The sequence below is a fragment of the Lysinibacillus sp. G1-3 genome (assembly GCF_056322905.1).
Genome location: NZ_JBWHYQ010000015.1, coordinates 1 through 57,671, shown reverse-complemented (window position 1 = coordinate 57,671; position 57,671 = coordinate 1). Strand labels below are relative to the sequence as shown.

Here is a 57,671-nt window from a genome sequence, read left to right as displayed (position 1 = left end):
AAAATGCACAAGATCGTATTACAAAATTAAAACCGTTATACCAAAAAGATCTAGGAGCAACTCAAGAAGAAGTAGATGCTGCTTATGCACGCTTATCATTTAAAAGTGATTTATCGGAAGCCGTTGCAAATGCTGATCTTGTCATTGAGGCGATCCCAGAAGTTGTTAAAATTAAAACAGAATTTTACACAAATCTTGGTAAAGTTGCCCCTGCTAAAACAATTTTCGCAACAAACTCTTCAACTTTATTGCCAAGCCAATTTGCAGAAGCAACCGGTCGCCCAGAGAAATTTTTAGCGCTTCACTTTGCAAATACAATTTGGAAAAACAACACAGCCGAAATTATGAAACACCCTGGCACTGATATGAACGTATTCGATGAAGTCGTAAAATTTGCGCTTGCAATCGGCATGGTTCCACTACCGTTATATAAAGAACAACCAGGCTATATTTTAAATTCATTACTAGTTCCCTTTTTAGATGCTGCTGAATCATTATTAGTAAAAGAAATAGCCGACCCTGAAACAATCGACAAAACATGGATGATTGCAACAGGAGCACCACTAGGTCCATTCGCGATCCTTGACATTATCGGTATTAATACTTCCCTCAACATTGTAGAAGCGAAAGCCGCTGCTACTAATGATGAAAGCTTGAATAAATTAGCCAACCTTTTAAAAACAAAGTATATCGAAAAAGGAAAACTAGGCCGGGCATCAGGCGAAGGCTTCTATAAATATCCAAACCCAAGCTTCGAAAAGCCTGATTTCCTAAAAGGCTAATCCATTAATAAAACGATGTACATAGTATCTTTGCTATGTGCATCGTTTTATATTCTTTCAAAGTATCAACATTAGGTTACAATACGAACTGATTAGGTTGACTGGGGAAGTGATTTGGTGCCTTCCTAATCTGATCCAGTTGGCCAAATAAGCGATCCACTATCAGCTAAAATACTCCGGTCTACCAAGAATATGATCAGATTGCCATGAAACGTTTGGATTACCGAGAAGTTAATCAGATTTCCTACTTGAGCCACCCGACGCTTAGTAGGTTCACGAGAAAAAATCCCAAAACCTAGGTGCATCCTGAAACTTAACTGTTGCAAGCTTTTCTATAATTTTCAATTTAATTTCTTGTTCCAAGTCTTCCCTTTCCTGATAGTCTGTATTGTGTAAACATTGCTTAATTTTAGGTGTGAAATTCTCTATAACTGTTAGAGCCTCTTCGTTATGTTGGTTTTCTAAATTCGTCATAAATTATTCCCCCCCTTTACTGAGTGTATTATTGAGTTTATTTAAAGCCTTCCTGTGAAGGTTTGATACATTCTGCGGGGAAGTTTGTAATGTTTGAGCGATTTCTTTAATAGAAAGATCTTTTTCATAAATCATCTCTAAAATTTGAAGCTGTTTAACCGTTAGTTTTTGTAAAGACTTTAAAAGCTTTTCATCCTCAATTTTGTCTAATAGCCCTTTCCCAACAATATTATCAAAGTCTTTTTCGTTGCTTGCATTTTCTATTAGCTCTTTTACAGTCGTGCCACCATCTTTTGATAAATCCTTATCTAATATTAATAAAGAACGTTTTTGTAGCTTTCTCCTTTTTTTATCAAAATCTAAGCTATAGAAATAAATTAAATTACTGACGTATTTGGTCTTTCTTACATTTATATAGTGAGATTGAAAAGATTCATCAACGAGTTGCTTATTAATATTAGTTGGGTATAAAATTGCTTTTTGTACCAAATAAAGATTTTTAGAATCCGACAAAAAGCTTTTTATAATTGGATTGTTAGCCTGCTTATTATTTCTATAGAAGAATTCCTCTATTTTTTGAATATCTTTCTCCATTTAATTATCCCTCCTAAATATCCGCCCTCCTTCTAGTGAATGCAAGTATCTATATTATAAACCACAACGAGAGTGAACGTTCTCAAAAAGAGAATCGGGTAGTTGGGGTGACTAACCCCGCCCCCTCTCACTACCATACGACCTTGCCTTATACGGAGGTTCAACAATTAACGCGTTTCGACTCCTCCGTGAATAGCCAATCTTCTTATAACAAATACTACTATCCTCTCGATATTTTTCATGAGATTCACCACTAACTTTATCGAGTAGATCCATCTAGGGCTATTCTCTCCGAATTTTTCTGTCCTTCCCTTCATTCTAAAAGTAAACGGTACTATAACCTCTGGGACTTCTATTGGTTCACCCAAGTTTTTCAAATATCTAACATAGCTATTATTTTTTGCTGATAACCAATAATTTCTTCTTTATGATTAGTGAACTAATTAAGTAATGGTATAGCTCTGATTCCAAATTGCTTAAATTCCTTCAATACACGCTCGTCATTAATATCCATATTGATATAAGTTATATTATTTTCTCTAAACCATTCCTTTAACCTAACACAATATTGACATCCATCACTTGAATATACTGTTATAGTACTTCATCTTAAAACCCCCTTTTTCTATAAAGAGGACCAACACAATAGAAATGAAACCTCACAAAATTATATTTTTTAACTGTAAGGTTGTTTTTCTTGAGGAAGGATTCTCTTTACATATTACAGTTTAAATTTTGGTGATATAACCTAATGGTAAGGCGAAAACCTGTAACACCTTCCTCGGATCGAATCCGAATATCACCTACTAATTTGGAGTAAGAAAGAGGGTGATTAACTTATGACATCGGAAAATATTCCAATGTGGATAAGCTTAATAGGAAATTTTGGGTTTCCCATTGCCATAACAGTCTATCTGTTCATTCGATTCGAAAGGAAATTAGATAAATTAGAAGCCGTCATCATGGAGTTATCTGAAGTTATAAAATCTTTTAATTACAAAAAAGGAGGATGATCAATATGGAAATTGAAAAACTAATGGCTTGTTACTGTAAAGCGAGAGAAATTCAATCATTTTATACAAATTGTTTAACAAATGACAGTCTGTCTCCAAAAGAACGCGACTTACTAATAAATCTTATACAAAATGCCAGTATTTCTACTAATTTATTGAGGGAATATTGTCAGATTCATGCTAATGAAATATGATCAATTAACAAAATAAACCCACCAAATAAATTAGGTTTAGAACTACCTAAATTTTAATGGAATCAACAGTATGTGCGTAGCCTTTATAGAAGGTAGCTTTTTGTTAAAAATTTACAAAATAATCCAAATTGTTGCTACTATAAGAGATGTCCTGCCGAGTTTAGCTACTATAGTAAAAAATAGGTAAAGAATAATTTATTCTATGCGACAAAAAATGTAAATAAATAACATTTGTGGTATAGTTGTAATAGAGTCAAACCTTAACATTAATTATGTTAAGATTTGATTTTGTACAAGCTAAATTCATGTAAATGTGTATTCAACTTTTATATTCTTTACATACAGGGGGCGGTGCTATTTGCAAAGAAAAAATTTTACGTATTTATCAATAACTTTCTTGTTTTTAACATTTCTTATTGGATTAGCTCCACAATACATTCTGGAAATTAGCTTAACAATTCCATTTATTTCAGTAATTTTAGGATTACTATTTGCTTTTTTAGGAATAAAAGGACCCACTCGTATGATTTTAGTTGTCCTAAATTCGTTTATATTAGTAGTGTTTATCTGGATTTATCTAATGGCTTTTTATGGATTTAATGAACCTTAAAAGAATCAAAATTTATTTTTAGAAATCACAACTATTAATATTAGTGGGGGAATTTTATGATAGCCTACAAAAGAATAGCTATACTATATTTTCTTATTATGTTCCTTAGCATTTTTATTGCTACCCAGATGAACAGTATATTAACTGGTGTGTTAATTCTTGCTTTTTTGTATTGGTTTTTTATTGGCTTTCCATATTTATTACAAGAAAAAGTGAAGTTTTTCGAAATATGTTGGAGTTGGTTAACAAGAGGTGAAAGAATTGGCCCTAAAAATTAAAGAGAATTACCCATAAAGTTCACTGAACATTCTTACAACATACGCGCTGTTCTGCCCCGAAAATATTCGGGGTATTTTTTCTTTAAAACGAGCGGATTTCACTTTTTTATTTATTATCATCGTCCTTTCATCACTTTATTATGTAAAAGGAGATGAGAATAATGAATAGCGAAATCATTTTAAGACCAGTGAAAATTGTTAAGTTGTTTAAAGTTCTAAATGCAGTTCCTGATAACTTAGATAAGATTCGAGCAAGGGAATTGTGGGAAGAAACAGATCAAGGTTCAGGATCTGTTGTTGCTGTATTAGATAGCGGCGTTCAGGTTGACCACCCGAGTTTAAAGGACAATATAATTGATGGCTATAATTTCACAGATGATGATGAAGGTAATCCTATCATTTATCAAGACTATCTCGGGCATGGTACACATGTATCTGGCATTATTGCAGCCGTTGATAACGGTAGAGGAATCACAGGTGTAGCACCCAAAAGTAAACTTCTTATATTAAAAGTCATTAATCATAAAGGACGGGGTAGCTTTGAGAACTTGATTAAGGCAATTATGTATGCCGTTGATTGGACTGGACCAAATGGGGAAAAAGTAAACATCATGAATATGTCGTTAGGTAGCCCTGAACCAAATGAAGAATTGTATAAAGCCATAAAATATGCCCGTTCGAAAGGTATCCTATTAGTAGCCGCTGCCGGTAATGAAGGCGATGGAGAAAGCGATACTATCGAAATATCATACCCTGGATTTTATAAAGAAGTCATACAAGTCGGCTCCATATCTGAAACAGAAACACCCTCAAAATTTTCTAATACGAATGTAAACTTAGATTTTGTTGGGCCTGGTGAAAATATATTATCTACACATTTGAACAGTGATTATGTAGAGTTGACTGGAACGTCTATGGCATCGCCTTTTGTTGCTGGTGCCGCTGCCCTTATTATAAAGATGATAAATCGTTCTGAACCACATTTGATTCCTATGTATGTGTATGATTACTTATTGTCGCATGCTCTTCCATTGGATAACTTCTCAATCAATCAGGTTGGAAATGGTTTTATTCAATTGAAATTAACCATACCAGTAGTCACAAATTCTTGCTTTCAAAAAGTAAATATTAGTGCATTCTAATCTATAATACTTAGGTATTAATCTGACATAGTATTTTAACTTTATTCCCCAAAGGAGGTGTATACCTCCTTTTCTTCATGTCTCCTCATCGAGTAGGCAACCACCCTTGCTAATGGATAAACACTTCTTCTGTCTTCTAGAGTTAGAGGTTTGTCACCCAATAGTTCATACGCATGCAGGACGCAATATAAAAAAACACCTCTAATTTTTATCAAAATCAGAGGTGCTTATCATATGACTTGTTGTGCTGATATTACTCTAAGAAATCAAAGAATCATTGCAGCAAAGTCCTGTGTAAACAATTTTGCCGTTTAAATAGATCGATTCTTTATAGCAATGGGCACTTTTACTACAGCATAAACGGTCTTTTTCAGGACCACACCCTGGAACATATTCCATTTTAATATTTTTTTCTTTAGACATGCCTTCTCCCCCTTTCTATTTTAAAATTTATCAATGCACGTCAAAATTTTTACTAACTCTAATTTATTCCAGTGATAATTTTTTCTAGAATATTTAATTAGTATAAAAACAAATTATTTTCGTGCACATAAAAGAAGAAATTTCAATAATATTAAATGATTATCGTTTCTTCTATATATTAAAGTGATTAAAGTTAAAATAAATAAACTACTTTTCTATTTTAGCTTTTCATTGATTACGCATTTTTGAATCTAGTCAAATTTCGGGACAAAAAAGAGTTAATTTCTAAGTATTGACTCTCACAGATTGATTTTACCGGTCACGATCAGACTTGACAAATTGTAATGTTTCGTAGAAGTACTTCAGGGATATCTAATACTTCACAAAGTGTTTGAATAGATAATACTGGATTATTACTTTTTTATTTTCTGTATAATAATTAATTCAAATAAAATTCTTTATTAAGTTTACTTTTCCGTTATCCAATCCTCTTTATTAATTGAACGTGATAATAATCGTGTTCAATTAAAATTTTTTAGAGGGGGTAAAATTATGTTTATTTCATTGTCTAACAAAAAAGACATTCAGGGAAAGGAGCTAGAGAATAAATTAAATTTACTATTTAAAGAGGAAAAATTTAATACTCTTTTTTACACAATGCAAAAATTCGGTAATTTTAAACTGAAGGATTTAATCACTTATAAGTCATATAGCTTTGAAGCAACTGTTGTGAAGGAAGATGAAAAAGTAGAAACCGTTCAAGGGACTGTAATTTTACTTACAAATGCAGAACAAAATATTCGTATTCTGTATAATGAAATTCCAAGCGCAGAAGATCATTACTTTGGAAACGTACTTGAAAAAGACGGTAAAAATATTCTTTATAATATTAGATTTGATAATAATGAAATAAATGTTTCACAAGCATCTACCGAACTCATCAATTTAACATACGAAGTTGATGCTGATTTAACTGATATTAATGCTAAAGATTTACCATTTTGTATACCTGGATACCAACACTGTGGACCTGGTTGTGGCTACGGAAAAACCTTTGGTGGCGGTCCTCCAATAAATGAAACTGATTCTTGTTGTGTTTCACATGATAGATGTTGGGATAATTTCGGTTCTTGGGATCCTTGCTGTGATAAAGCCCTACTGGATTGTATTCAAGGCCATGGAACGAATGCAGCAGCTTTAATCCGTGCAACATTCTATGCCAACTCAAAAAAATGTAAATAGTTGTTATATTTGAGTGAACATTATAACCTCTAGGTAACTTCCTATATCGGAAGTTACCTTTTTTGCAACCTTTATTATGCCAATAAGTTAATTACCCATAGAGACAACCCTATCAACAGTTATATAATTCACATTATTCTGAAATAAAAGTAAATCATCTTGACTTAATTATGTACCTCGTTATATTATGTACTTAACTAAGGATAACTGGAGTAGTGAATAAAAATGGATAAAGAGCAGTTAAGAGGCAGCTTAGAATTAATAATTCTTTCTAGAATTATTACCGAAGATAACTACGGTGGAGGAATTATAAAAGAAGTATACGAAGCAAGTGGTAAACACTTTAAAATTAGCGAGGGTACGCTTTACTCACTGTTAAAACGCTTAGAAAAAAATAAATACATCGAATCTTATTGGGGGGAGGAACATTTTGGAGGTAGAAGGAAATATTATAAAGTAACTGATACAGGTCGGAAAGTCTTTTATGAAAAATTAGAAGGTTGGAGAAGAATTAATCATTTAATCGAATCGGCTCTGGAGGAAAAATAATATGCCTAGTATTGAAAAATACATTGATTTAATATTACAGCATGTGGAAGTAAAAAAAATTGAATACAATGGTTTAAAATCGGAGTTAACTTCGTATCTAAATGAAAAAAAGCAAAGCTATATTAAAGAGGGTTACACTACTGCAGAAGCCATAGAAATGACCATGAACGATTTTGGAAACGTTGACGAAGTAGGTAAATCATTAGCAAAGTCACTTTTTCCACAAAGAACCGCTGTAATGTATGGGTTAGTGGGCATATCCTGTTTCTTTGCTATACTAACCACTATAATGGTAATTTCAATGAACATAAATATACCTTATCTTTGGTTAAGTACTTTAGGAATCATGTCACTCATAACGATCACTTTAACAAAGAGGCAACTTTTAATCGCTAGGTATAGATTGTTATTTATTTGTTTCTGTTTCGTATATATTCTTACTTGGATTTACGGATTATTATTAATGGATGTTGTTGAAGGACCAATAATGTTATGGGTTTTACGCATTTTAGCCATTTTATTCATATTAGCTGTTATTTTAAACATTGTTATAGGTGCTATTTATCAACCTATAAAAAAGCATTTTAATACATTCAAAATGAAAGAAAGGGTATTAATAGTTTTTTGCAATACACTTAGCGGAATATTTGTATTAGGGTATACTCTTTTGACTCTTGTTGGTTTAATAATTTTTGGGGCAACTGATCCCCTTATAGTATTGTCCCCCGCCCTTACTGCTTCTTTTCTTTGGGTTTGTAGTCTGCTAATAAGTAGCTACCGTTCCTCTTTTACAATTATTGGTGTTGGCATTCAATTCAGTGTTTGTATGTTCATCTATTTATATATGTTTGGATACATTGACATATAATATGGCAGACAATTTTTTTATAATTGGAGGAGATTATGATTAGCAGCAAAAAAATCGTCACGACTAATATTGTGCTGTCAATTTTACTTGTTCTTGGTATTACCTATAATTATTTTTACAATCGATCACCCATTCAAATTGAACGTTTAGGCAATTTAGGTTTTTGGTTAGTATTTCCATTATCAATCATTAATATAGTATTAAGTTTGAGGCTGCTTAAAAATAAAACGGGCGGTGCTAGTAGTTACGTCACTTTTTTGATTGCTGTGATTATTTTAATTATTGCCTTGTTTTCACTATTTCATTGGGGCACATCGTAAAGAATATAAAACTCCTAATAGCTTGATATCAAAGCTATTGGAGTTTTTTCATTAAAGAAACAAAACCATATAATCCTCATCAAAATATTGCTGATCTATTTTTAATGCCTTCTTCTCCGTTCCAAAAACCTCAAACCCTAAAGAGGAATACAGTCTTTTTGCCGATGCATTCGTTGACACAACCGTTAGATTAAGCTGCTCAACTTCCTCTAACTCTTTTGCCTTGCCAATTACTTCAAGCATTAATTGCTTGCCAATGCCAAGTCCACGCTTTTCGGGAGAAACATAAACGGCATAGATACCTGCTTTATGCTTTAGCTTAAGCATACTTTCCTGAACTAACGTCGCTACGCCCACTAATTCTTCTTGATCAAATACCCCTATCGTATAAGAACTCTGTGATTTTAATCTGCTGGCAATCAGCTCGATTGGAGAATCCTTTTCCTCCTCAAAGCTAGAACCAAATGCCTCTGGATTATGTTGTAATCCCTCTAATCGTAATTTCAGATAGTCCTTAGCATCTGTAGCTGTTAAACGTCTACTATTCATCCATTCCCCTCCTCCAATATTTCTTATTTTTATGACAATTATAAATAATGTTTCATGTACTTTCATTATAAAGTTTCCTAAAATAGGAATAACAGCATAAAGGAGATTCCAAATATGAAATCGAACAATATGGCGCATCATTTTCAAACATTACAAGAGCAGCGAACTTACTACCTACCTTGTATTCAGTCACTCTCGCAGGAGCAACTATGGCATCGTGAGAAAGAAGATAAATGGTCGATTGGCGAACATTTCTATCACCTTTACCTCATCCTAAAAATGTTGAAAACAGCAACAAAATTTTCACTACTACTTACCCCTTTCGCGAAAATGCGAAGAAACAAGCCATTCGCCACTGAAATACATGATATTTACGACGAATTTAAAAACAAAAAAGGACGAGGCATGAGAGCTCCGGGAATATTAGTGCCTCCCTCTAAAATACGTTTTACGCTGAGCAGTGATGAGATAGAACAATTACTAGTAAACGAAACGAGTGCAATGCAAAAATTAGTAAAAAATATGGAGGAGGATATTGCTGGGCATATTGTCTTTCCTGATCCCATTGCCCACTACCCTAATCTTATTCAATCGATCCAGCTACTTGCTATCCACGAAAAGCATCATTTTAGAATGATGGCGGAGCAATATAATAGGTTAATTACGTCTGGTGAAGTTTTAAGGTTTTGAAATAAAAAAACTATTAATATAGTCTTAGTCTCTTACTTTTTATTGTCGCTTGTTCAAAAGAAGAAACTACTAATATTTTATGGGATTACTTTTTTTGATAGATATTTGGAGTGGAATAGGTTTATTTGTCATAGCTTTAGGAATGTTAATAGTTATTATATGTTTGTATTTAAATATTTACATTGAACGTTTAATAAAAAAAAGAGTTTAGAAAAGCCTTTGAGGGTTAATTCCTTCAAAGGCTTCTTATTACTTGTAATCCGAAGTATACGTGAATTCCTGCCGCTGTAGTATCAGTATCCCTCCATATTATAATCATTCTTCAATTTACAAGGATATTTCCAACACATTGAGCGGTCTCCTTATTTTTAACAATATTATCTCTAAAGGTAATGAACTTTTCCAGTTGGAATTCTTCCCTATTTTATACCGGACACTCATTTGGCCTTGCAGAATTCGAGACACACATTCGGCATTTCCACAAGCACGAAGTACTAGCTATCGCACAGCCAAGACACCAAACACAAGATAGCGGGTTATTGCAGCTCCCACAAGCACTTAAGCACGAAAAACCACCAATACATGACTCCCAACCACCACAACCAATACAATCGGCCATGCATCGCTTCCACTTACCCCCAGCACCCAATGGAACAATGACAGGTGTGCCTTCATTAAAAATAACTGTACCTTCATCGCCATTAAACCTAATAAGAGCATTTTCGCCAAACACCAGTACTCCAGCAATTTCATCTTTTTCTGTAATTTCTAAAGATAAAGCTTGAATAAAATTATTTGTAGATTTTTTTGATTCCTCATCATATGAGTACTGTTCTATTTTCAACACTTTCTGAGTACCTGATGCTAGTTCATATCCTCCCTCTTTAAGGAAGTCTAATATAATATGATAATCCTTAGAGTTCTTGAACCTTTTGAACTCCTGCTCAACAACTTCCTTCTTTTTTTCAATTTTATTAAGCTGATACAACCAAACACCATTCACTTCTGTATATTGTAGCTCAATCAATTCACCGTTCTGTAAAACAGCTTGATTGTATTGAATCCCTAATAATCCATTATCGGACTCATTAAATGATAAGTCTACTTCAACAGCATTAAGGTCATTTGAAAAGCTTTTAAGCTCGTCAGGTAACTTCAAGTTTAGACCGAGTTTTCCGTTTAAACGTTCATCGATCCGTTTTATAACTTCAAACTTTTGAGAAATAGATAATTTAACAATGTTCCCCATAAAAAAACCACCTTATTATTTATTAAAGTTTTTTCAACTCATATAATAAAGTGGAGTAAAACAAATTTTAGTAAACCTATTCTTTACTATTATAAAAAAATGCTTGAAAAATTTGAGCAATCATAAATATATTAAAGCTCACAAATAATGCAAAGATTACAGAATCTTCAAATGCACCGAGATCATTATTCGCAAAAATAGCGATACTTAAATGAATAATTAAGTAAAGATAAGATAAGCTTAATGATGTTTTTAATCTTTCGATAATAAAACTATCTAATAGTACTTCTTTTTTTAAAAAACTTTTCTTTTTAGTAGTAGTTAAAGTTTCTTTTATTAAAAAAGAGAAAGCAACTAGAACCGCTATTGAAAAGATTACCCCATTAAAAGTTTCTCCACTGGTAACATTATTATAGGCTACAAAAGTAAAAACTAATACAAGCAATAAGCTAAACAAAAGTTTCAAGAATTTCGGAACCCTTACTAATCCCACTAAGAAACACCCCCTTCATCAATGTAAAAAACTTCTTTTATATCTTTTTCAAGTGCAATACTAATTGCATAGGCAACAACAATTGAAGGTGCATAGCTTTTGTTTTCTATTGAAACTATAGTTTGGCGATGGACAAATGCTTTGTCTGCTAATTCTTGTTGTGTCATATCCACTAATAATCTAAATTTTTTAACATTATTATAAACAATTGGTTTTTTCAATTTAATCACCTCATAAAATGTATATGATAATATACATACCGTAAATGTATATTATCATATACAAGATGTCCAGTAAATCACAAAGGTAAATATCAAAAAATGAAAATAACAATTGAATTTTTAAGCATTCTTTATGTTAATGCACCTAAAAGTCAAAAGCAGCCTGAGCCACTTCCTTATGCTGCTGAAAAAATTAAGAGTATAATCCAAGCATAGAAGTTGTAGCTTTCAATAAAATTAAGAGTGGCAATCTTGATTATCAGCTATACATAAACTTTTATTGAGAAAAAAGTCTTTATGTATTCCTATTTTTACAAAGGTGATGACGGTAAAGTGTGGCAATATGCTGTAACTCCTGATGCTGACCAATTAAGTGGACCTGTGAGTGGCTGATTTACGTGAAAGAACTTTTGGTATTTGGACCATTATGAAAAGAGGTTAGAAATATGATTATTCTAGGAAATGTTATTGATGATCAAGGAAGATGTACACACTATTCTAATAAGCATGATACTATTTCGATTAAATTCAAATGTTGTGGCGAATATTATCCTTGCTATAAATGCCATGAGGAACATTCAAATCATACAATCCAGCCATGGGATAAAGAGGATTTTGATGAAAAGGCAATATTTTGTGGTGTCTGCAAAAAGGAATTAACGATTCATGACTATATGAATAGCACAAACTGTAAACATTGTCATACTCTTTTTAATCCAAATTGCAGTAAGCATTTTCATATATACTTTGGGACGGATCATAATTCTACATGTAGTTTTTAAATATATGTGTATTCAACATGTCTAAATAAAGCGTTTAGCAAAGCCTTTTGAAGAGTTAGTTTTTTCAAGGCTTTTTCTTTTATCTTTGAGGAAGAATACCCGTAACCATCAATCGTAAGCTACGGGCTGTTTACTATTTTCTGGATTTAGAGAGATAGTATGCTGAAGTTCATTCGAAAACTGCATAAAAAAAGAACCGAAAAGATTCGATTCGACTTTTATTCAAACATTCCTAAACTGAGCTCCCTACAAAAAGATTCTATAGTGTCACGCTCTTCTTTTGGCAATGCTTCGTACTCAATCAGATATTGTGCTGAAAGATCTTCTAGCTCCTTATAACTGACGTCTCTTGTCAGGACGATTCCATTAATCTCATGAGCCAATTCGTTTGCTGCCACAATATCCGTAAACGCAAAGGCCTGTTCTTCATCATCTGTGAATGATTGAAGGTCTATTTCGCCCTGGTAATAGAGATCATTTACTTGCACTACGTAATATCTAATTGAATTCATTATACACCTCCCCAATTCATGATGTTCATTATTTCCTATTTACAAAAAATCCATCCCCTGTTAAGTAGAAGACGTAAAGTATAGCCCGTACTACCAATTAACGTATTAAAAAGATATCTAAAGGAGCATTCGTAAAAATTTTTCAAAATTCACGCCTGCTTCGCGCGGAATTTGCTCTTTTGACGTCGCTTCAATGGAAGCGGCTAAAAATGTCTCAGCAAGCTTCATCGATTCAACTAAATCCTGCCCGCGCATCATACCACCCATAATGACGGATGCAAACAAATCACCTGTGCCTGAATAGCTCTCGCCGTTATATTCTCGGATGCTAGAAAATGAACGTTCTGCATCGACATACATATTGCCTACATAGCGCTTGTTCGCATCTGCTGGCGGCGGATTCAAACCGGTAATAATAACGTTTGCCCCTGTTGTCTGCTGTAGCTGCTGGCCCGATTCCTCTAACACCTGAAGATAATCCGAATCAGCTTGATAACTTTGTAACTTCTCGTATGACAATCCCGTAAGCAAGCAACATTCTGTAACATTTGGCGTAATAATGTCTGCACACTTCGCTAGCGCTTTCATACGATCAAGCAACTCGCCTGTATACATTTTATACACCTCGCCCAAATCGCCCATGACCGGATCGACAAGTAGCTTCGTTTCACTTGAGTGGAACACATTTAAAAATCGAAAAATGTTATCGATTTGCTCCTTCCCTGTCACAAAGCCTGTGTGTATGCCATCAAAGGTCGCGCCAAGCTTGCTCCACTCATCCACAAAGTAATCCATCTTTGACGTTAAATCCTCGCAATAAAAACTCGGATACCCTGTTTGCGCCGTTAAAATCGCAGTTGGTAGTGGCACCGCCTGAACACCCATCACTGACAGCACAGGAATCGCGGCCGTTAACGAGCACTTCCCAAAGGATGACATATCTTGAATTACAGCAACTTTTTTCATCATACTCCCCACCTAACTAATCCTGCTTGTACTCTCTTCATCGTATCACAATTAGAAAGATGCGAAAATGTGCATATTTATAAAAAATCAAACTGACCTTTAATATTTTTATCAAATTGGCACTTTTACGATAGTCAGCCCTTTGCTAAATTAAAATTATCAAAAAATTCATCATAGTGAGGACATGCAAATGCAAACAATACAAAGTCGATCCTATACAAAACCACGCACGAAAACATTTGATTTGGTGATTACGTCCATTTTAGCAGCACTTGTTTTCGTCGCCACAATGTTTATTAATATTAAGTTACCATTTGGGCAAGGTGGCCTTATTCACTTAGGGACATCCATGCTGTTAATCACGTCGATTTTATTCGGTCCTAAAAAAGGAGCACTTGCCGGAGCAATCGGAATGGGCTTATTCGATATCGTAGGTGGTTGGTTAATTTGGGCACCAACTACAATTATCTCCCGCGCATTACAAGGCGCCATCGTTGGGAAAATCGCTTGGTCTAAAGGACATAGAGGCGACGATATCCGACTAAACATTTTAGCAGCAGTTGTTGCTATGCCCGTCATGATTGGGGTTTACTATATCGGGCAAGCGATTATGTTCAAAAGCTGGGTAGCCCCGATGGCATCCATTCCAGGAGACATCATCCAAAACGTTGTCGGGTTAATCATTGCAATTCCAGTATGTATCGTGATGAAAAAAACACCGTACTTCAAAAAGAATTTTTAACTTCTTTCAGCGGAGGTCAACCCCCAAGCTGAAATATAGGAACTCAGTCTAAGAACGCTACGTCCTGTGGCATTACCGAAATGATCATCATCGTGTCAGCCCTTACGCAGGCCTTAGCACAAAGCCGATTCCGGACACAATTAAACTTGATTACTACAACATAAACACGTCATCTTGCCGTTTTGCTGACAGCATAGATGGCGTGTTTTTTGATTGTCGCTACTATAGAGGCAATCAAGCAGGATTTTTTTCATACTATATCTTAAAATTATATTTCATGAAAAATTATAGTTGTTTTCCCTCAGGTACAAGGCGGACACCACACTTTACAACATTTCATCACATTGTATTGTATGCGAAAGGGTATAATTTCCCCCAATTGATAAAACTTACAAATTGGTTTAATCTATAATCAAAAGGGTGGTTTTGAAATGAATGGAGATGCTATCGTTTGGATCGTTTTATTACTATCTATTGTAATTTGTGATTATTTAGCAGCCTATTTATACAAAAATAAGAAAATCCCTATTTGGGCTTCTGCCATTGGCATGGCGCTTTTAATTCCGGTAATAGTCGGTAGCTTTGTGTTTTTAGGGATTAGTTATAATAATTCAGTTGAACTTGAACCAGGTGATACAGGAGAAGGAATTGCTTTTGCTGGAGGATTTATGGTGTTGATCCTTGCATTCAATGCAATCATTATGTTCGTTATAGGAGTTATTTTAAATATTTATACGTTTGCAAAAAATAAACAAAACACATAACTGCTTGTACTTGGTATCTATCGACCCAAGTAACGCCAGATGCCTGTGAACAATCACATAATCGTTGGTCACACATACAATGTGGGTATTTGTCCACACCGTTATATTTATAACAACAATCATGTGTTTTACAGCAGTTATCTAATGCATTAATACCTTTTACAGAACTCTCACATTGGATAGCCACCGCAATTACCTCCACAGTAATTATAACCACCTGCAAGACAACCATCGACGACCCCTTCCGTATTGATTTGTTCTAGCAATTGACCCGGATAATAATTTTCATCATAATTATATTCCTCTTTGAAGCTGGACTCTTGTTCTTTATTTGCAGCAAATACTTCTTCAGTTACACTGTTTTCAATAATGGAAACTGTTGTGTCATTAGCCGCTCTAAAGATAATTTGATGAATGACTGTTGAATCTCCTTCAGTTGTTTCATTAACTAGGTACCCAGTGATGAAATCTAAAGTATCTTCCACATTCCCATTAAAGTAACGAGTAAAATATCGAATACCCATTTTCTCATTAATTTTTAAATCAATCGCCTTGGCCGTAACTACATCTTGTTTCGGGCTAAGTGTATCGAACTTCAATCCATCAAGAACTTCGATTGAATCGACGTCAAAATCGAACGGATTATAACGTTTCATTTCCGTAAGTAAATTATGGAATTTCTTTTGTCCAAAAATACTTTCTAAAAGCTCCTTTATATCTGCATGTTTTGCGTGCTTCTGCCATTGGCATGGCGGTATTATTTTCAGTAATAGTCGTAGCTTGGTGTTTAGGAGTTGATAACATAGGACAAGGAATTGCTTATGTAGAAGGATTTATGATGTAGATCCTAGCATTAAATGCAATCATTATGGAATAAACAATAAATTTTTAACACCATGAGTTTTTAAAGCACATGATTTTTTTACGTTCGTCTAGCAAAAAAACAGATAATCGCTTGTGCTTGATGGTTCTCGATTTAGAAAGCGACTCAACATCTGAAGTGTTACCCACTTTCACAAAAGCATTTCGAACGGACCTTTTAACCCCTTTTCTTAATGAGTAATTTTGGTTTTCAATAATGGAGGCTCTTTTTCATACTATAAGGTGGAGGTGAAAAAATGCCAAGAGTAAAATATATAGATTCTGACATTGGCTTGGTGGCAAGGATGATGAGAGCGGAAGCGGAAGGCGAAGGAAATCAAGGCATGCTATATGTTGGCAATGTCATTGTGAATCGTCTTGTAGCAGAATGTCCAGACTTTGCAAGTTTAAGATCCATTAATGATGTCATTTATCAAGTACAGGGAGGGAATTTTTCTTTTGAAGCGGTTCAAAAAGGAAATTTATTTTACCAAAGAGCGAGAGCTAATGAAAAAAGATTAGCCAAACTGACGCTGGATTATTGGAGAGAACATCCAGCAAAATTCGCACTTTGGTATTTCAATCCATACGCACCATGCCCTCCAACATGGTACGGTCAACCTTTTACTGGTCAATTTAAAAATCATTGCTTCTATGAACCAGCACCGGATACGTGTGAGAGTGTTTATCGGGGATAGGTAGTTATTTTAATATTTTTTTCATCAAAAAAGAAATCCCACGGAAAAGTCTACCCCCTTTCCGTGGGATTTTGTGTGGTCTGGCTCTACCTATTCTTCAAAATAATCATTTGCTTCATTTCTCCATTGAATACTTATTTTAATTGCTATTTCCAAAGTGAACCATTGCCGTATTTTTTTGTGTAAAAATACATTGAATGCTGTCTAGCAACGGTACTCTACTGTAATTATGAAAATTCACAGAAAGGTAAAGTTAGTTTTTTTGAATTTTATCAATTTTTGTTCACTTTATAACAAAAGTTGATTTTAAAACTTTTATAGACTGGTGTAACAGGGTTCTATACAGGACTTTATAATTACTTCAATAACAAATTAAATGAAAAATTAAAATTTTTACCACTCTTCTTTTCTTTCTTATATAGATTATCTGTGATTTCAAACTCCAAGCAGAGTCTATCTTTCCGATTTTTATCAAGTTTTGCTCAATTTAGAACAAAACTTGATTTTGAAACTTTTATAGCTAATGATATGTTATTAACATACCCGGGGAAAGGTAAAAGAAGGAGGAAATACCTTGCTTATCTGTGTGAAGAAATATGATGGAGCAGGTATATATATTGGTTCCACGACAAAATATTTAAACAATGTATCAAAAAAGTATATTAAGAGTAGAAATAAATAGAGAGTGGTATGCAATATGAAAAACAAAAAAAAAATTTGGATTATTGGTACAACAATACTTATAATTGCCTTGCTTATAACTTATGATAAGGTTTACGAGAGCAAACACAATCTTGTGGAGATGCTGAAAATTCAAGATACAGTCTATGTCGTAACCGGGGAACCAGTTGAAGAATCCCAAGTAGTAAGGAAATTGGGGGATATTAACAAAAAAATAAATAGATATCAAATTCCGGATAATAATTTTGAGTCTAATTCTTTAAATGAGGGTACTCCTATATATGAAAGAAAAAATGGAGATAAGTTTCCAAAATCTGTACTGTATAAACGAGAGGGTGAATTTTTTATTGCTACTGAAGCAGCAAACCGTAGTAATTAAGAAAATTGATTGAGCAACAACCTCTTTTTTAGAAATAAATTGTAAAAGTGGCTAACTTTTTTGAAGGTTAGCCTCTGAAATAATTGATTTGACTGATGGAATATATTCGAAGAAAATGGAGTATACCCCTTTCGGCTGTTATTACTTGAAGTGATGAAAAGCATTTCTGATTTAAAATCATAGTTAAGTTACGAAAAATCTTTTTTTACCTAAAAAAAAAGAAAATCCCACGGAAAAGTCTACACCCTTTCCGTGGGATTTTGTGTGATTGGATATTCACTATTCTTCAAATTAAATCCATTGGCATCGTTTTCATAAATTCTCTCACTTCCCGTATCAATAAAAAGTAATTCTTTGATATCCTTTTTTAATCGTTTAAAAGAAGGTGAAAACTTTGGTTTATATATTAATCAATATATTAATTTTATTACTTATCATTTTACTTGCTGAATCATTAATGTATTTCATTACAATCAAAAATGCAAAATTAAAAAGCATTTTAACTTATATAGTAATGGCAGTAATAGCGTTTATCACCAGTCTATATATACCTAATGATTATAAGGGATGGACAAAAACATTAGCTACAGCATATTTAATTGTAGCATTAATATCTTTACTTAAAAAAAATACCGATTTTAATTAAACAAATTAAACTAGTTTAATTTAAATATATTTATGTTTTGTTAGGTGATCAGTCAAATTTATTGTATTAATCATGTTGAAATTCTCTGAATATAAAAAGCTCAATAGTTATGGCATAGCTATTGAGCTTTTTATATATGTCTCTTTTTACTTTTCATAATCACTTTGTTGCATCATTTTCTTACAATTACGCCCGAAACCAGATGTGGATTATTAGTAATAAACAAATATATTAACAAAAACTTTATTTACAATAAAAAGGTAAAAATGTATATTTATATAAACAACTAAGATTTTCCATATTATAATTAAAAAATATTAGATTCGAAGGAGGGGGCCAATGGAACATTCGAGGAAAAGTTTCTTGTATTTAAAGAATAAAAATTGACTTCTATGTTTCCCTTTCATAAGATTCGCGCTGTCTGGAACAGCTCTTACTAAATAATGTACAAGAAGGTGAGCTCTATGAGTAACTTTAGTAAAGGAGCTGTATATGCTGTTATCTCAGCTATAGGCTATGGGATAATGCCTATTTTTACCGTCAAAGCATATGAGCACGGGGTGACAGTTTACACATTGCTTTTTTTAAGATTTGCATTAAGTTCTGTGATATTTTTTTCGTATTTCCTTTTTAGAGGCATAAATATAAAAATAGGAAAACAAGGTATTAAAAATCTTTTCTTATTAGGTGGTGTATTATTTACACTATTATCTATTTTTCATTTTGAATCAATAAAATATATCTCCTCATCTATGGCAGTTCTACTCCTCTATTGTTTCCCTTTATTGGTTTGTATCATTTCCTATTTTTTATATAAAGAAAAGTTGAATATTGGATCTATGATCTCTTTAGTGGCAGCTTTCATCAGCATGATTTATTTATTGGGAGTTTCATTAGATAAAATGAATATTTATGGAGTAATATTATCTCTTCTGGCAGCTTTAGTATTTGCCATATATATGATTGTTGGAAAAAAAGTAACGATCAATAATTCTCCTGTAATAATCAGTGCTTATACAACGCTATTTGCAGGAATGGGTGTTTTCACATTTGGTTTAGTAAAGCAGGAAATTTCTTTAGATTTTAATGCTCATGCATGGCTATACATAGCATGTATGGTATTTCTCTCAACCATTATTGCTGAAATAGCATTTTTTAAGTCACTAGAATTATTAAGCTCTTCTAATGTATCGATGATTAGTATGGTAGAACCTGTCTTTACCTCTGTATTTGCTCTTGTATTTTTAAATGAACGATTACATTTTTCTCAAATTACTGGCGGTTTCTTTCTTTTAATCAGTTTAACAATATTGATTTACTTCCAAAATAAAACTGTTACTAGCCAAGAGATAAAAGAGGAATTGATTCAGAATGAACATATATTAACAAAATAGAACACGGCTCCTAAATACAATGGTATGAAATATATTATTAAAGGGGATGACATTAATGCAAGTTGCAAAGCAAGATACAAAGGACAAGTATTGGAAAACTATTTTACAAGAGTTTGAATTAAAAACGGTTGTACCTTTAGGCACATTTAATAATAATGGTTTCAAATTGACAAGAGAAAACTTTATTTTAGATGAGGAAACCAAACAGTCAATTTGGAAATTTGCTAGAACTTACAGTGTTAATGTTACTTCTATTTTATATTCAGCATGGGGAATTTTACTACAAAAGTATAATGATACAAATCATATTATGTTCGGTACAATGACTATTGATAAAGATATTTTACCTCTTTGTTTTAAATCTAATTTTAATACAACAGGATTAGAATATGTTAAGCAAATTGAATACGAGGCAAAACTGAGACAGCAATATGAAGATTTGGCTTTAGAAGAAGTTGCATCTTATAGTCAAATACAATTTAAAAATGGATTATTTGGATCAGCTTTATTGACTGGTGAAAAGGATAATAACATTCAACGACTCTGTGAAACTTACAAAATTGATATAAGCTTAGAAGTAGATTCTTTATTGGAATGTACTGTCCTTTATAATGTTGATTTATTTGATATTTTTACAATTTCTAAAGTGAACGAACATTTCATTAATATATTAACTGACCTACTATCAAACCCACATAAAACATTTAATGCCATCAATATTCTTTCAGAAACAGAAAAAAATCAAGTATTATATGATTTTAATTGCCATTTACTTAACTACGATTCAACTAAAACAATTGATGATTTTTTTGAATATCAAGTTAAAAAAGGGCCAGATAGAATCGCATTGATTTGCCAAGATAGAAAATTAACCTATAAAGAACTAAATGAAAAATCAAATCAATTAGCACATTTATTGCGCCAAAAAGGTGTTAAACCAGAAAAATTAGTTGGTTTAATAGTAGAACGATCAGAAGATTTGATAATTTGTATGTTTGCTGTCCTTAAAGCGGGAGGAGCATATCTCCCAGTTGATCCAGCTTACCCGTTAGAACGTATTAATTATATGTTTGAACAAGCAGACATAAATTTACTATTAACTCATAGCCATTTAAATATAGAATTATCAATTCCTTGCGAGAAAATATATTTTGACGATTACCCTTTACATCATTATCCTACTAGTAATTTGGATAAATTACATGATGTAAATAATCTAATGTATACTTTATATACTTCTGGTTCAACCGGTCAACCAAAAGGAGTTGCTGTTGAACATAGAAATGTTGTAGGCTATTATCATAGTTTTAGAAATGAATTCAACATAAACGAAAATGATATTATGCTACAACAATCAACAGTATCATTTGATATTTCTGTAGAAGAAATTTTCCCAATCTTGCTTACAGGCGGAACTTTAGTTATAGCTTGTAGGGATGATGTAGCCTCTACAGAAAAACTTCTAGATATAATGAGAAATAATAAAGTCACAATGATTAGTGGATTTCCACTATTATTGAATGAATTAAATAAATATCCTCTTGTAGAATCATTGCATACAATGATTAGCGGAGGCGATGTGTTAAGAAAAGAATATATCAGTAATTTGATTGACAAAGTAAAAATATATAACACCTACGGCCCTTCTGAAACTACTGTTTGTATTTCATATTTTGAAGTAACAAGTAAGAAAGTAGGAAATAATATTCCAACTGGTAAACCTATTGCTAACTATAAAGTCTATATTTTAGATAAAAATCGTCAGCCTGTCCCTATTGGTGTTCCTGGAGAAGTATGTATATCAGGCGTAGGCGTTTCTCGAGAATATTTAAATCGTCCTGATTTGACTAGTGAGCGTTTTACGCAAAATCCATTCGTAGAAAATGAGAAAATGTATATTTGTGGTGATTTAGCACGATGGTCACCTGATGGGAATATTGAATTTTTGGGTAGAATTGATAATCAAATAAAAATTGGCGGGAGAAGAACTGAGCCTGGTGAAGTTGAAGAAAAACTTTTACAACATCCTTCCATTGAAGAGGCTTGTGTTATTGCAAGAGAAAATAAAAATAAAAATAAATATCTAACGGCTTATATCGTGATGAATGAGCAAAATTCTGCCATAGAATTAAAAGAATACTTGCTGCAATTTTTGCCTGATTTTATGGTACCGTCTTATTATGTTGAATTAAATAAATTACCTTTAACGTTAAATGGTAAAGTCGATAAAAATAATTTAGCAGTTATTTTAGACTAAGTATACAGAATTTCAGGAATGTTAAAATCTTCATTATAGTATAAAACCTCTATTAAAGATTATGCCATATTAATAGAGCGTGGGATTAACGAAATTTAATCTCTACCTTTTAAAGTTTAAAAAGCTGAATACAAAAAGCTCAATAGTATTGGTCGTTCCTACCATATCTATTGAGTTTTTTAAATTTGTCTTTTCTTCAAGATTCGTCTGTTAAAGAAATCAATCAGAAAGTATTAGAACGTTACCCTCAATTTATAGAATTTAAAAATCGGACAAAACCTTCCACAGATTCTGACATAAAAGCATTTTTTATCTTTTATTAGTTTTATAATTCATTTATTGCTCTCCACTCGAGTGCCATATACATCAATTGTTGATGGAATATATGCATATTTTCGTGTCAACAAATCACTTACAGAGTTATAACTACTAAAGTCATTATCTATTTCCATCTTCATCTTACTATTCTTGCCTACACCATATACCCGTACTAGCCAAATTTCATCCTTATACAGAATGAACTTTTCCAATTCAGGATAAGTAATTGAATAGACTGCGCTTGTACTTGTTGATGTTGTACCCTTCACTTCAATTTTTATTGGTTTTGGAGGAGTCTGTGGTTGTAAATAATCGAATGCTGTAATATCGTATCCTAATCCATCACCTTGTGTTTGCGCTACATGCTCTACCTGATCTCCGTATTTTTCACCGAATACTTCTATTACTTTCTTTTTCACATATTCAAATACTTTTTGCTCTGCAATATCACCAATTTTTTTACGCTTTTTCAAGTCTTTTTGTAGCTGGTCTTGACTTACCACTCGACCCCGTTTCTTTGTACTGCCCGCTATCTTATTATTAACTCTAGACTCTCCTTGCTCGTAACTAGAAGTAGCAAACGTTTCCTCGTTAATTTCACCATCTTCTATTAGTTCTACTTCTACTTCAGGGATATCTTCATTAAGAAAACTATCAAACAAGCTAGCCCAAGCTTCAGGACAAGGAAATAAATAAGCCTGATTTCCTCGTCCATTTTCTTGAAAGGCTGAATATTTTTGCGGACGATCAGATTCCATATCTCCCCAAACATCTCTAATCATAATTGGATGTTCTAAAATTGTGTAATCTACATCCACCTTATAACCTTCATCTGACCATAGATTTTTTTCCTGCAGCTCATGCGGTTGTTCTGCAATATAACAATCTGAAGTTGCTATACCTACCGCTCGAATCGCTTGATCATAACAGCTGTAAATTTTATTACCAGCCTTAATTGTAGCCATCCGTTCGTACGCATGATTGCTATTTCCACTTTTATTTTTTTGCGGGGACCACATATATCCCCCGATAATTTCTTCCTCGTGTGTAGCATTTTGCATAACAATAAAATTACTCATATATTCACCCTTAGTTTCAAGAAACGTTCCATTTCAATTTTAATATTATTTAAATATTGTATTTTTACTATAATTCACGATTATAACATTGTCAAAAAAATCCATTATTAGGTGGATAATATTAGCTTTGAAAAATTAAAGACACTAAATTTCGCGAAAAGCTTCTCTTTATTTACTGAAACAGCCTAAAACAGATGACCTTTTTGAAATTGATTAAAAATAAGTTGCAAATATAGATGTTTTATTATAATATTTCATTATTGTGCAAAAAATAATATGTTTTTCTTCTTATCAAGAGAGATGGAGGGACTGGCCCTATGAAATCTCGGCAGCGGAACTTTGTGAGTAAGTTACTGTGCCAAATCCAGCAAGCAAAGGCTTGATAGATAAGAGGAGTGTTTTATAGATATAAGACCTCTTCTTGTTTTCAAGAAGAGGTCTTTTTTAGAGGAAAATGGACAAAGACGTATCCATTTTTAATTTTTGGAGGTAGAACAATGAAGAAAGAAAATCCATGGGCGCTAATCCCATTTGTTGTTTTTTTAGTTTTATTTATTGGTTCAGGGGTTATTACAGGTGATTTTTATGCATTCCCTGTTATTGTAGCCATTGCCATTTCGGGCGCTGTGGCTCTGGCAATGAATCGAAAAGAATCGTTTTCGAATAAGGTTGATATTTTTTGTAAAGGCGCTGGAAATTTAAATGTCATGCTGATGGTTGTTATTTTTCTATTAGCTGGAGCCTTTTCAGAGGTAGCAAAAGGCATGGGGGCAGTGGATTCCACTGTTAACTTTGCTTTGTCAGTCATTCCGCAAAACCTGCTTGTCGTAGGCTTGTTCATCATCGCTTGCTTTATCTCCCTATCAATGGGTACATCGGTAGGAACAATTGTTGCACTGGCGCCAATTGGAGTTGGGATCAGTGAGCATACCGACTTTTCCATGGCTTTAGTAATGGCAGCGATTGTTGGCGGATCGATGTTTGGCGATAATTTATCCTTTATTTCAGATACAACCATTACTGCCGTTCGTTCACAAGGCGTACAAATGAAAGATAAATTTAAGGTGAATTTTTGGATTGTGTTGCCGGCAGCTGTTGCAACAAGCATTTTTTTAGGAGTTATCACAATGGGCGAAACCGCGGCACAAGTAGAGCATTTAAGCTATAGTTGGGTAAAAATTGTTCCCTATGTATTGGTTATTATTTTTGCGCTAATTGGAATGAATGTCTTCCTTGTTCTTGCATTTGGAATTGTTCTGGCCGGGGCTGTTGGCTTAGCGGATGGTAGCTATCAGTTAATGGACCTTTTCCAAAAGATTGGCGAAGGAATGTCAGGCATGTATGAAATGGCATTTCTTGCAATCTTAATAGCTGGAATGGTGGAGATTATTAAGCTTAACGGAGGAATTGACTTCCTACTTCACCTTGCCACACGAAGAATTAAATCAAAAAAAGGTGCCGAATTTGGGATTGCCGGCCTTGTGGGCCTAACTAATTTATCTACGGCCAATAATACAGTTGCTATTTTAATTGCTGGCCCGCTTGCAAAAAATATTGCTGACCAGTATGGGATTGAGCCAAGAAAATCCGCAAGTATTTTAGATATTTTCTCCTGTACAACTCAAGGGCTTCTGCCGTACGGAGCCCAATTCCTAGCAGCCGCAAGCGTAGCCGGAATATCGCCAGTTAGTATGCTGCAGTATTCTTTCTACCCGATTTTGATAGGGATTTGCGGGGCTATTGCTATCCTTATTGGATACCCGAGACCAAAGAAAGCCTAAACTTTATCACTTTAAAGTGGCGATGTAACTTTAAAAATATTGATTATCTTGAAATAATCCAATTGTTTTGAAAAGAATTTAATCAAAACAATTGGATTTTTTATTTGAGGCTATTCATAAATATTTTTTTAGTTATTCTTCAGCGCTTTTATTGCATCATCAACATAAGGTACTTTGCTCCATAAATCCACATCGCCAATAATGACTAATCGATATTTTGCTCTAGTTACAGCCACATTTAGAATATTAGGTTTCAAACCTACCCAATTTGCAGCCCTTATGCCATTTTTTGCATCGCAACCAAGAACAAAAATGACTTCGTTAGCTTCTTTACCTTGAAAAGTATGAACAGTACCACAACTTCGATCTACCCATTCTTCAATCATTTCAAAGTTTAGCTCTCTAAGATTACTTTTCAACATCAACTTTAGGTTTCTTTTAATGCTCGACACAACCGATTTAAATGGACTAATAATATATAAATTCGGTAATCCTTTTTGAAGTATAATAGCTTTCATCACCATGTCTGACACAATTTCTCCTTGTTCAGCAACAAAATGATCTTTACCTCCTACTTCGACTCCTTTTACATCAATCCATGTAGATTTTTCAAGCAATAATAACAAATCTTCTTTGGGTCCTAAGGTTTGTTTAAACATACGACCATTATAAGCAATATTATTTGAAATCGAAAACATCGGATCTAAACATCGCCTATGAATAACAAGCGGACACCCTAACCAAATTTTATCGTTTAAATATTCTCTGTAACCGCCAAATTTATTTAAGTTGTCTGCAAACAACTGTACAGAAAGCTCGGATGATTGATATTCAGAACTTATATTAAAGTCATCCGCTAATCTCTTTATTAATTCTTTAGGGACAGTAACTACTGGTTCCACTTGCAAAGGGTCTCCAACAATTATAGCTTTATTCGTACGCCAAATGGCACCTAAAGCCGAGTATGGCGTAGCTTGACCTGCTTCATCTATAATTAAAGTACCTAATTCATTCTTATCAATATGATTTAAAAATGTAGAAATCGAGGCAAACGTTGTCGAAACAACTGGCACAACTAAAAATAATGTATTTAATAAATGTCCATATGCTAAATTTTTATCCTTCTCCGTGAATACCCCCTTCCACATATTCACAAGACAACTCAAATTTTGCCTAGTTTCCTTAGAATTTAATACAAATGCTTTTTGAAGCATTAACGCATAACAAAATAATTCCTCACGTAATATATCGAATTCTTTATCTGTCCATGGAGCTGCTAATTGTGATTTCTCATTAGTTTGAATGTTTTCCCAAAATTCGTCTCCTGCAAAATTATTTCCGAAACGTTTCTTATGTTGTTGTATTGTTTCAGAACTTTTTTTGAATTGATTTAATTTATTTTGTAAATTATCTTTCGTTTTTTGATAAGATATTTTACAACTATTTAATAGAGCTTGTAATTCCACGAATCCTTCTTTTAATCTTGTATGCGTAATTGTCGTTTCAATTATTTTTTCTTTAGTATTTTTTAGTTCAATAAATAGTGAATCATTTTTAAATAAGAATGAAAAAATCTTTTTATGCCAAGGTAACCTATTATATAGATTTTGCTCATTTTCATTTAATACTTTTAATTTCTCTTCACTTTGAGTAATGTCTTGCTTTTTTTGATTTAATGCATGTTCATTTTCTAGTAACGTATGCTCTATTTGTGCTTTTCAACTTCTTTAATGGCATCTTCAATAGACTTACGATGTACAATTAATTCATTATACTTATTTTTAAATTTTGTTCTCGCTTCTTGCCAATTCGGAGCTTGTTCCTTAAATAACTGTTGCAAGTTTTTAATGTCTTTATTAAACCAAATTGCTTTACTAAGCTCATTAATGTTCGATTTTTTTCCTAAACGCGCAGAAATTAATCCCCAACTTTTTTCTTTCATTATTGAATTTATAATGTCAGTAAAATAAATTTCTTCCTGGATATCAATATTGAAAAGAGATGTGTTCGATTTTTTCACATCCTTTGCCAGTGGAAGCTCTGTTGAAATATTTTCAACAGCTGCATTGTTATTAGAAGCAACAATAATTCCATATTTTTTTAATTTTGTATCAATGGCATAAAAATGTTTCGAAAACTCATTTGGAGGATTATTAAATAATTGTTTTTTAAAAGCTTCTTCAGGTTTATTGTAATTGCTTAAATACAATGCTCTTTCAACAATACTGTGAGCAATAATTTCTTTTAATAAAGTCGTTTTCCCAGTCCCAGGTGGACCATTTACCGAAAAAACATTACTTTCATGGGCATTATCCGAAATTGCTAAATTAATAGCTAATTGCTGCATTAAACTTGGACTGTGCTCAGAAGGCCATTTCCCTAATGGATAATTTTCGATCGAGAGCCATTTTTTCATATGAGTTATATCATGATCAATTTCAATTTTGGTATTTGTTTTATCGTTCAATGCATTAATATACTGAGTAATTCTATCCGTAGTAGTAATTTTATTTCTGATCATATCAATATCAGATATATAGAAACTACTCATCATATCTGTGCTAGTGTCGGTACTTTCTTCTAACTCTTTTTTCTCAATTTTTTTATTTATAACAGCACTAAAAGATGAAACAAGATGTACTATACTCAACTTTCGTAATAGAAACACAAATAATTGTTCTAAATCTTCATAATCAAGCTTTTTATTTAAGGAAACTAAATATGTATTTACACTTCCATTTAGTTCATTAATTTTTTCATTTTTCAAATCTACTTTTAAATCCTGTTCAATAATAATTTTCGACATTGCCCAAACGAAAGTAGACAACGTAAAAGACCCATCGACATAATAACCTGTCGATGATATTTTTAAGGCACACAAACAGCTTAAGGAATTGTCCTTTTCAATTAAATCATCGCTCTTCCCAATTACTTTTAACATTTCTTCTATTAAAACTTGTGAGTTAACTCTCCCTAGATACACATCATATGAATTTTTCGTATTGGGGTTTTGTAACCATTCAACACTACGACTTTTTTGATTTAAATATCTAGTTCTCGTATTTTTTTCTGGCCAAAAAGGAGAAAAATATTCAAGACTATACCAATAATCTAATATTTTTTTTATATCCTCCATAAAATACACCTTCCTTCATTGTTTTATCTTTACTCATCATTATATTCTTTAAAATTCCAATTTCTAATTATCTGTAATTGTCTGCTTCATCAAACAAGTAAACTCGAGTCTATTCCGCACTTCTTCATGGTTCGATCCTTCCAGTTCATTATAGAGACAAACGGTACATTATGACCTCTGCTGACTTCTGATGCTTCAGCTACCTATCGCTAAGTAGGTTATACAAAGTGTACTTTGTGTTTCCATCAGACCTCCTCGGGTAAGCGCATGCACAGCGCACATAAAAAAAGAAGCAAGTTTGTTTTGCTTCTTTAAGTGAATTTGATTTTATTTCTCTAATACATTCCCGAGGTATAACATATCATCTTGATCTATTTTGAAATCAGTTCCGCTATATACAACTAGCTCCAACTCGTCTGTTCTTTTATTTTTTCTTATCTCCCCTATTCCTCCGAATTGAATATCTTCATATTGTTCTAAATATCTTACAATAAGCGAAAAATTATTTAAGTAGCGATTATTACTAGGTTCAGCAATGAAAGCCTCTTCAAAAACCACTTTGATTTGACTACCATTACGTTCAACATATAAATTAGCAACTTCATCTACTAATTCAACATTTACTAATTCCCCCATTACCAATCTAATTTCCCCAATATCAGATAACGATATATTATCAATATATCTCTTCACAAGGTTTCTTCCTCTAAAGCCCTCTAGCCCTTCAATAGCTTCTCCACCAACTAAAGTTGAGTTCACTCTTGTTGTTTCTAATTTCCCTTGTGTCACAGGGCTTTTTTTGTTCAACTTTGTTTTTCGCTTCCTACTTCTTTGTTCTTCCAATTGCTCTTCGGTCATATTCATTACTTTGAAAGCATCCTTCAAAGCATTTTGTCTACGTTGGTAACTAATATCGACACTTATCCCATCTTCACTAAAAGTACCCCTTCTAATAGGTAATCTATCGAATTCGTGCATGCACCCTTGTTTATGGTCGTCATGTTTCCAAGTTCGATAATATGGTGTCAGTCCCCCACTGTAAGTTACTTTTGCGCGACAATCGGAAGTAGGACAATACAGCTTCCCCTTATATAGTTTCTCATAGCCTTTAGTCGTCATTTCATCCAAATGTATAACTTCCACAATTCCATTCTCATCAATGTACCTTGCTGCTACCATTCTCATAAAATATCCCCCTTCAACTAAAAACATATTTTATATAGACAAAATACTACATTATATTACCTATTATTACAAATAAAGAGTCTCATTTACCTATAAAAAAATAGTTTACAAACACAAGATATATGTATTATATGCGCTTGAATTTTTCATCCAATCGTCCTTATTAAAAGATCCTTTCAATTTGATTATTAGAAGGTCAATGAACATGCTCAAAGATGCCACTTCTATGGAGAAAAGAAAAGGGATATTGCCAAGGAGTTCAACTCCCGTTCAATATCCCTTTTCTTAATAATCGTTGATAAGACTGCGTTCACAGCCATTCTATGTATGTAGACGGCGGGAGTTGAACCAACCGTCTCAAAACATTACAATATCAAGGCTTGCGGGGGCAAGTGGTTATTTTGACTACGTTTTTGACTACGTTTTTATTCTTTAATGATTTCCCTTATACACATCCGTTGAGAAATAATAGCCTTTAAATTGATTAGACTTACAATTCCTACATCCATTTACTTCTTTACGAAAAGTTTTAACACAACACTGGCACTGTAATACATTAATAGTAAAAATCATTCTTGCTATTTCATTTAAAATAAATCAATAACATTATTTTTCGACTTACTCTTTCATAAACAATCGCTATGAATTATTACGTAATAAAGAGTCATCATTTATTAATAACAGAACAATTAATTTAATTAACTTTTGTCTATTTTTAATTAGAATTAAATATCATTAGTTGTATTATTTTTTCTCCTTATTCATTAACACTTTAATATGATTCCAATCCTTATTAAAAGGTATAGTACGAATTACCTTTATTATATATTTAGTATCATTCAAATCCATATCAGTTGCAATTATTTTCGCAATATCTCTTGGGACGTAACCTACTTGTTTTTCATTATATTTGATTGCAATTGCAAAAGGATCATACTCATTATTCATTTCTCTTTCATAAGTTAAATACTGATTACTCTTAAGTAACCTTGAAATTTCTTTTCTAGAGTTCTCAAATCTAATACCTCTTACGTTAAAAACATATCCCTCTTTAAATTTCTGTTTAAAATTAAATTTCAAGCCAACTTCCATTAACTCTTCTATCTCATAAGAATCAAATCCACCAATACTTAATTGTTCTTTTGTTATGTTTACTAGAGCAGAAATAAATTTACGTAATGTTCTTCTTTTAAAGATAGAGGATATTTTTATAGCCAACCCTCTATCTTTAATACCAAGTGCTAGTGCCATACAAGCATTTTGAGAGTTTACTCCATATCTTAGATACATTGATAAACTTTTAATATTTTTAGGAAGGTTATTCCAACTCACATCCATTACGTGACACATTAATGTGATAAATGCACTAATTCCCCAAGGATACCTAAAATATAAACACTCTTGTATAAATAGCTCCATTCTTCTTGAATCCGCTTTGTACTTATCATCAGCATCTGCCCATAATAATCTTAATGATTCTATCTCTAATCCACTAAGCCATGCTTCTATAAAATTTAACCCTTTATTAAAATCTATATTTTCGAATTTTTTAGTCTGATTAGATTTCATTTCTCTTATTGGATATTCATTAATTAAATAATATATGTGTTTAAGTAATTTTAAATAATCATCAGCTATATAAATCTCTTTTAGATGTTCATTATTTTCATTTATATAATCTAATATAATTTCATTACTATATAATGATAGTCCTGTTTTTGAAAAAGCAGAAATTTCTTCCTTCGTTTTACCATTTTTCACATTACTAGCTAAATCCTTTAAACTCGAAGATAGAAGCTTTAAGTTTTCTGTATTTGTTTGTAACTTAAATAAGCTATTATCATTAATCATCTCAATTATGTCATCTAGCCCATTATCTTCATACAATTCCTCGGCAAGGACGTGAATTAAATGTGACTCTGCCCCACCTTCTAAGTCAGATAAAAATTCATCATTATTTATAAGCCTAGATGATAGTTTCTCAATTAAGACAGAAAAATAACTTGTCAAATTCTCTAAATTGTCTTTTTGAATATATTTATTAAACAGATCATTATCCTTACTACTACTAGTTAAGTAAATAACTTGTCCTTCTGTTTCTAACCCAGCCCTCCCAGTCCTACCAATAATATTCCAGAAATCTCTTACAGAAATTTCTTTATAGTCCTGTTTAGAATTATTTATTACTAAAGAGTGTATTACTAAATTTTTTATCGGGAAATTTACTCCCTGACCAATTGTGTTTGTAGAAATTAAAATCTTCAATATATTATTCCGATAATCTTCTTCAATAGCTCTTTTGACAGGCTCAAACATTTCCCCATTATGTATTCCAATTCCTCTGTTTATACATTTTGTGATAATTGAATCTTTACCATACCATTTAAGAGCAATTTTATAAGAATTACTATTTTCATTCGTATGGAAATAAGATAGTACAGTTTTTTTTTGAGATTCAATATATTCTATATAGTCATAAAGACTAGATGCCACTGAGTAAGACCATCTCGGAATTGAACAGAATATAAGTGTACTACCACTATTTGATAGATTATATGCAATAATTGCAGCTGTCTCACTCTTACGAAAAATACCTTTTGATTTTCTTGGATATGTTCTTAGTCCTATTTTATGAACAAATAAAAAATCTTTAGTAATTTTCTCTTCATTATCTTCAGTTAAATTAACATATTCTAATTTACCAATCCCATTATCCCAATAAAATTTACTTATAAACCTTCTAGTAGGTTCCCAAGAAACACCATCTACTTTAGGTGACTTAATTACATTATGGCTATTACCACTTATCCATGTAGAAAGCTGTGATACGCTTTGCTCAGATAAGACAGCTGAAATAAATAATGTATTCAACATTGGAAACTTAATTTTTAATCTTATCATTAAAAACTCAAGTAAAGCAGATCTTTGAGAAAGATCTCCTATAATATGACCTTCGTCTATTACTATAAGTGCAATATTTGCAAAAAATTCTGGCCTTACCCTAAATAAAATGTCCAATTTTTCAGGGGTAGCAATTAAAATATCTGCTTCATCCATAATAATAACCTGTAAGTCATCTAGTTCGTAACTTCCATTTAATGAAGTAACAGAATAACCAATCAATGAAAATTTTTTAGCTAATTCCTGTTCTTTTTCATTTGTTAGTGACCTATATGGAGCAACATAAATACATTTTTTATCCCTATTTTTAACTAAAGCATTTAAAATTGCTAATTCTGCTATTAAGGTTTTCCCAGCACTAGTTGGCATTTGAATCACATAATTTTGATTATTGGAAAGATATCCTGAATCTATCGCCTCTATTTGTGACATCCAAAATTCGAATAACGAAATCCTTTTACTAGAATCTTGAATTTCATTATCTTTAAAAGGATTGATTGTTAATAATTTTAAATAACTTTTCCATTGTGGATTATTAACGTCAACCTCATCTCTTAACTTAATCCAGACAGATCTATTTTTGAACACTGAGAGCCTATACATCAATAGAAAAAGCAAATGTGAAATATGAGTATTTCCTTCATCAAGAAAATATTTATATACATTATTAAGGCTCAGTAAAAAATCATTATCATTACCATATAGTGCAGCATTGTAGAAGCTTTTCATAGCATCTTTATATAGTTTTGTACCTTTGCTCTCATCTTCTGTTTCAATCATTATTTCCTCTAAGGCATTATATAATTTTTTATTTAATAATTTTGTTATATTACCCAAAATATAATTATCTGTTTTTATATTTTCATCTACCGAAGAATATATAGAACTTAGACTATATTCTGTGATTTCCCTGATAATACATAAAGCATTGGCTTGATATCCTGCTATATCATAACAAAGAGCTGCTAAAATACCACAATATTCCTTCTCATATTCCCCAGACACTTTATAAAGATTTTCATAAACTTCAGCGCATTCTCTTATAGCCTTTTTGGCAAGTATATTAGTAGAATCATAGCTTAATAAGGTAATTGCGTTTGTAGACAAAAATAATGTTTCTCTCCATATTTTACTTTCATCTATTTTAACTATATTATTTGTTTCTAATCTGATATTAATTAATTTCTTTTTATCACTTAAGAATGATTCTTCTGAAGCATTTAGTATATCATTAATATCTTCCTCTACTTTTTTATAAAACTCCTCTTTTTTCATCAGTGTATACCTCCCTAACCGCCTGTTCTATTGAACGTTCAAAAGCTTTCTCATAAAGACTCCTTAATTCGTTAATAAGTATTACCTTAACTTCTAGTGGATATAATTTGGGTGGTAGCGTATTTAACTCTTCTAAGATTTTTTCTCGATATAGAGACTGTTCTACTATAATTATTATTTCATAAGATTTATTATATTTGTCAGGATGTTTAACAATGTCACTATACTTCGCAGCTATTTCATAAAACTCTTCAGCTTTATCTGTAACATCAGCATTGTCAAAGTGCACAGCAATATCAAAATAATACCTAAATAAGTAATCTGCTATTGCTTCTGTGTTAGGAGATTGTTGATCATTAAACAATCCTTGATGAGCAACTACTCCTATATAATGACTCTTATCTTCATTATTTATCTTGACTTTTTCTTTTTTCATTGTTAGTCGAGACTTTATTTCATAATATCTAAGATCAGTTATCTTTTCTCCAAAGTTATGTGAAATCATATCAGTACAAAAAACTGATCTATTATTATTAAATTTCCATCTTATCTTGCAGATTGGAATTTGCATATTATCAAACTTCTCGACTAATTCCATTGCAACTGTTTCTCCAAAATCCCCCTGCCTAACATTTTTTCTAATATTTTGTTCTCCTACCAGCTCTTCTATATTTGGTAATGCATAGGTTTTTAAATAATTAATTAAACTTTCCTTTGGTTCATCTTTATATGCATGTTTAAGAGCTTTTTTGTCTCTAAATGCTTCTAGTAAATTTAATCCAAGATAATCTAGTATACTGTCGTCTATTTCTGAAATTTCTATAAATTCAACTTTTGAAAAACCATATGTATTTTTATCCTCTTCATTTTTACTTAGCCATTGTCTTATCATAAAATAGCCCCCTAAATTTAGTAAATTAAAACAATACTTATTTTATCACTTCGGGACAATTTATTCATATCAATGTTAAAATTACAACGCTTTAAAGATTAATGGTAAAACCAATAAATATTGACTATATATTAAAAGCTGTTTGTATTTTGACATTTGTTCTTTTTCTATTTTTAACAGGTATTCACAATAAGTAGTGGAATACCTTATTTGATTGCTATTGAGCACTCAATATTTCTACCGTTTTCAACTGCGTGTTCAACTATAAAATCAATTATTTCTTGATTATTCATTATATCCTTCTCATTTTCACTTTAGAGAAATTTACCACATTTAACTATACTAGGTGAAAACAAATAAAAAACACGCAACATCAAATGACATTACGTGTTCACTACCTTGCTATTTACTTGCCTTGTATAATTGCGCTCGTTTGTTTTCAAATTCCTCTCGCTTCTTCAACAACCATTCCATCGATTCATTGAAAAATACATCCGCGCTATGCCATAATTGCAGTAATACTGTATCCCTAGAGAAGATATACACATCGGCGGTAGTCGAACCAACCGTCTCGGAATGTTATTTTATCAAGGCTTGTGGGGGCATAGATTATTTTTGACTACGAGTTATAAAAAATTGCGGGGTAAAGATTAGTAAAAGAATTATCATTAAAAAACAGGCTAAGTGTATCTCCTAGCCCGCCTGTACTATGTATTATTTTGAAAGCTGATCATTATCATTTTCGTCGATTACGTACGAATGTGATTTTGCTACTCCTACCTGAAATTACCTACTACTGTCTTCTCCTTAGTAATCCTTTAAATTCGGATTTCCTGCTTCATCTACAAAAATACATAATTCCCCCATATAACTTCCCGAGAAGCATTAATTATTTGTACTCCCCTACTTTTTCTGCAACTAGTAAATTCTTCATTTCACTTCGCTCATCATATACTTTTACTAAACGTTGCTTCAAATATTCTGCAAGTTTTTCATCCGTACAATACAAAAAACATCCCTTTTGCCCGCGTGACATCAATGTACGATACGTATTTCGAATAATCGCATCAACAGCCACCGCTGCTTTCTCTGGTTCTTCCTTCATCCATTTTTTAATGCCTTTAACAGATTGATCAGTTTTCGCACGTTTTGTATAGTCGGTAATAACGATGCCATCTTCATAGCGTAAATCGTCGCCAATAATGACGCCAACATAATCAAACTCTAAACCTTGGCATGTATGAATACAGCCCGCTTCATCTACGGATGCTTCCGCAATTGCCCAAATATCATTCCCTAAATTCCAGCTGATTGAAAAATCATACTCTTCGATGACGATGTCATGTACGTCACGATTATTTTTCTCACCCGAAATCCATTCCCAGCAGTAGCCTGCCACAATTCGAGCCTTGTTGTTAACTTTATTTTTCTCTTTAATCATATTGCGTAGCAAATTTGGCGAGTCTACTATTTGAATATCGTAATCCATCCCTAAATCATTATTATTTGCTGTTTCACGAATTCCAAGGACATCATCTAACCACGCAATATAACCATCCGAACCATCACATCTAAATTGCGAAGCTAATTCTCCTTCGTATACTTGCAAACCTAATTCATCAGCAAATCTTTTAATTAGCTCCACACTACCAATATCCTTTAATGTCACTCGTTGTGCCTCATCAATGAAAAACACACTGAACTTCGCACTATTCATAAGCTCCTTTACTTGATTTTCACCAAGATTACTAAATAAGCCTGATTTTTCATTTAATCGATGCGCCTCGTCCACTATTAATACATCAAATTCATTTTTATCTGTAGCATGGAAACTTCCAGAACCTTTAAATAGGTTATCGATGCTTTTTTTCTTCATCGTACCTTTCAGCTTCGTTGCATAGACATCTCGTGGCGCACTATTTTTCGTTACATACATGGCAAAATAATCGTCCTGAATCAGCTGTACTAACAGGTTGATTGCTAATACAGATTTCCCTGTACCTGGACCACCTATTACAATGAAAACACCTTTTTTATTCTCTGCAATACAGCTTGCTGAATAATCTAAAATTTGCTCATACACTACCTTTTGGTCATCAATCATTACAAACTCTGGATTGCCCTGAAGCATTGCAGCTATACTATCTTGAAGCGATTTAGAAGGCTTAATTCGACCATTCTCAATTTTTGCAATGATATCATTTTTATCACCATATTTAATATATTTTTTTATAAATTGGCGAAGTTGCTCCATTTCGCCTTTTCGGAAAATCGGTGACTTTTCAATATACTCTGCATAATGTTCATCTAATAATGGATCATTTTCTTGAATGAAATAATTATGTAGATACGCACATGGCTGAAGATGAATTGGTACATTTCGGACTTCTTCATTGAAGTCTTCAATTAAACAAGAGTAGCTCCAAGCCTGATAAGACGGATGTGTCGTTGGACGCTTTGAGCCACCCAAATAAGTTTCTACCACAACGGCATCAAGACGATCATTTTTTTCTACCGTTTCCCATTGCTTCAGTTCAACAATGACTGCATGGTCCTCTACTCCATCATTACCTGCAATAATAAAATCGACACGTTTCCCTGTGTTCGGAATTTTAAATTCAATCGCTGTCTTCGCATCCTTTGGGATTTCTCGATCACGTAAAACATTCGACATACGCTGTAGCGAATGATCCCATGAACGGATTTCACTCTTTGATGTACGACCGATTTTTTCTTGATAAACATTATATAAACGATCTACAATGACTTCATTTGCAACGTCTTCAAGGAATTCTGAAATATTAGCCTCATAAATAATCATATAAACACCTCATTTCGATATGGTCCAATAAATATTCTTCCTAATATTTTATCATGAAAATTAAAGATATATCTGATCAACTCTTATATTTAAAGTTACAATCATCTGAATTAATTTGATAGTTTAAAATTAATAATACGACAATTTTCTCAACCAACTTTTAATAATTTCACATACTAACAATGATAGCGAACATGATGCGAATTGGTTTAAAATAGAAAATGAAGAAAACAATATTATCCTTGAAACCATAAAATCATTAAAATCTAAAGAAGAAAAGGTGGATAGCTATTTGTATGCCAGTATCTTTAGTTATCTAGTTTCTATTTTGGCTGAATTTGCTGATAGTTTGGATACAGATGATCAATACCTACTTAATTTGTATAAGGACTTTTATGAAGTTATAATTTGGTATAATGAGGAATCATTAGTTAAATTGTTGATTTAGTTATATTAGTTTATTTCTATACAAAAAATGAACTAGATCTATGTCAAATTGAAGTCATCAACATGTTAATAAAAAAATTAGTTGGACCTATATTCAATTACAAGATGGTTGGAATATTTACCAATAACCCTATAGTGCTATATGATTGATATGGAAGTATTTCCGAGAATATCAAACCATGTAAATTAATATAAAGAGTACCACAACTGTGCTATAAATTTTAATAAATTGTAGAGCTGGAATGAGAAATCATTTCAGTTTTTTATTCTACAATTTTAATTCTATAAAATGTTTGGTGTTTCAATATATTCTCTTACAGTTCTATATCCCTACAATATCTTCTAGTTAAATGATACAATATATTTAATATACTAGGATGGGGAAAAAGCATGAAAATAAGTGAATACTTTAAATTAAATAGAAAACAAAATGAATTAGACTTTGTCGATATTGATTTTAACAATGATATGCCTCTGTTCTTAGACCCATACTTTCTTTCTATTAGAGAAGATAGGTGGTCCCAAGAAGCGAATGCAACGCTCCAATCTTTTTTTCAATATATACTAACTCTGTTTAAAAACGGGAAAGTAGCTGATGCACAGCATAACTTCAAATTTACAGAACCCTACGAGACATGTCTTGGTTTATCGAGAGAAGGAGTAAAGGGAAAAAGTTTAGGTGAAGCAGATGCTACTAAACTTTTTCAGCATATCATTGATAGTGGTGGTTTAGAAGATGGTTTAATTTCTAGCGTTAATGAAATTAAAATATTTGTAGATAATATATCCCACGATAAAATATCAGATTTATGTACAAATGTTATTCGTAAACATTTAATTGAATATACAAAAAATCAATGTGAATTGTATGGCATCCCGCTACAACAGCAAGTTGCAACAAAAGAGTATTGGAATCCCGTCACTTTAGAATGGACTTCAAGTTATGAGGAAATGCTCGTTATAGAAGATGAACCCATTTTACTGGTTCCAAAGTCTATTGTTTGTAGAAAAAAAGGTTTCTATTATGATTCTGCACAATATGCACGACACTTTGTATTAAATTTTTTAGTGAGTGAAGAATTAAGGTTAAATACGAATTTGGTAAAGCGAAGAAAACTACAGAATGGTAAAACAAAGGTAAGCATAGTTAAAGAAGATGTTGCAAAAAAATATAATGCATATAGTAAAAATTATTTACGGCGCTTTACTAGGCAACATCCTGAATACTTTGATAGGTTTAAGGCTAGCGCAGAACAAAAATTATCCTCTCTAACTAATGAAGAAATACTAGAAGATCACGGTAATGATCTTTATCTAGACATTATTAATCGATTAATTCACGAGTTCACCGAGATTAACACTGGAACAAGAGATGCTGATAAATTTCACAATCATATTATTGCCTGTATGAATTTTTTATTCTATCCAAGTTTAACTAATCCAGTAAAAGAACAGGAGATTCACCAAGGAAGAAAACGAATTGACCTTGCTTATAATAATGCGGCGCAGGAAGGTTACTTCTATAACTTACAGTCCGTGAAAGATATACCATCAGCCTATATTTTTGTGGAATGTAAAAATTATACAAAAGATGTAGCTAACCCTGAACTTGATCAACTGAATGGAAGATTTTCTCCCAATAGAGGGAAAGTCGGTTTCATGGTATTCAGAAATTGCAAGAATGAAGAGATTCTTATACAAAGATGCGCAGATTATTACAAAGACAATAAAAATCTTATTTTACCAATGAAAGATGAGGATTTCATCCATATTTTGTCCCAGCTAAAGGACGATACGTTGTACAGAGATAATAGCCCACAGGAACAATTCCTGGGTGAATTAACACAAAAGATTATTTTAGCATAGGATGAAATCGAGTAGGAGGGAGTGATTAACTCCCTACCTCTCACACCACCGTACGTACGGATCCGTATAGGGCGGTTCAATTAAGATGAGTAACGCAAGGTTGCGATATAGCTTGTTGAATCAAACGGTCTGTCACGATTGGAATTCCTAATGGGATTTCGACACGACGTACTGGTTGCGGTTCATAGGTTCCCGTTAGAATTTGCGCTTTAATGGATTCCCAATTTTTGAGGATGTGCTGACGTAAGGTTTGTACGGGCATCATGTCTACTCCATGTCCTCCTTTATTCGCTTCCACTCGCTTTAATGCTTGTATCATATTCAGAAGTGCTAGAATTTGATTCAACATCGTCATTTCGTTCCTTTCCGTGAATAGCTTGTCTTCTTATGCCCACTTGAACTACACCCTCCGCAAATAACCTCATGGACTTCACCATTACTTTCTACTGGGTTTATTCATTCAAGATGGAATGCCAAGGGCTATTCTCTCTTAATTGTTCGGTCCTTCCGATTAGTTCTAGACCCAATCGTATTATGACCTCGGCTGACTTCTGATGGTTCAGCTAATTGTCATCAAGTAGGTTAAGAAGGGTACTTCACGCTTCCATCAGACCTCCCCGGGTAAGCGTATGCACTTTCACACCATCTATCCGCCTCATTTACTCGATATGACCTTCGACAGAAAGGACTTTGTGTTGTTATGCACACTCATCCAATCATACCTAGCCTTATATGAGATTCGTGTTCCTCGGACCGGTGTTTTGCCTCCAGCTTCCTTCAGATTCCGTGTCGCCACGGACACCCTTGCTCTTGGCTAACCTCTACTTCTGTCTTCGGGGTTCCGGGACTCACACCCTATAGTTCATACGCATGCCGGGCGCACTAAAGAGCCTTACTACATTTGATATGTAGTAAGGCTTTTAAAAGTTATTTAAAATCTTTTATAATAAAATTTGATTAAAATCGCCTTTTAATTTCCTTTGAGGCAGTTTCTTATTGGTTTTTCACAAAAAAAGGGTACATTATATTTATAATTTTATTTTATTTTCACTACTTTTGGACCTTCCTCAGTATAGCCCGTAATATTATATTGAACTACACCTCGATTTCTCATTTTTATTGCCACTAACTGCGCAAAATCTTCATTATGAGTTGATATCACAATATGTTTATCCTTATAACGAGAGTCCATTATTGCTCTAATAACATCAATTAAAGCAAGAATATTCACATCATCCATACTTTGAATTGGATCATCTAAAAACAATTGTTGTAGTTTACTATACTTTTGAGTTAACCCCAATCCCAAAAAGATACTTAAAGCGAGAATATTTAATTGTGCTGCACTGAACATCTGATCTAAATAAAGATCTATTTTATCACCTAGTTGTGTTTCTCCGATGAAATTTGTACCTCTTTCCGTATTAGTAATATGTAACTTTTTATGGAACGGATGTGGATTAATAGTTTCATACACCCAACTAATGATTGGATGTTTCTCTAACCGTTCTTTTACTACACGTTTTTGTTGACCTAGTAACCTTCCATGGATTTCAGTTATTTCTTTGCGATATACCTCTAAATCTATTTTCTTTTGAGATAAACTTGTTACTTTATCTGATAAATTATTATATTCTTTTAAATTTTCTTCATATATAGCAGGAAGTTTAAACTTACTTATCTCATCAAATTTTTGTGAAATGTTATTAATAACATCATCTATATCATTAATTTTTTTGATAGTAGCTATTATATCTTCCTCAGTATATTGATTAATATTCCCCTCCACTAGAAGAGCGATTTCACTTTCGATTTCTGTTAGGGAAACAGTACTTTTTAATATATCCAACTTTTCACTATTAAGTTTAAACCAATTTTCTTTATTTTTAATAAATTCCTCTAATTTATTTTTTTCAATTAACTTTGGTGTTACACCTTTTCCGAACAATATATTTATTGATTCAATTAGTTTATTATTCTTGTTTGAAATTAAATCAATCTCTTTGTGATGCTTTTGAACATTGGCATCAAATCCATTAATTTTCTTACGAATTTCATTCTCCACTATTTGGGACAATGAGTTGAAATCACTTCTTATATTATCCAATTTATTTAATAATTGATCGAATACTTGTTGCTTTAGTGATTCTTGAATTATTTTTATTTCCTCTATAAGTTCCTTCTCTTTAATACTTATTCCTTCAATTTCGCTATTCCCTGAGGCAAAGGTAGAATCAATAATTGCTAAAATTTTATCCGAAACACTTAAATTAGATTTCCAGTTATTAATGTTTTTAATGTCATATTTAATATCTGAAAAATCATCGTTTAAGCACACTGGACAATTATTTATATCAGGATTCACAATTAACAGTTTTTTTACCTGAGAAAGAACTTGTTGGTGCTCAGTATTAAGTTTAGAAATCATATCTTTTGTTTTAAGGATGTCTTCTAAATTTGATCTTTTTTGTTTAATCTTTGCCTGATAATCATCATAAATTTTTTTATTCTGATTAAACCACTCTAAATCAATTTCAAAAAAATCTTTTCTATCATTTAACAAATTTTTATATTCTAATTTAAAAGAAATCCATCTTTCAAATTCTTTTTTGATCTGAACCCAAAAGTCTTCATTTATATTTAACTCTGTTTGTTTTATTAATAAATCTAAATCGGAAAAAATATTTTTATTAGTTAATAATTTTTCTAATTTCTTCTCAAACTCTTTCATTGAATCAGAGGATTGTTTTTTTAGACTTTTCAATCCTTCTAATTTATCTTGAAGTTCATTATAATTGTTATCTAACAGATTCTTTGCATGTTCTGATTTTTGTATATTTGTTTTAGTGGTGTTTAGCAATTTTATTGTTTCTAATTTACTTTTAATGCGTTTTAAGTTTTCTCTATTTACTTTATTAGTTTCTTTTTGTTTTGCCCATTTTGATTGCGAAAAACTAACCTTCTGAAGGAAAGAAATACTACTCTCAAGATTTATTTCCTCATCGAGAATAAGTGAATCTAATTCTAATTCTTTGCTATACTCACTATTTTTTATTACCTTCTCAATTGTCAAGTAATGTTCTTGAAGGGATTTTATATATTCTTCTAGATTATCATAGCCAAGATGTTTAATAAATTTTTCTATTTCGCTCTGAGACTTTTTGAAATCACTTATTTTTTTCTCTAGGTCACCATTTTTCTTAGAAATCGAATTCCCTACATTCACATACTTTTGAACCTCTTGGAATACAGAGTTTAACTCCTCTTCTTGCAACAATTGCATAAAAATCTCTCTTCTTTTTGCAGGAGAATTATGTCGAAGAAAATCACTGATGCTTTCTTGACCAAGCATATGTGTATTGAAAAATACATCGATATTTTTAGCCTTCGAAATAAACTCTTGCAATATCTGTTCATTAGAAACCTCTTGTAATTCTTCATATCCCATTAATACGTTAGATTTATATAATTTATCTTTTTCAGTTGTTCGTAGTACATTACTATTACTTGTTCTAATTATTCTCAAACCATCACTAAAAATTAGCTCTACATAAATTTCTCTCTTTGTGGAATTCCCGTGTATCGGATGATAAAACTTGAGATAATGGCTTCTCTTAATCTCATTTGCCTGGTAAGTACTACCGACATAAAATTTTTCTAATCTATATACATTATCTGTTAAGCACCATTCAATAGCCTCATAAAAGGAAGTTTTACCAAACCCATTGTATCCTTTAAATATGATTAAAGGAGCATCCAAATCATCATAGACATAGCATCTATCTTTATTTTCTAAATTTTCGCCGTACCCTCTAAAATTTTTGATTTTTACACATGATAGATACATACTAGTCCTCCTTTATTAAAGTATCTATATTTTTTATAAGAGTTCTAATAGAATCATAATCAATGGGTTTTTCATCTTCATCATTCTCTATTGGAGAAAATGTATTTAAAATTCTTTCTGGGAAAATTAATTGATTAAACTTGTGCTTTAACTCATCAAAATGTTCATATTGTAATATTATTTTTCTTGCAACGAATCTATCCCGTTCATATTCAGCTATACTAGAAGACTTGAACGCATGATTTTCCGAATCGATTTTATTTAATCCTATAACATACATATCCCAAAGAAACTTAGACATTGGAATTTTTTCATCTTGAACAAACTCTTTATTATTCACATTATTAATTTTATCCAGCATTTTTCTTCTAAGCCCTGGCAATCGTGTGATTACCGTATCTATATCTTTTAACAATTTTATTTCACAAATTATCAGGATTTTATCCTTATCTAAATTACAAATTCTACAATTTGGTAATTCTTCAAATAACACACTATTGATTAAACCCAACTCTTTTATTAATTCATCCATTATTATTTTCCTTTCTTAAAGCTATTTGCAAAAGCACAGTCACCGTCTTGAGTCAATAGTTTTAAGCATGAAGTACACTTGTATTCAAACGATTGGAATAAACCTTGTTGTATTAAAGTACCGTAAGGTCTTGCAATATCAATTACAATATTTTCCTCTATACTTTTCTTGTCATATTTACATATGTTACAAGAATTCTCGAAAATTATTGTTTCATCCCCTATAGCATTTAGATATTCTGACTCCCGTAAACTATGCTCTATAAAAGAAGTAATTAAGGTTTCCTCATCTTCCCTATCACTAGAAGAAGGGGTTGTTCTTAATACAAAATCCCCAAAACCATTAAAGCCAATATTGTTAATTCCCTCTAAATCAATTAGTTCAACATCCCCAAGATTAGATTCCGAGGAGGAAGAAATTTCTGCCATAGCTTTAAAAAGATCCAATATGTTTAATGGATATGAATGTTCCGCACTCATAATAAAACGATTATTTACTTTCTTCTCTCCATGTAAACGTATTTCCTGAATCCATTGTTCAGTACATGCACCTAATACTTTTAAAATATGTTCTAATTGATCAGAAAATCCTTTTTTTATTAGTTTATTTTCATACTTAATTAATTCAGTTTCAATTTCTTTCATAGTCTTTACAAGCGAATCATTTTCAATCAGATCATTTATTGCATCTTTATGGCCTTTTACAATTTCACTTAACTCATTCACGTATAATACATGCTTTGTCGCGCTCGTGGTTGTATTTAGAAATGCATTCATTATTAAGTAACGGATATTTGAATACTGCTTAGAATCGAAACCAGGAAATTGTTTCGTTAATTTATTTTCAATATCATTATTTAACCGAATAACACTGTTATATTTCTCTATTTTTGCTGCAGGGAAATCAAAACTTACTTTTTTTGCAAATTCAAGTATTGTTATATCATCTAAAAGGTTCTCTTTTGGGATATATAAAGCATAGTCCTTTGGATTTTCATGTAAATAGTTAATCAAAGCAATTTTGACCTTAGGACTTTTAAGATGTGGATTATCATTTTCGTATTTTCTTTTAAATGTTGCATATTTTCCCTTAAAAGGCTCTTTTTCTAAATACTCATAGACTAAACAATCCTTAATATAATTAATGTAATCAAGTGGTTCAGGAAAAGTACTGTTATTCCAGTTTTTAAAGAAGTCCAAATTACTGTTAGATATAGGAACATTGGTATTTATAATAAACGATTCACCGACACGATTCACAGACTCCAGGTATGTATTATAAAAATTAAATATTGTATGCCTAATAGCCTCACTATATCTTGTAAAATAATCATTCTTATAGAACTTAGCCTCAATGTAACTATCATCACCCTTGTTAACTCTAATATCTGCACCATATTCGACTCCGACGTAGCCTTCTGAAAACTGCTCAGAGATTGAAACAAGCTCCTTACAGGCAATTAAGAGTTGGAAATAAAAACCAGCGATTGAATGTTTGACATCAGTTGATTTCCTGTCATTTAAACTCATTATTATCTCTTCTTTCATTTTAAAGTTACGTTAGTTCTTATCCTTCAATTATTGAAGAAATGATCATTACAAACCGATTTGATGGATATAAACTTTAGATTTATTAATAAACAAAATTAATTTTAGATAGCAAAAAAAAATTTGTATCTGTATAAAAAACCTTATTTATATAAAATTATACATTATATAAAAATATTGGTCTATGTTTCACCCATCAGATAATGGGCGAAATTTCATTAGCTCCTATAGCACAACTTTTTTTAATTTCGCCCATTTTTTTATACCTATAAGTGCACCAAGAATAGATGCCGCAAGTTTTAAAAACTTCACTTGGTGTCACAATGCTCAATCTTGTAAATTTAAATCCGGTCTTTCTTTTTTCCCCTCCCACTCTCTGGAATAACTTAACCTTCTTTTTTTTCCTTCATCGTTCTAAAATAATTTTGTGTATTGCTTTGATAATCCGCGTTAAAATGCTGGGAAATCCTCGCACTATCCACATTATTAACTGTTAAACTTTGTGCTCTCTTTCTAATATCCGTTTGAACAAGCGCAATATCATCAATAGATTTTACTTCATTATTTTTAAATCGTTCATACGTTATCATTGCTGCCCCTAACCAAACTGCTTGATTTACGGTTAGATTCATATAAAACACCTACTTTGATTCATTGAATTTTTATAGCATTAATTAAATTTTGGTAATGCCCCTCCATATAACTCAACTGCTTTTCATTTAACATAACTCGCAAAGCATCGTTTACATTCAAAAATACATGAGCTGTTTCATCTAATGATTGAGATATCACAATCTTTCCATTTAAATCAAACGAAATTAAATGTTTATCAAACAATGCATCATGATTCGGGCAAAGTAATAATCCATTATCCACATCAAGCCGTTCCTCATTTGTCGAAGCACTCCATGGTTTAATATGGCTCGCAATTAGAACGCGCGGATCTGTTACCCCACACAATGCACATTTACACTTACGTTCGATCAGTAACTTTTTAAACTTTCCCTGGCCTATACGTTTCAAGTACAATTAAACTAAGCAGAAAAGATACGGATAATGGAGTGGTGACAACTTTCAATCGCATTATGCAGCAATCAACATCAAATGATACACATTTTATAAATGCATAAAGATATAGAATGATTAAACGCGATTACCTATATGTATGACTTAACTTATCTTTTTTTCTTCTCAAAACTACATTAATTTCTATTTTAATTATTCTATTAACTGGATAGTGATCACATTGAACTTTGGCTGGAAAGGCACAATCAGAGAATTCCTACAACTTTTATTACACGACTTTGTTCAAACATTAACTTCTTATGTATATGGTTCACTTAGTTCACAGCAATGGCATGATGAACAAGAAAAAATTCAATCACAACAAAAAGCGTGGAAAGACTGCTTCGAAAAGCTGCAGCAAATTTTCCACAACTACAGTACTCTTGATGGCTGGCTCATTTTTGAATACACCATTTTGCGCGGTAGCGGTCGTCGTCCAGATGTACTTTTGCTACTTCCTGGACATGTACTTGTCATTGAGTGTAAAAGCTATAACGCCGTCAGTACTGCGGAATATTTACAAACTTCCCTGTATGTTCGTGATATCGAACATTACCTTCGACAGTACAGAAGCATTCACTTAAGGTAACAGGTGTATTACTACTGACAAACCATTCAAGTGATACACTGTTACCAAAAAATGAGTTCCAAGTGTACTTAGCATCTCAAAATAGCTTATGCAAATTAATTAATGGGCTTATTAAACAAAGTTCGAACAATACAATTTCAGCAGATCAATTTTTAGAAGGTACATATCAATCCTCCCCCTCTATGCTGGAAGCGGCACGTGCCATTTTAAACAATAAAGACTTACCGCGCATTAAAGCCGTTGATAGCAGTAACTTTGATGATGTATATAATACGATCCAATCCGTTATTGAGGAAGCACAGCAAACAAACACGCACCATCTCATTTTAGTTTCGGGTGAACCTGGTGCCGGGAAAACCTTTTTAGGCTTAAAGATCGCACATGCAACGCCAAATTCTGTTTATCTTTCAGGCAACGGTCCATTAGTTGAAGTATTACAAGATACGCTCAACAATAAGACGTTTGTTCAATCCCTTTACGGTTATAAGCGTGATTATTTACAACATGGCAAAACGCCTCATGAGCAAATCATCATTTTCGACGAAGCTCAGCGCGCATGGGATGCACAAAAAATGAATAGCCATTTAAGCGAACCAGATGTCATTATTCAAATTGCAAAAGCAAATAAACCTTGGAGTGTTGTAATTGGATTAATTGGTGATGGACAAGAAATCCATTTAGGTGAGGAAAGCGGATTAAGTTTATGGAATACAGCTATTCAAAACCAGGGTATTACCGTTCATGCAAAGCACGAAAACCTTTTATTTGAGAACGCTGAACGCTATGAACAACATGAATACTTACATTTAAACTGTTCATTACGTTCACATGCCGCGCTCAAATATTATGCTTTTGTGAATGCGTTGCTTGATGAAGATATTAAAAATGCTCAGCTGTTGAAGCAACCCTTGGAACAACAACGTTATCCTATTTTCGTGACAAACGACTTACAGCGTGCAAAAGAACAACTGCGAAACTTATATACAGGCGATAATAAAACATTTGGAATTTTATGTACTTCTGGTGCAGACCGTTCAAAACATGTTCCAGTAGTTCCATTCGGTGGACGTAATGTGCTACCAAAACCTGTGACAGCTTATTTTAATTATCCGAATAGCGATTATTACTGTAAAGAATTACGCTATGCTGCAACTGAATTTCAAACACAAGGTCTTGAGTTAGATACAGCTATTGTACATCGGGATGAAGATTTATACTGGCATAACGGACAATGGCAATACAACTACACTAAAGCGGGTGCTAAAAATCCACAAAAAATGAAACTTAATGCCTATCGAGTACTTCTAACACGCGGCCGTGATGCGACGATTATTTATGTTCCTAATAAACCAATATTAAAAGGTACCTGGGATTTGTTCATTCATGAATTAAAAATGCCGGTACTATAATTTTTCGGAGGGCCATTTATTAAAATCCCTTAATTAAATGTCGACATTTTCCCTGGTGAGTATTTGTAATAAACGAAATAAATATTAGCTACAGTGCAGTCTTACAGAATTCTAGCCACATGTATACTAAAAATAATCCACTTAATATAAATAAAAAATGCACTCATAACAAAAAGCTGCTCGAACAAATCAAGCAGCTTTTTCATCTATAATTGTGCTAGTTATAACTTACTCAGCATTATTTTCCTTATTACAAAACAACATTTTTAATGCCATATCAAATTTAGTTTAAGAAGAACGCCTCTAAATCATCTTCATTTTTTAAAATTTTATACTCTTCAACACCGACTTCTTGTGCTAATTGAATCGAAGCTGCAGCTAATGTTGCTTTATTCGCATTGAAGTCAAATGCAGCATCAATTAATGTGTTAAACCGTGCATACATTTCATCTATTTTTTGAATTATTTCATGATACGCATTATCTACTTTTGCTAGTAATCCTGCCATATACTCATCCATGTGATGCTTTAATGCAGCTTCTTTTTGACCGAGTTTCCCTTTTGCGATACCCCAAACGAAATTAGTCGTTACTGTACCGATAATCGCTCCGAGTACCGGTATTGGGATAAGTGTTTGTCCAATTGCGCCACCAATCGCTGCAATACCGGCTTCTAAACATAAAATTTGACCTTGAGTTACGACTTCATCTAAATCAATTTGACCTTTTTGATGATCTACTAAAAGCGAAGTAACTCCCATCGCAGCACTCGTAACTGCCCCTGCAAACGGAGCCGACAACGACGTTAAATTTGTCAAAGCATAAATTGAACCAGCTGTAACACCTGCTTTTGCACCAGCTTTTCCTGACTGTAGTCCAACCTCTTTCCAGTCATCAGCTGTAAAATCGGATAGCTTCGTACCAGATTTAACTTTTGAATAAATGTTTGTACATGCACTTACAGCTGTACTAATTGCTGCGGCAGTACCCGCAACCTTCATTCCTTCTTTTAATGAAGGGCCAGCATTTGCTTGTACTACCTCCTTTTTTTGCTCAGCCTCTTTATCGATTGCATTAATTTTTTGCTGATTTTCATAGACCATTTGTTCTTGGTTTTTTTGAAGCGTTTCGTGTGCTTTTCCTGTTTGTACTTCATCATATTTCGAAATCGATTGTTTTACAACATTATCAAATGAACGCCCTGTTTGACGTTCAATCTCATCTACTTTCTGTAGAATCGATCTAATGGACTTTTCACTTAAATCCGTAGGGTTTTGACCACTACGCAATGCTTGAATGATATCGTATTGATCTTTAGGAATTACATAATCCATCGCCTTATCTTGGTATTTATCAAAATGCTCTAACACACTGGACAAAGAATTATTCGTCCCGTTAATAAATTTCGACTGCGTCTTTACGCAGTTCAAAATAAAATCCTCTGGCGCTGTTCTTCCTACACCTTCAAACGTTGCAACATCTGCTTGACCGTTTAAAGCTGCTTTAGCGTTCCGAATATGCACCTCAAAGTTTTCAGCAATCTCACCATGCTTTGTTTTTTGAGAACCTAAATTATTTTCTGGTGAATTTAAAAACTGACGCATTTTAGTAAATTGCTGCAACGCCTTTTCAAAGTTTTCATTTTGAATTTGTTTTTCTTTTAACGAATCGCTAACAATTGAATCTAGCTGTTTTGCAATCGATTGACTTTTCCAAACATTAAATCCATCGACAGCAGCTGCAATAACTTGATCCTTCCACACTGTCATATTATTTTCCAATTTCCTTCATAAATAATTTAGATAAAGAAGATGTATTGTTAATTATGGCAATTAACTCTTGTCGTTGATCTGAAGAATATTGTTGGAATGAAGTAATACCTTGTGCAGAGTTCGTGAAATTCGTAATCATTTTGTATAATTCATTCATTAATTTTTTTGTTGCAGAGTTTAATTCAACAATTTCATATTGAACAGCATCAATTTTACGACGCTCTTTTACAATTTCTAATCTTTCTTCATCCGCTTTTATCGCAGCCTCTTTATTTTTTTTGCTTGCAAATACGCCACCTGCTACTAGACTTGCTGCACCAATGCCCCAGCCAATTGGACCAGCTAAAGCTAATAATGCGTTACCAGCGGCCATACCGCCACCTCCTGCAGCTAATGCACCACCACCAAGCCAAGCTAACGCAGCATTTGTTGCCGCTGCACCCGTTAATCCTGAAATTGCCGCACCGGTCGAAGCTGTTCCAAAAGTTGTAGCTATTGCCATGGCCGCAGTTGGTGCAAATGCGGCTGTTGCTACGCCAGCCGCTACACCTGCTGCCGTACCTCCACCTGCAATTTTTATCATTAATTTTTCATCATACGTAATTTCACTTAATGCTTTAAAGCTTGCAGTATTAATACGAATCGCATCGAATTCCTTGTCAAATTCTTTTGGTGTATTAGCAATTGAATTGATATAGCATTCTACATTTTCAATTACCTCTAATGCCGATGTACGTGAATTATGTAAATTCAACGCCGCTTTTTGTACATTTTTTTGTGCATTTTCATAATCAGTAACCTCTTTTTTTAACTTTTCAACAGCTTCTTTTTTTAAAGAACTATTAAGCATTCAATCACCCCAGAGTATAAATTGATATTATTTTACCATCATTTTGATAATATAAAAGGTTCTTCGTACCAAAATTTGTTTTTCTTGTACTTGACTAAAAATTATTAAATAGATAATTTAAATTCAAAGAAGCTGCCTGAATCCTATCAAGCAGCTTCTTATCTTATATTTCATAGTACTCAACTAATCCTTTAAACTATTTTCAATCCAAAGACAATCTACAAAAAACACCTTAGCTATAATTCCATCATCACTCACAAAATGAATTTTGCTCCATCCCCAGAAAATACCTTTGTTTTCGGATAGATTAGAACAATTCAATTTCATTTGTATTGTACTTCTTGGCATACGGATACATTTGATACATGTCTGCTTGAGAAATACTTTATTTTTACGAGGCTCATTTTTTAATAGTTTCCATTACGTATCAATAATAATCTTACGTTGCTACCCCAAAGTACAATATCTGGTCGTAAGTCAAACTGGCGCTCAAATAAATAATATTTTCGAGCAATCAATAACATCTTTCAGTCTATTAAATATTCGATTCCCGATTAAGATTATATGCTTCGACAGCTTTATCATAAATTTTTGTTTGAATAGAATAAGTAATTGTAAAAATTGCTATTATTACTGAAATCAAACCTAAAGTATTACCAAAGTTTACAATAAAAAGTTTTTCTGCAAATTCTATTATCCTTTCAACAATAGGGTCTTGAATCTGCATTGAAGATATTAACCATGAATAAAAATAACCAACTGAAAATATGTATACAATAAAATTTATTATAGCAGTATTTAAATATCTTTTTTGATCATAGATCTTTATAAATTTAGATATTTTTTTTATAGACAAATAATTTTCGGTTTGGTCTGATTCCTCTAAGAAAAACATTTTTAATATTGTGTAATAAACAACTATAAAACAGATCTTAAAAAATAACCACCATCCATACATGTATGCCAATAATGTAAATGCAACTATATAAACGATTGGATAGAAAAGTTGATCAGATTCACTTATATGATTTACTACTCCTAAACGAAATACAATTACACCAATCAAGACAAAAATACTTAATGCAACAAATATTTTGTAATCATTAGGTAACTTTTTATAATGTTCCATGTCAACTTTCAGTAATAGGATATTCGCTAATAAACAGATGAGATACACTATCGTCGTACCAATAATTAAAATCCCTGAACTATTGTTTGGGGTGAAAATTAATAGTATTGGCAAAAACAATAAACACATACAAAATAAATAATCATTTTTGTTCATTTCATTAAAGTAAAGTAAATGCTTTATTTTCCCCAATACAATTTCTCCTTTACATTCTTACATTGGTTAATTTATTAAGACAGAATACAGTCTTTTCAATAAAACTCTACAAGCAATACAAATAATATAGGAAAATAACTTGAAAATACCACAATGTTTTCCCAGAAATTTCAATTCACCTTATCTTTTACACACTCTAAAAATATTTAATCCGATAATTTACTATCTATTATCGGACTAAATAGCATTAATTTTCAAACATCATTAAATTTTTCATGATTACCGATAACCATATACGGAGCCCCATAAATTATGAACCCAAGTTACGCTTTTTAAAATCTTTTATCTTTAGAACCATTTTCGACTGTGAATTATCATTAAATATAGCTGGATCAACACCACAAATTTCACCGAGCATTTTAGGTGTAAGATATAGTTGATATTGTTCCGCTAATTTCATAGGTATTTCATAACCTTTTAAAATATTTTCATCCATTAATAATTCTAGAGACTGCTTAAATGCTACTGGTAATGTCATTTTTGTATCTAAATCAAAAGGCTCTGGATTTCTCCATTTTCGATAATGCATTTGTTTATATAATTTCATTTCCTGCTCAGCATTGATTAAACTAAGGTCTCTCGCCCGTTTTATCATAGCAGCCATTGATACATTCCATTTCTTTTTTAAATTGTAATAGGTTTCTATTTCATCCACAATTAATCCACTTAATTCCTCTCCAAATGAGACACTTGGCATTAAAAAAGTAGAGGCAAATTTATTTGCTTCATCTTCCATTACCTTATATTCATCTTTATCTAATTCTTGTGGGTTTAAATGCTGATGGAGGACCCAATGCCCTATTTCATGAGCAATGCTAAATTGTTGTCTAAAAAATGAACTTCTTTCCCCAATAGTAATAATAAAATATTCTTTACCATTGATTGAGTTCATACTACTAAATGCATCTACCTTATCTTCTTGATAATCCATATTTATAACAGCGAAGCCCATCAATTCCGCTACCTCTACAATATCATGTATTGGAGCAGTACCTAAACTCGTCATTCCCCTAATATCTAGAGCAATTTCTTCATAATTATCCATTAACTCATACTTTGAGCGATCTAGTAATTCTGGAAAATCAATAAACTGTTCTAAAAAATCCCTTACTATTACAGAATACTTTGTAGAAATAGTAGCAGGCTCTTTTGATTTCTGAGTTGCAGTTAAACGTGATCTAAAAAAAGTGCCTTCATTAATTATGGTAAAGGTTTCTTCTGAATAGAAGAACTCTCTGGGATATCCTAGTATATCAGTCAGTAGTAATGATTTTTCAAAACTAGGATCGCTTTTACCACTTTCATATTTAGAAACCATTTGTTTTGTGACATTTAACTTCTCTGCTAAATCAGTAATCGATAACTTGTTATAAAGTCTCGCTTCCTTTAGTCGTTGTCCATTAAATATCTTTCTCATAATGCTATCTCCAAACTATTTCTATTTTTTCAATTGTACAATTCTCTTTTTAGCTGGCTCTTTAAGGTCTTTTTCAATTTTACTTTCCTTAGTACCAGCATTTACATTATCATTTCCTAATACTAATTGATAGTTTGTATCGATTAGCTGTGTTAATCCTTGTTCCCAAACTAATTGATTTTTGGCGTTGAAAACGTAAGCTCTGACAGTAGAAATAAAAGATACATCGAACCCAAAAACTATAACTCGAGATGGATTTTTTTCAAATAACTGTAGCATTTCCCTTGCCTCATCGATGTCAAATTTGCTTTCATGCTTATTTGATGCAAATAAATTTAACGAAGTCTGTTCAGATAATTGACTCATCATATTATAATGCCCGTTAAATAAATTTAATAATCTCAGGTAATGACTATCATTGCCATTACATATAATTTTCTGTAAATTTTTCTCTGCAAAAAACACATATAATTCATTTTCAGGACCCACAATGGATAATGCTTCCCAAAGCTTTCCACGTTTAATTTTCCAATATTTCAAATCAAACTTCTCAGCTATTTTTAAAATAGTATTATATTTTAAATCCCATTTATGCTGATGTGAACTATTTTGAGTACCTTTACCAGATTCATTTAAAATAGATTGTAAATATAGCTGGCGCATTTCCGGGTCTGAATAAACTAAACCGTTTACAATATCTTTTAAAATTTTATCTTCTAAACTTATCATCTTCCAACCTCCTATCATACATACTATTTTAGATTATATTCAAAAAAAGTCAACTTCGCTAGTTTTATAGTTATAAAAAACATTTATTAAGGTATCGATACTATCAAATATCCTATCTAACAAATTCATTAACTAATTGCACCATTATTAAAAAATTGAAGGCATTATAAAAGGATATTACTCAATAGTTAACCCCTGAGCAATATCCCTTTCCTTTGGGAAATCATTTATAAATTATGAGTTTTAAAATACTGAACCAGAAATCCTTATACTGAATAATCAAACAATAGAAAAGCTAGGATTATTAATTTTTTCAGAAGAAGAACTCGGTATAACAGTATTGTTGCAAAACTGATAAATTTTAATCCATATACAAAGAAAAAAACTCTTTTTAACGCCAAAAAGCTTTCCTAAAACGAATTCTTCTAATATAAACTTTGAAGATTATTTAAAAAATGATTTGGATGATTCTACAAGCGAATTATTTTCAAGTACATACTGATTTAGTAGATAATAATCCATCGTTTTCAAACCTTCCTTAAGAGTATAAGCGGACTGTTCTAAATTTTGGTAAAGTGATAATAACTCTTGTTGCACATTCTGAGTTTCTACTATTCCTGAATGCGATTGTACTTCCGCTGCTTGTCTCTTAATCTCTTGTAAAGTAGTTTCTATCGTTTCTAATGCAGATGTAGCATCCCCCGAAATTCCAGCATTATATGCCTGCAACAATGTATTGCTTGATTTATAGAAATAATTATTACAATAATTAGAAATCCATTTTACTTCATCATTTACACTATGAAATGAAGATAAAAAAGGAGATTGATTATTGCCGTCAATAATGCCCTCTAACCCAATCTCATTTATTACATCAGAAAAACTTCGTGAAGTTATCACTTTTTCCGGAATATTCAATCCAACCAACAGTAAAAACGTTTACAACTAAAGTTTTAATAATACTAGCAATTGTATTTCTTTTGGTATTATGTTTAGTAGAAAGGAACATTCCTAACAATGCTCCTGCTATCAAACCCCCTAAATGTCCTGTAATTGATATATTTGGTACAGTAAATGTCATAATAATTCCTATGATGAGCATGCTAATTATTGATTGGCGATTCACGCTAGAAAGTTGCTGATGTTGCTTCACAATCAGTGCAATATAAATCCCTAACATTCCATATCCAGCGGCGGACGCTCCAGAGGAAATAACATTCGTCTCAAATATTAGCGTCACTAAACCACCAGCAATTCCCGTCAAATTATAAAGCAACACAAATTTAAATGTACCATATAGTTCCTCTAAGAATGGTGCACATATGATAATGAACGAAATATTTAACATTATATGTATCATTCCACCAATATGCTGATAAGTTGCTGTAAGTAAATATGGAAACTCCGACCAATCTTTATTCGCTGAATATAATGCACCAAACCTACGTGCCGTTTCATAATCCGTTGCTCCATCACCTAACACATATGTTAATAAATGTAATAATACGGTTATAAAAATAATCGTAGAAGTAGCAGTTATGATAGCTAAAGCTACAGGGCTTGACGGTGTCGCACTACAAAATTTAGTGATGTGCCTATATCTAATAAAAACAGCGGATATATACAATCAGCTGTTGAGGCAGGAATTATTAATGGATATGGAGATAATACTTTTAAACCAAAAGCAAAAGTAACGCGTGGTCAAATGGCAGCGTTCATCGCTTGAGCATTTGACCCACCTAAAGGAAATAAAACTTTTAATGATGTGCCAAGAGGACATTATGCATATGAAGCAGTTAAACAATTAGCTGCTGCAGGCATAACAACAGGATACAATGACGGCACTTTCAAACCAGAGGACAACTTATCACGTGCTCACATTTCAGCTTTTTTAGCAAGGACAATTAAATACCAGGTTGAACAAGAGAATAACACGTCAGAAACAACAACTGAACAAAAAATAACAATCTCCGAAGAACGCCTTTGGGATTATTTAGATTCTCCTTATGATTTTAATGGGGATTTGAGAATCAGAGTTGAAGATGTTTATTTAACCTCGGAATTTTTAAGGGTTATTGTTCATTATACTAATAACGGTGTTTATGGCGGCGGAATATATGATGCTTCAACAAAAATAAATGACAAAGATGCATATGATTTTGAGTTTAATTATAAAATGAAAGAAAAATACGGCTCTAAGGATGCACCTGCAGTAATAAATTTTTTAGATGGTACAGTAACAAACATTCAGTACTTTAAGCCATCCATAGTCGAAGGAGACACTGCTACTTTTACTTTTAGTTTTGGCGGTAAACATTTCACATTTAAAGATGTAAAAATACGACAATAAAAAAAGCCCAGGCTCAAAATTTGAACTGCCCCCCGTCAAGTAGACAGCGGAAATAATAAAAAATGTATTAAGCGGCTTGAGCCCTAAATTCTAAAGGACTCAAGCCGTTTAATCGTTTCTGATAACGATCGTAATTATAAAAATGA

54 protein-coding genes, 1 pseudogene and 1 riboswitch (1 of these 56 running past the window's edge) are annotated in these 57,671 nt (G+C 32.4%); of the genes and pseudogenes, 24 read left to right on the top strand and 31 right to left on the bottom strand.

The annotated features are described in order from the left end of the window. Positions 1 to 782, top strand: the 3' portion of a protein-coding gene (locus ACVYAD_RS16695) for a 3-hydroxyacyl-CoA dehydrogenase (RefSeq protein ID WP_476427209.1). Its footprint begins 118 nt before the window's first position; 782 of the gene's 900 nt are visible here — the last part of the coding sequence; its start codon lies beyond the left edge, outside the window; the stop codon is at positions 780 to 782. A 273-nt stretch (positions 783 to 1,055) separates the two neighbouring features. Here the strand turns inward: ACVYAD_RS16695 and ACVYAD_RS16690 are convergent, their stop codons facing one another. The 3 genes from ACVYAD_RS16690 to ACVYAD_RS16680 form a co-directional block, all read right to left on the bottom strand. Then, the gene (locus tag ACVYAD_RS16690; RefSeq protein ID WP_476427208.1) at positions 1,056 to 1,256 is read right to left on the bottom strand and encodes a hypothetical protein; all 201 of its coding nucleotides are present in this window, start codon (positions 1,254 to 1,256) and stop codon (positions 1,056 to 1,058) included. Positions 1,257 to 1,259: 3 nt separating this feature from the next. Continuing rightward, the gene (locus tag ACVYAD_RS16685) at positions 1,260 to 1,850 is read right to left on the bottom strand and encodes a sigma-70 family RNA polymerase sigma factor (RefSeq protein ID WP_476427207.1); all 591 of its coding nucleotides are present in this window, start codon (positions 1,848 to 1,850) and stop codon (positions 1,260 to 1,262) included. Between the two features lie 439 nt (positions 1,851 to 2,289). Then, on the bottom strand, positions 2,290 to 2,448 hold the full coding sequence (locus ACVYAD_RS16680) for a glutaredoxin family protein (protein WP_476427267.1): 159 nt from the start codon (positions 2,446 to 2,448) through the stop codon (positions 2,290 to 2,292). Positions 2,449 to 2,689: 241 nt separating this feature from the next. Between ACVYAD_RS16680 and ACVYAD_RS16675 the strand changes: the two genes are divergently transcribed. The 4 genes from ACVYAD_RS16675 (at position 2,690) to ACVYAD_RS16660 (ending at position 5,087) form a co-directional block, all read left to right on the top strand. Continuing rightward, positions 2,690 to 2,863 carry a YvrJ family protein gene (locus ACVYAD_RS16675; protein WP_386830149.1) on the top strand — a complete coding sequence of 58 codons (174 nt, stop codon included), beginning with the start codon at positions 2,690 to 2,692 and terminating at the stop codon, positions 2,861 to 2,863. Positions 2,864 to 2,868: 5 nt separating this feature from the next. Continuing rightward, on the top strand, positions 2,869 to 3,057 hold the full coding sequence (locus tag ACVYAD_RS16670; protein WP_476427206.1) for a hypothetical protein: 189 nt from the start codon (positions 2,869 to 2,871) through the stop codon (positions 3,055 to 3,057). A gap of 358 nt (positions 3,058 to 3,415) precedes the next feature. Beyond that, positions 3,416 to 3,667 carry a hypothetical protein gene (locus tag ACVYAD_RS16665; RefSeq protein ID WP_476427205.1) on the top strand — a complete coding sequence of 84 codons (252 nt, stop codon included), beginning with the start codon at positions 3,416 to 3,418 and terminating at the stop codon, positions 3,665 to 3,667. A 439-nt stretch (positions 3,668 to 4,106) separates the two neighbouring features. Beyond that, positions 4,107 to 5,087, top strand: a complete 981-nt coding sequence (locus ACVYAD_RS16660) for a S8 family peptidase (RefSeq protein WP_476427204.1) — start codon at positions 4,107 to 4,109, stop codon at positions 5,085 to 5,087. Between the two features lie 258 nt (positions 5,088 to 5,345). Here the strand turns inward: ACVYAD_RS16660 and ACVYAD_RS16655 are convergent, their stop codons facing one another. After that, positions 5,346 to 5,510 carry a hypothetical protein gene (locus ACVYAD_RS16655; protein ID WP_476427203.1) on the bottom strand — a complete coding sequence of 55 codons (165 nt, stop codon included), beginning with the start codon at positions 5,508 to 5,510 and terminating at the stop codon, positions 5,346 to 5,348. Between the two features lie 552 nt (positions 5,511 to 6,062). Between ACVYAD_RS16655 and ACVYAD_RS16650 the strand changes: the two genes are divergently transcribed. The 4 genes from ACVYAD_RS16650 (at position 6,063) to ACVYAD_RS16635 (ending at position 8,489) form a co-directional block, all read left to right on the top strand. Continuing rightward, entirely contained in the window at positions 6,063 to 6,752 is a 690-nt protein-coding gene (locus tag ACVYAD_RS16650) for a hypothetical protein (RefSeq protein WP_476427202.1), read from the top strand. Between the two features lie 225 nt (positions 6,753 to 6,977). Beyond that, a complete protein-coding gene (locus tag ACVYAD_RS16645) occupies positions 6,978 to 7,301 on the top strand; it encodes a PadR family transcriptional regulator (protein ID WP_476427201.1) in 324 nt (107 codons plus the stop codon). A gap of 1 nt (position 7,302) precedes the next feature. After that, positions 7,303 to 8,169 (top strand): permease prefix domain 1-containing protein, encoded by an 867-nt coding sequence (locus ACVYAD_RS16640; RefSeq protein WP_476427200.1) that lies wholly within the window; start codon positions 7,303 to 7,305, stop codon positions 8,167 to 8,169. Between the two features lie 35 nt (positions 8,170 to 8,204). Continuing rightward, positions 8,205 to 8,489: a hypothetical protein gene (locus tag ACVYAD_RS16635; RefSeq protein ID WP_476427199.1), complete on the top strand. Its 285-nt coding sequence runs from the start codon at positions 8,205 to 8,207 to the stop codon at positions 8,487 to 8,489. A 51-nt stretch (positions 8,490 to 8,540) separates the two neighbouring features. On the opposite strand, the gene ACVYAD_RS16630 is transcribed toward ACVYAD_RS16635, so the two are convergent. Further along, positions 8,541 to 9,038 (bottom strand): GNAT family N-acetyltransferase, encoded by a 498-nt coding sequence (locus ACVYAD_RS16630; RefSeq protein WP_349661668.1) that lies wholly within the window; start codon positions 9,036 to 9,038, stop codon positions 8,541 to 8,543. A gap of 114 nt (positions 9,039 to 9,152) precedes the next feature. Between ACVYAD_RS16630 and ACVYAD_RS16625 the strand changes: the two genes are divergently transcribed. Next, positions 9,153 to 9,728, top strand: a complete 576-nt coding sequence (locus tag ACVYAD_RS16625) for a DinB family protein (protein WP_476427198.1) — start codon at positions 9,153 to 9,155, stop codon at positions 9,726 to 9,728. 424 nt (positions 9,729 to 10,152) lie between these two features. Here the strand turns inward: ACVYAD_RS16625 and ACVYAD_RS16620 are convergent, their stop codons facing one another. From ACVYAD_RS16620 to ACVYAD_RS16610, 3 genes are all read right to left on the bottom strand, one after another. Continuing rightward, the gene (locus ACVYAD_RS16620) at positions 10,153 to 10,977 is read right to left on the bottom strand and encodes a hypothetical protein (protein WP_476427197.1); all 825 of its coding nucleotides are present in this window, start codon (positions 10,975 to 10,977) and stop codon (positions 10,153 to 10,155) included. 76 nt (positions 10,978 to 11,053) lie between these two features. Further along, positions 11,054 to 11,470, bottom strand: a complete 417-nt coding sequence (locus ACVYAD_RS16615) for a hypothetical protein (protein WP_349661671.1) — start codon at positions 11,468 to 11,470, stop codon at positions 11,054 to 11,056. Then, a complete protein-coding gene (locus ACVYAD_RS16610) occupies positions 11,470 to 11,691 on the bottom strand; it encodes a helix-turn-helix transcriptional regulator (RefSeq protein WP_476427196.1) in 222 nt (73 codons plus the stop codon). The genes ACVYAD_RS16615 and ACVYAD_RS16610 overlap by 1 nt, the downstream gene beginning before the upstream one ends. Before the next feature lie 446 nt (positions 11,692 to 12,137). Here ACVYAD_RS16610 and ACVYAD_RS16605 point away from each other — a divergent pair, with 446 nt between their 5' ends. After that, positions 12,138 to 12,473 (top strand): CHY zinc finger protein, encoded by a 336-nt coding sequence (locus tag ACVYAD_RS16605; protein ID WP_476427195.1) that lies wholly within the window; start codon positions 12,138 to 12,140, stop codon positions 12,471 to 12,473. 218 nt (positions 12,474 to 12,691) lie between these two features. Here the strand turns inward: ACVYAD_RS16605 and ACVYAD_RS16600 are convergent, their stop codons facing one another. Together ACVYAD_RS16600 and ACVYAD_RS16595 are read right to left on the bottom strand one after the other, a co-directional pair. Then, positions 12,692 to 12,985 carry a hypothetical protein gene (locus ACVYAD_RS16600; protein ID WP_197143272.1) on the bottom strand — a complete coding sequence of 98 codons (294 nt, stop codon included), beginning with the start codon at positions 12,983 to 12,985 and terminating at the stop codon, positions 12,692 to 12,694. A gap of 117 nt (positions 12,986 to 13,102) precedes the next feature. Then, positions 13,103 to 13,954 carry a pyridoxamine kinase gene (locus ACVYAD_RS16595; protein WP_476427266.1) on the bottom strand — a complete coding sequence of 284 codons (852 nt, stop codon included), beginning with the start codon at positions 13,952 to 13,954 and terminating at the stop codon, positions 13,103 to 13,105. A gap of 187 nt (positions 13,955 to 14,141) precedes the next feature. Between ACVYAD_RS16595 and ACVYAD_RS16590 the strand changes: the two genes are divergently transcribed. After that, entirely contained in the window at positions 14,142 to 14,693 is a 552-nt protein-coding gene (locus ACVYAD_RS16590) for an ECF transporter S component (protein WP_349661675.1), read from the top strand. A gap of 431 nt (positions 14,694 to 15,124) precedes the next feature. Continuing rightward, on the top strand, positions 15,125 to 15,457 hold the full coding sequence (locus ACVYAD_RS16585; protein ID WP_349661676.1) for a hypothetical protein: 333 nt from the start codon (positions 15,125 to 15,127) through the stop codon (positions 15,455 to 15,457). 170 nt (positions 15,458 to 15,627) lie between these two features. Here ACVYAD_RS16585 and ACVYAD_RS16580 read toward each other — a convergent pair whose 3' ends face one another. Then, entirely contained in the window at positions 15,628 to 16,113 is a 486-nt protein-coding gene (locus ACVYAD_RS16580) for a hypothetical protein (protein ID WP_476427193.1), read from the bottom strand. Between the two features lie 462 nt (positions 16,114 to 16,575). Here ACVYAD_RS16580 and ACVYAD_RS16575 point away from each other — a divergent pair, with 462 nt between their 5' ends. The 5 genes from ACVYAD_RS16575 to ACVYAD_RS16555 all read left to right on the top strand — a co-directional run bounded on the left by ACVYAD_RS16575 (position 16,576) and on the right by ACVYAD_RS16555 (position 22,373). After that, entirely contained in the window at positions 16,576 to 17,016 is a 441-nt protein-coding gene (locus tag ACVYAD_RS16575; RefSeq protein WP_476427192.1) for a cell wall hydrolase, read from the top strand. A gap of 697 nt (positions 17,017 to 17,713) precedes the next feature. Further along, positions 17,714 to 18,076 carry a hypothetical protein gene (locus ACVYAD_RS16570; RefSeq protein WP_476427191.1) on the top strand — a complete coding sequence of 121 codons (363 nt, stop codon included), beginning with the start codon at positions 17,714 to 17,716 and terminating at the stop codon, positions 18,074 to 18,076. A gap of 394 nt (positions 18,077 to 18,470) precedes the next feature. Beyond that, positions 18,471 to 18,722, top strand: coding sequence for a hypothetical protein (locus tag ACVYAD_RS16565; protein WP_476427190.1), 252 nt, complete (start codon positions 18,471 to 18,473; stop codon positions 18,720 to 18,722). A 464-nt stretch (positions 18,723 to 19,186) separates the two neighbouring features. After that, on the top strand, positions 19,187 to 20,116 hold the full coding sequence (locus tag ACVYAD_RS16560) for a DMT family transporter (protein ID WP_476427189.1): 930 nt from the start codon (positions 19,187 to 19,189) through the stop codon (positions 20,114 to 20,116). A gap of 55 nt (positions 20,117 to 20,171) precedes the next feature. Next, a complete protein-coding gene (locus ACVYAD_RS16555; protein ID WP_476427188.1) occupies positions 20,172 to 22,373 on the top strand; it encodes a non-ribosomal peptide synthetase in 2,202 nt (733 codons plus the stop codon). 332 nt (positions 22,374 to 22,705) lie between these two features. Here ACVYAD_RS16555 and ACVYAD_RS16550 read toward each other — a convergent pair whose 3' ends face one another. Beyond that, positions 22,706 to 23,770, bottom strand: coding sequence for a protein NO VEIN domain-containing protein (locus ACVYAD_RS16550; protein ID WP_476427187.1), 1,065 nt, complete (start codon positions 23,768 to 23,770; stop codon positions 22,706 to 22,708). Positions 23,771 to 24,055: 285 nt separating this feature from the next. Continuing rightward, positions 24,056 to 24,163: riboswitch (SAM riboswitch) on the top strand. Positions 24,164 to 24,267: 104 nt separating this feature from the next. Here ACVYAD_RS16550 and ACVYAD_RS16545 point away from each other — a divergent pair. Next, on the top strand, positions 24,268 to 25,551 hold the full coding sequence (locus ACVYAD_RS16545) for a Na+/H+ antiporter NhaC family protein (protein ID WP_476427186.1): 1,284 nt from the start codon (positions 24,268 to 24,270) through the stop codon (positions 25,549 to 25,551). A gap of 128 nt (positions 25,552 to 25,679) precedes the next feature. On the opposite strand, the gene ACVYAD_RS16540 is transcribed toward ACVYAD_RS16545, so the two are convergent. The 6 genes from ACVYAD_RS16540 to ACVYAD_RS16515 all read right to left on the bottom strand — a co-directional run bounded on the left by ACVYAD_RS16540 (position 25,680) and on the right by ACVYAD_RS16515 (position 37,761). Then, complete coding sequence (locus tag ACVYAD_RS16540) at positions 25,680 to 27,017, bottom strand: DEAD/DEAH box helicase (protein WP_476427185.1); 1,338 nt, start codon at positions 27,015 to 27,017, stop codon at positions 25,680 to 25,682. A 239-nt stretch (positions 27,018 to 27,256) separates the two neighbouring features. After that, positions 27,257 to 28,687: an AAA domain-containing protein gene (locus tag ACVYAD_RS16535; protein ID WP_476427183.1), complete on the bottom strand. Its 1,431-nt coding sequence runs from the start codon at positions 28,685 to 28,687 to the stop codon at positions 27,257 to 27,259. A gap of 327 nt (positions 28,688 to 29,014) precedes the next feature. Beyond that, positions 29,015 to 29,872: a hypothetical protein gene (locus ACVYAD_RS16530; RefSeq protein WP_476427182.1), complete on the bottom strand. Its 858-nt coding sequence runs from the start codon at positions 29,870 to 29,872 to the stop codon at positions 29,015 to 29,017. A gap of 744 nt (positions 29,873 to 30,616) precedes the next feature. Further along, on the bottom strand, positions 30,617 to 34,048 hold the full coding sequence (locus ACVYAD_RS16525; protein ID WP_476427181.1) for a DEAD/DEAH box helicase: 3,432 nt from the start codon (positions 34,046 to 34,048) through the stop codon (positions 30,617 to 30,619). After that, positions 34,026 to 34,940 carry a Hachiman antiphage defense system protein HamA gene (locus ACVYAD_RS16520; protein WP_476427180.1) on the bottom strand — a complete coding sequence of 305 codons (915 nt, stop codon included), beginning with the start codon at positions 34,938 to 34,940 and terminating at the stop codon, positions 34,026 to 34,028. The genes ACVYAD_RS16525 and ACVYAD_RS16520 overlap by 23 nt, the downstream gene beginning before the upstream one ends. Before the next feature lie 889 nt (positions 34,941 to 35,829). Further along, a complete protein-coding gene (locus tag ACVYAD_RS16515) occupies positions 35,830 to 37,761 on the bottom strand; it encodes a DNA/RNA helicase domain-containing protein (RefSeq protein ID WP_476427179.1) in 1,932 nt (643 codons plus the stop codon). An 837-nt stretch (positions 37,762 to 38,598) separates the two neighbouring features. On the opposite strand from ACVYAD_RS16515, the gene ACVYAD_RS16510 reads away from it, so the two are divergent. Then, positions 38,599 to 40,074: a hypothetical protein gene (locus ACVYAD_RS16510; protein WP_427559235.1), complete on the top strand. Its 1,476-nt coding sequence runs from the start codon at positions 38,599 to 38,601 to the stop codon at positions 40,072 to 40,074. 100 nt (positions 40,075 to 40,174) lie between these two features. Here the strand turns inward: ACVYAD_RS16510 and ACVYAD_RS16505 are convergent. From ACVYAD_RS16505 to ACVYAD_RS16480, 6 genes and pseudogenes are all read right to left on the bottom strand, one after another. Continuing rightward, positions 40,175 to 40,423 (bottom strand): annotated as a pseudogene (locus ACVYAD_RS16505) (group II intron reverse transcriptase/maturase); the annotation flags it as partial. A gap of 687 nt (positions 40,424 to 41,110) precedes the next feature. After that, positions 41,111 to 43,921, bottom strand: coding sequence for an AAA family ATPase (locus tag ACVYAD_RS16500; RefSeq protein ID WP_476427177.1), 2,811 nt, complete (start codon positions 43,919 to 43,921; stop codon positions 41,111 to 41,113). Position 43,922: 1 nt separating this feature from the next. Beyond that, the gene (locus ACVYAD_RS16495) at positions 43,923 to 44,453 is read right to left on the bottom strand and encodes an ABC-three component system middle component 1 (RefSeq protein ID WP_476427176.1); all 531 of its coding nucleotides are present in this window, start codon (positions 44,451 to 44,453) and stop codon (positions 43,923 to 43,925) included. A 2-nt stretch (positions 44,454 to 44,455) separates the two neighbouring features. After that, complete coding sequence (locus ACVYAD_RS16490; protein ID WP_476427175.1) at positions 44,456 to 45,982, bottom strand: hypothetical protein; 1,527 nt, start codon at positions 45,980 to 45,982, stop codon at positions 44,456 to 44,458. A gap of 404 nt (positions 45,983 to 46,386) precedes the next feature. Beyond that, complete coding sequence (locus tag ACVYAD_RS16485) at positions 46,387 to 46,632, bottom strand: hypothetical protein (protein ID WP_476427174.1); 246 nt, start codon at positions 46,630 to 46,632, stop codon at positions 46,387 to 46,389. A 19-nt stretch (positions 46,633 to 46,651) separates the two neighbouring features. Further along, positions 46,652 to 46,960 carry an HNH endonuclease gene (locus tag ACVYAD_RS16480; protein ID WP_476427265.1) on the bottom strand — a complete coding sequence of 103 codons (309 nt, stop codon included), beginning with the start codon at positions 46,958 to 46,960 and terminating at the stop codon, positions 46,652 to 46,654. A 286-nt stretch (positions 46,961 to 47,246) separates the two neighbouring features. On the opposite strand from ACVYAD_RS16480, the gene ACVYAD_RS16475 reads away from it, so the two are divergent. Together ACVYAD_RS16475 and ACVYAD_RS16470 are read left to right on the top strand one after the other, a co-directional pair. Then, positions 47,247 to 47,654 (top strand): hypothetical protein, encoded by a 408-nt coding sequence (locus ACVYAD_RS16475; protein WP_476427173.1) that lies wholly within the window; start codon positions 47,247 to 47,249, stop codon positions 47,652 to 47,654. A gap of 62 nt (positions 47,655 to 47,716) precedes the next feature. After that, positions 47,717 to 49,063 carry a DNA/RNA helicase domain-containing protein gene (locus tag ACVYAD_RS16470; protein WP_476427172.1) on the top strand — a complete coding sequence of 449 codons (1,347 nt, stop codon included), beginning with the start codon at positions 47,717 to 47,719 and terminating at the stop codon, positions 49,061 to 49,063. A gap of 283 nt (positions 49,064 to 49,346) precedes the next feature. On the opposite strand, the gene ACVYAD_RS16465 is transcribed toward ACVYAD_RS16470, so the two are convergent. The 7 genes from ACVYAD_RS16465 to ACVYAD_RS16435 form a co-directional block, all read right to left on the bottom strand. After that, positions 49,347 to 50,831: a hypothetical protein gene (locus tag ACVYAD_RS16465; RefSeq protein ID WP_476427171.1), complete on the bottom strand. Its 1,485-nt coding sequence runs from the start codon at positions 50,829 to 50,831 to the stop codon at positions 49,347 to 49,349. 1 nt (position 50,832) lies between these two features. Continuing rightward, a complete protein-coding gene (locus ACVYAD_RS16460) occupies positions 50,833 to 51,684 on the bottom strand; it encodes a hypothetical protein (protein WP_476427170.1) in 852 nt (283 codons plus the stop codon). 535 nt (positions 51,685 to 52,219) lie between these two features. Then, the gene (locus tag ACVYAD_RS16455; RefSeq protein WP_476427169.1) at positions 52,220 to 53,005 is read right to left on the bottom strand and encodes a hypothetical protein; all 786 of its coding nucleotides are present in this window, start codon (positions 53,003 to 53,005) and stop codon (positions 52,220 to 52,222) included. 274 nt (positions 53,006 to 53,279) lie between these two features. Then, positions 53,280 to 54,446: an XRE family transcriptional regulator gene (locus tag ACVYAD_RS16450; protein WP_476427168.1), complete on the bottom strand. Its 1,167-nt coding sequence runs from the start codon at positions 54,444 to 54,446 to the stop codon at positions 53,280 to 53,282. Positions 54,447 to 54,467: 21 nt separating this feature from the next. Further along, positions 54,468 to 55,175: a DUF5986 family protein gene (locus ACVYAD_RS16445; RefSeq protein WP_476427167.1), complete on the bottom strand. Its 708-nt coding sequence runs from the start codon at positions 55,173 to 55,175 to the stop codon at positions 54,468 to 54,470. Positions 55,176 to 55,619: 444 nt separating this feature from the next. Continuing rightward, positions 55,620 to 56,075 (bottom strand): hypothetical protein, encoded by a 456-nt coding sequence (locus ACVYAD_RS16440; RefSeq protein WP_476427166.1) that lies wholly within the window; start codon positions 56,073 to 56,075, stop codon positions 55,620 to 55,622. After that, positions 56,050 to 56,802, bottom strand: a complete 753-nt coding sequence (locus ACVYAD_RS16435; RefSeq protein WP_476427165.1) for a rhomboid family intramembrane serine protease — start codon at positions 56,800 to 56,802, stop codon at positions 56,050 to 56,052. The genes ACVYAD_RS16440 and ACVYAD_RS16435 overlap by 26 nt, the downstream gene beginning before the upstream one ends. On the opposite strand from ACVYAD_RS16435, the gene ACVYAD_RS16430 reads away from it, so the two are divergent. Continuing rightward, the gene (locus ACVYAD_RS16430) at positions 56,767 to 56,901 is read left to right on the top strand and encodes an S-layer homology domain-containing protein (RefSeq protein WP_476427164.1); all 135 of its coding nucleotides are present in this window, start codon (positions 56,767 to 56,769) and stop codon (positions 56,899 to 56,901) included. The two genes, ACVYAD_RS16435 and ACVYAD_RS16430, sit on opposite strands and share 36 nt — an antisense overlap. A gap of 39 nt (positions 56,902 to 56,940) precedes the next feature. Beyond that, complete coding sequence (locus ACVYAD_RS16425) at positions 56,941 to 57,525, top strand: S-layer homology domain-containing protein (protein WP_476427163.1); 585 nt, start codon at positions 56,941 to 56,943, stop codon at positions 57,523 to 57,525. Positions 57,526 to 57,671 lie beyond the last annotated feature (146 nt).

What these genes read in the sequence shown, in the direction of transcription:
- ACVYAD_RS16690 (WP_476427208.1), bottom strand. Translation starts at nt 1,256, where the DNA reads ATGACGAATTTAGAAAACCAACATAACGAAGAGGCTCTAACAGTTATA.
- ACVYAD_RS16685 (WP_476427207.1), bottom strand. Translation starts at nt 1,850, where the DNA reads ATGGAGAAAGATATTCAAAAAATAGAGGAATTCTTCTATAGAAATAAT.
- ACVYAD_RS16675 (WP_386830149.1), top strand. Translation starts at nt 2,690, where the DNA reads ATGACATCGGAAAATATTCCAATGTGGATAAGCTTAATAGGAAATTTT.
- ACVYAD_RS16670 (WP_476427206.1), top strand. Translation starts at nt 2,869, where the DNA reads ATGGAAATTGAAAAACTAATGGCTTGTTACTGTAAAGCGAGAGAAATT.
- ACVYAD_RS16660 (WP_476427204.1), top strand. Translation starts at nt 4,107, where the DNA reads ATGAATAGCGAAATCATTTTAAGACCAGTGAAAATTGTTAAGTTGTTT.
- ACVYAD_RS16655 (WP_476427203.1), bottom strand. Translation starts at nt 5,510, where the DNA reads ATGTCTAAAGAAAAAAATATTAAAATGGAATATGTTCCAGGGTGTGGT.
- ACVYAD_RS16650 (WP_476427202.1), top strand. Translation starts at nt 6,063, where the DNA reads ATGTTTATTTCATTGTCTAACAAAAAAGACATTCAGGGAAAGGAGCTA.
- ACVYAD_RS16645 (WP_476427201.1), top strand. Translation starts at nt 6,978, where the DNA reads ATGGATAAAGAGCAGTTAAGAGGCAGCTTAGAATTAATAATTCTTTCT.
- ACVYAD_RS16640 (WP_476427200.1), top strand. Translation starts at nt 7,303, where the DNA reads ATGCCTAGTATTGAAAAATACATTGATTTAATATTACAGCATGTGGAA.
- ACVYAD_RS16635 (WP_476427199.1), top strand. Translation starts at nt 8,205, where the DNA reads ATGATTAGCAGCAAAAAAATCGTCACGACTAATATTGTGCTGTCAATT.
- ACVYAD_RS16630 (WP_349661668.1), bottom strand. Translation starts at nt 9,038, where the DNA reads ATGAATAGTAGACGTTTAACAGCTACAGATGCTAAGGACTATCTGAAA.
- ACVYAD_RS16625 (WP_476427198.1), top strand. Translation starts at nt 9,153, where the DNA reads ATGAAATCGAACAATATGGCGCATCATTTTCAAACATTACAAGAGCAG.
- ACVYAD_RS16620 (WP_476427197.1), bottom strand. Translation starts at nt 10,977, where the DNA reads ATGGGGAACATTGTTAAATTATCTATTTCTCAAAAGTTTGAAGTTATA.
- ACVYAD_RS16605 (WP_476427195.1), top strand. Translation starts at nt 12,138, where the DNA reads ATGATTATTCTAGGAAATGTTATTGATGATCAAGGAAGATGTACACAC.
- ACVYAD_RS16600 (WP_197143272.1), bottom strand. Translation starts at nt 12,985, where the DNA reads ATGAATTCAATTAGATATTACGTAGTGCAAGTAAATGATCTCTATTAC.
- ACVYAD_RS16595 (WP_476427266.1), bottom strand. Translation starts at nt 13,954, where the DNA reads ATGATGAAAAAAGTTGCTGTAATTCAAGATATGTCATCCTTTGGGAAG.
- ACVYAD_RS16590 (WP_349661675.1), top strand. Translation starts at nt 14,142, where the DNA reads ATGCAAACAATACAAAGTCGATCCTATACAAAACCACGCACGAAAACA.
- ACVYAD_RS16585 (WP_349661676.1), top strand. Translation starts at nt 15,125, where the DNA reads ATGAATGGAGATGCTATCGTTTGGATCGTTTTATTACTATCTATTGTA.
- ACVYAD_RS16580 (WP_476427193.1), bottom strand. Translation starts at nt 16,113, where the DNA reads ATGAAACGTTATAATCCGTTCGATTTTGACGTCGATTCAATCGAAGTT.
- ACVYAD_RS16575 (WP_476427192.1), top strand. Translation starts at nt 16,576, where the DNA reads ATGCCAAGAGTAAAATATATAGATTCTGACATTGGCTTGGTGGCAAGG.
- ACVYAD_RS16570 (WP_476427191.1), top strand. Translation starts at nt 17,714, where the DNA reads ATGAAAAACAAAAAAAAAATTTGGATTATTGGTACAACAATACTTATA.
- ACVYAD_RS16560 (WP_476427189.1), top strand. Translation starts at nt 19,187, where the DNA reads ATGAGTAACTTTAGTAAAGGAGCTGTATATGCTGTTATCTCAGCTATA.
- ACVYAD_RS16555 (WP_476427188.1), top strand. Translation starts at nt 20,172, where the DNA reads ATGCAAGTTGCAAAGCAAGATACAAAGGACAAGTATTGGAAAACTATT.
- ACVYAD_RS16550 (WP_476427187.1), bottom strand. Translation starts at nt 23,770, where the DNA reads ATGAGTAATTTTATTGTTATGCAAAATGCTACACACGAGGAAGAAATT.
- ACVYAD_RS16545 (WP_476427186.1), top strand. Translation starts at nt 24,268, where the DNA reads ATGAAGAAAGAAAATCCATGGGCGCTAATCCCATTTGTTGTTTTTTTA.
- ACVYAD_RS16535 (WP_476427183.1), bottom strand. Translation starts at nt 28,687, where the DNA reads ATGGAGGATATAAAAAAAATATTAGATTATTGGTATAGTCTTGAATAT.
- ACVYAD_RS16530 (WP_476427182.1), bottom strand. Translation starts at nt 29,872, where the DNA reads ATGAGAATGGTAGCAGCAAGGTACATTGATGAGAATGGAATTGTGGAA.
- ACVYAD_RS16525 (WP_476427181.1), bottom strand. Translation starts at nt 34,048, where the DNA reads ATGAAAAAAGAGGAGTTTTATAAAAAAGTAGAGGAAGATATTAATGAT.
- ACVYAD_RS16520 (WP_476427180.1), bottom strand. Translation starts at nt 34,940, where the DNA reads ATGATAAGACAATGGCTAAGTAAAAATGAAGAGGATAAAAATACATAT.
- ACVYAD_RS16515 (WP_476427179.1), bottom strand. Translation starts at nt 37,761, where the DNA reads ATGATTATTTATGAGGCTAATATTTCAGAATTCCTTGAAGACGTTGCA.
- ACVYAD_RS16510 (WP_427559235.1), top strand. Translation starts at nt 38,599, where the DNA reads ATGAAAATAAGTGAATACTTTAAATTAAATAGAAAACAAAATGAATTA.
- ACVYAD_RS16500 (WP_476427177.1), bottom strand. Translation starts at nt 43,921, where the DNA reads ATGTATCTATCATGTGTAAAAATCAAAAATTTTAGAGGGTACGGCGAA.
- ACVYAD_RS16495 (WP_476427176.1), bottom strand. Translation starts at nt 44,453, where the DNA reads ATGGATGAATTAATAAAAGAGTTGGGTTTAATCAATAGTGTGTTATTT.
- ACVYAD_RS16490 (WP_476427175.1), bottom strand. Translation starts at nt 45,982, where the DNA reads ATGAGTTTAAATGACAGGAAATCAACTGATGTCAAACATTCAATCGCT.
- ACVYAD_RS16485 (WP_476427174.1), bottom strand. Translation starts at nt 46,632, where the DNA reads ATGAATCTAACCGTAAATCAAGCAGTTTGGTTAGGGGCAGCAATGATA.
- ACVYAD_RS16465 (WP_476427171.1), bottom strand. Translation starts at nt 50,831, where the DNA reads ATGACAGTGTGGAAGGATCAAGTTATTGCAGCTGCTGTCGATGGATTT.
- ACVYAD_RS16460 (WP_476427170.1), bottom strand. Translation starts at nt 51,684, where the DNA reads ATGCTTAATAGTTCTTTAAAAAAAGAAGCTGTTGAAAAGTTAAAAAAA.
- ACVYAD_RS16450 (WP_476427168.1), bottom strand. Translation starts at nt 54,446, where the DNA reads ATGAGAAAGATATTTAATGGACAACGACTAAAGGAAGCGAGACTTTAT.
- ACVYAD_RS16445 (WP_476427167.1), bottom strand. Translation starts at nt 55,175, where the DNA reads ATGATAAGTTTAGAAGATAAAATTTTAAAAGATATTGTAAACGGTTTA.